Origin of the sequence: Acidithiobacillus sp. HP-2 (assembly GCF_015100155.1) — a bacterium.
GTDB lineage: Bacteria > Pseudomonadota > Gammaproteobacteria > Acidithiobacillales > Acidithiobacillaceae > Acidithiobacillus.
This window is the reverse complement of the sequence record NZ_JACKZA010000004.1, coordinates 57,382-115,052: the sequence shown is the minus strand read 5'-3', so window position 1 is coordinate 115,052 and position 57,671 is coordinate 57,382. Positions and strand designations below refer to the sequence as shown.

The window sequence follows — 57,671 nt, the reverse complement described above, 5'->3', positions numbered from 1 at the left end:
TCAAAAAACTCTAAAAAATAAAATGTTATGAACATCATGCTGATTCTGGCTGGGCTGGTTATTTTGGGCGCGGCCAGCCAATGGCTGGCATGGCGGGTCAAACTACCCGCCATTATATTTCTTCTGGGTATTGGCATTATTGCCGGCCCGGTCACCGGCTGGATTCAACCGGACCAGCTATTTGGCCCACTTCTGTTTCCCGGTATTTCTTTGGCTGTAGCTGTTATTTTGTTTGAAGGCGCATTGAATTTACGCCTGCGGGAACTAGGTGGTCTCGCCTCCGTTATCCGCAGAATGGTCAGCCTGGGGGCCATCAGCAGTTGGCTGATACTGGCAGTAGCTACTCACTGGATTGCGGATTTTAACTGGTCCATGGCGATCCTCTTTGGCGCAGTTGTGGTCGTTTCCGGACCAACCGTCATCGGCCCGGTGTTAAGAGCAGCCAGACCCAATGCGCGAATCAGCAATGTATTAATGTGGGAAAGCATCCTCATTGATCCCATTGGGGCCCTGCTGGCCGTTCTGGTTTTCGAAGCCATTATTGCGCATCATGGCTCCACAGGACTCCGCTCTGCCGTAGAAGTTTTTCTCAAAATGCTTGCAGCGGGTCTGGTATTGGGCGTTTTGGCCGGTCAAAGCTTGGGGTGGTTACTCAGAAAACGGGCTATCCCCGATTATCTGCATGGCGTAGTGGCCTTGGGTAGTGTTTTTATTATTTTTGCAGCAGCCAATCAGATCGCCCACGAATCCGGACTACTCGCTGTTACGCTGATGGGCGTCTGGCTCGCCAACATGCGTGACATTCCTTTGGAAAACATCCTGAATTTCAAGGAAAGTCTCTCCATTTTATTAATCTCCATTCTTTTCATTCTCCTCGCTGCGCGCCTGAATCTGCTGGCCTTGAAAGAAGTCATCATCTCCGGCGTACTGCTCACGCTGGTTATTCAACTGATCGCCCAGCCTGTCAAAGTGTTACTGGCTTACGATGGCAAGGAACTGAACTGGAAAGAAAGATTCATGACCGGATGGATCGCCCCACGCGGAATTGTCGCAGCAGCAGGCGCCCCCGTATATGCCGGGCAACTGGAAGCACTGAATTATCCCAAGGCCCACTTGTTTGTGCCTCTGACTTTCGCGCTCATCATTGTCACCGTACTCCTGGCCAGTTTTACAGCGCGTCCCATGGCAAGGCTTCTGGGTGTTTCTGAAAAAGACCCCCGTGGCATCCTCATTGTGGGGGCCAACGCTTTTGCCATCGCCGTTGCTGAAAAGCTCAAGGAATGGGGGTTCAGGCCACTTTTGGTGGATGATGAATATCGGCAAATCCAGGCGGCACGCATGGCAGGACTGGATACTTTTTTGGGTAGCCCGGTTTCAGAGGCCGCTGATCGTCAACTCAATCTGATTGGATTTGGTTATCTGCTGGCTTTATCCACCGATGCCGCCCGAAATCTGATCGCCTCACTGCGTTATGATCCCGAATTCGGTCATCGTTCTGTGTTTACCCTGGCCGATGGCAGCAGTCGCAAAACCAGTGCCCGTAACCGCACAGCAAAACAACATCGACGTCTTCATCTTTTCAGTGAAGACGCTACCGCTGGTTCTTTGCTGGATAAAATGGAAAAGGGCTGGGCCCTGAAAGCAACAGGGCTGACTGAGCAGTTTGACTGGTCACAATACCAGCAACAATTTACCACAGGCTTTCTGGCATTATTTATTCTGGATAAAAATGGAAAACTGCAAGTCATAAACAGTGACCAAAACCAGCCGGAGCCGCGTGCTGGTGATCAGATTCTGGCTCTGGTTGCCCCTGACGTAGCTCCCTCTGCAGATGCCCACTAATTCCTCTCTACCTGATTCCCCATGCCTGGGATTTTGCACTACCGCTCTCGGCGATGACGTGTGTAAATCCTGTGGCCGAACTTTTGAAGAAGTTTGCCATTGGATAACCATGACTCCTGAGCAGAAAGCGGCTAACTGGAACCGCATTCGCAAAAATGGCTGGTGGGATCAACAAAGAAAAGCCAAGGGTCTGTAATCAGAATGTTTGGTACATTAATATAAGACATTATTATCATTTACTTATGGTGACATTCTGCAGTCCTCATGATAGTCTTTACTGATAGACCATGTATTGGCAAAAGCTTCCTATCCAAGTGGAGTCGAAAGTCCATTGAAATATCCAGAGAAGCCAGATGAATTGGATGCCCCGACTATTCAGGAAATTTTAAACAGTTTCCCCGCATTGGAGTTATTACAGCAACATCCGGTACCCCATGCATTAACACACAACAGAAAATTACTATTTGTCAACAAATCTGCTGTTAAACTTTTTGAGGGAGATAATCCAGATTATTTTTTGGGTAAGGACCTCACCTCTTTTATTCATCCTCTAGATCATGGACGCATTCTTAATCGTCTTGAGGTACTGAACAATGAAAATCCTAAAAACAGTCCTACAGAAGCCCGTGTTTATACACTCAATGGCAAAATCAAACACATCATATCCGTCAGCTCATTAATAGAATTTGCCGGGAATACTCTGGTTCTGGCAGCAGCTACCGAGCTCAGTGAAGAAATGGGACATGAAATCAGCCAATCTGAGCAGAATTTTCAGCGTCTTTTTGAAAATATGCTCGACGTTTTCTATCGTACCGATAGTGAGCAAAACCTGACCTTGGTGGGCCCTGCAGCCTTAGGCGTATTAGGTTATTTACCCGAAGAAGTTATTGGTCTTCCTGCCTCCAGCTTCTATATTGATCCACAAGCACGGGAAAATATCGTAACCGCCGTTAAGAAACATGGGAAAGTTCAAAACTTCCCGGCACGCTTGAAACATAAAGATGGGCATATTGTGGATGTCGAAATTACCAGTAGTGCAATTTATAGCGAAGATAAGCAATTTCTGGGTATGGAAGGCCTGTTCAGAGATGTGAGCGAACAGGTCGGCATTAAGGAAAAGCTGCATCGACTTGCCACCATTGATGAATTGACCGGCATATTGAACCGTAGGGCCTTTCTGGAAAAAGCCAATCACCTTATCAAACAGTTGCGTAGACACCCAGAATATAGTCTGCTCGCCGTGATTGATCTGGATAAATTCAAACCCATCAATGACCGCTATGGACACTTGAGCGGGGATCGTGTTCTGAAAGTGTTTGTATCACTCTTTAAGGAGACCCTTCGGGAAACAGACGTTTTTGGTCGCCTGGGTGGAGATGAATTCGCGATTATTTTCAGAAAGTGCACGATGACAGAAGGCTTGGAAATCCTGGAACGAATCCAGGAAAAAATGCAGAAAATCAGCATTAGACTCTCCGATAATGAAGTTTACATCTCAGCCAGCATCGGCTTGACCGAGTTGCGTGAAGAAGACCTGCCATTTTCTCTGGCACTGGCTCGAGCAGATCGGGCTCTTTATCAGGTCAAACAGAATGGAGGAGCCCATGTCGCAATGCTTTTATCATGATCAGGATAATGAAAACGCAACGGACTGGCCGGGCTTGATAATCGGAAACGCCCAAGCATATTAGCATCAGCTAAAACTTGCACCCGCTAAAAAAACCATGTATAACCTATAGCCCTTGCAGCTATGTGGTTATTTTGATTTGAAAAAACTTTTTGTGGCCGCAGTGACGGCCGGAATCAGCTTCCTGTTTATCATCGCGCCGCAACCTTTGCAGCGCAGCATTCCCGGACTGCCTGCGAATATCGCCCTGTTGAAAACAAGGGTAACTTTAAGTAGTTCTAGAGGCTCACACAGTTCCCAATCACAATCTTCTGCTGCTCTTGCCAACCCCCTGACGGGACGTGCATGGCAGAAGCTCGCCGGCATCTACAGTAAAGATGTACTGTATGCTTCCAATCAAACGGGCGTTTCCCGCAAATTGTTGGCCGCCGTGATTCATGTCGAAAGTCGTGCAAGTAACGTCGTCAGCTATGCTGGGGCTGTTGGTCCTATGCAGCTCATGCCCAGCACTGCATGGCGCATACTTCATGTCAATCCGTGGAAGCCTCGCCAGAATATCGTGGGTGGTGCCCGCTATTTGCGTCGTCTGCTCTCAATTTTTCATGGACATCTTCGCCTGGCGCTGGAAGCTTATAATGCCGGACCCACCACAGTGGCCCAAGGCGTAATTCCCATACCGGCAAAAGTTTATGCGCGTCAGGTGATGGCACTGGCGGCTTGAGATCGGCATGAATGCCAGTCTATGTTAACATTAAAGTATACTGTTAACATTATCAGGAGAAGGCGTTGTCAGAAAACAGTTCGTCAAACAGCAATTTCACTATCTGCATGGGTCACGACGAATTATTGATTCGTAACCGTTACGAAACCATCAGCATCGCCAATGATTTCATGATCGGCATATTATTTCTGGTAGGCAGTTTCTTTTTCTTCTATCCCTCCATGGAAACGGCTGGAGTCTGGCTTTTTGTGATTGGCAGCGCCGAACTGTTAATAAGACCGGTGATCCGGCTCGCCCGCCATATTCATCTACAGAAACTACCCAGTGGCAGCTGGGATATGTAACTGTCCGGTCAGCGAGCGGGCCGCAAATAACGCGCAATGCTTTGCCGCGTAGTGGCTTGCGCGATCAATTCATTGTAATTCTCAATCCGATCACGCGCCCATGCGTTGGCATGCTGTTCCGTTTGTTGAATGGTATTTCGCGCGTACAAGCCTCTAAATTGCCAGATAGCCAGCCAGAAACATACGGTGGCCATTCCTGCGTCGCCCAGTCTGGGCACCATTGCCAGGGGAACCTGCATGAGCACTACATCCAGAATCACACAGACAAGAAAAGCCGTAACTCCCAGACGCCATCTTCTGCTGCGCTTGGGAGCTGTAGCACGCCCCAGTTCCCTGGCCAGGAGTGCCTGCCGCCACTCCTGAGGCTGTTGAGCAAGCGCCGGGGATAAAAATACCGATCCGGTAATGGGGTCGTGCAAAGCACTCACATTATCCGCCAGCGAGCTGTAAAAAACCGGGGTATGCACGTCTCCCAAACTATCGCGCAAGACGTACAACTGGGGATCACGGCGCAGCAAATCCTTTATAGACATTATCGACTCCTGATTCAGCAAATAAACCTGCCGTTTATCGTCGGCATGTTGATGCATATGCAAGAACGATTCCAGGTAGGACCAAGTGCATTGCCGGGGTTTTATCCTATTGCACAGGATTCGACTTTTGCACTATTTTAGTGCGCAAGCACCATATTGGTGCACAATGGCTGCACTCCATTAGCGCAATGATCGACCCTTACCAGCCCGCTTGCCGCGACAAATCTCCAGGCGATTTTTACGAATAGTGCGCGGCAAAGTCTGTCCCTCGGGATGAATATAAAGGCTTTGCAAATGGGCTTGGGGCGCCAGCGCCATCAGTTTCACCCCCTTCCCTTTCGGCAGGCTTTTGATTTCTGCCAGCGGAAATATCAATCCCGCATAATCTGAAGAGACGCACAATATTTCTGCAGACAGATCAGAAACAGGAAGCAGCGGCAAAGGATACTCATCTTTATCCAGAGACAGGAAAGCTTTCCCGGCACGATTGCGCCCGGCCATGTTTTCCAGTGCAGTGACAAAGCCATATGCACCACTGCTCGCTACCAGCCACAAACTGTCGGCCGGACCACAAGCCGCCGCCTGAAGGGAGGCTCCGGCCTGAAAATCTACCTGACTGGAGGCGGGGACCCCGTCCCCACGGCCACCGGGAACCTGACTGACCGGAACAGAATATGCGCGACCGGTTTGATCCAGCAACACCAGTTGATCCACAGAGCGTACTTCAAAAACCTGCAGGAGCTGGTCGCCTTCCTTGAAGTTCAGACTCTCCGTGGCAATACCGTGTCCGGCTCGACTGCGTAACCAGCCTTTGCGAGACACTATGACCGTCACTGGCTCGTCGGTCACAGCGGCCACAATAGTCTGAGCAGTCTTGCTGGTAATGGCCACATCCGCCTGTAACAAGCTGCGTCGATCATCTCCGAACTTCTGGGCATCGGCGTTGATTTCCTCAACCAGCAAGTCTCTCAGGCGTTCCTCGTGAGCCAGCAGGCCAGTCAGATAATCGGCCACATCCCGCTTGTCCTTGAGTTCTTTTTCCAGTTCAATGCCAGCCAGCCTGGCCAATTGACGCAAACGGATTTCAAGAATGTCTTCGGCCTGAACTTCTGTCAGATCAAAGTGCTGGATGAGATCTATTTTGGGATCATCGGACTCCCGAATGACCCGGATAACGGCATCAATATCCAGAAGAACCCGGAGTCGTCCTTCGAGAATATGGATACGCGCCAACGTCTTGTCCAGACGAAACTGGCTACGGCGGCGAACCGTGCGCAGACGGTAAGTTACCCACTGCCGCAAAATGGCCGTTAGCGGCAGACAGGGTGCGCGGCCTTCCAGATCCAGCACCGTCAAATTGACGGACTGATTGGATTCCAACGAAGTACGTGCCAATAAATAGGTCATCAGTTGCTGGGGGTCCTGATTCCGGGAACGGGGCTCAACCACAATGCGTACGGCGTGATCCTTGCCGGACTCATCGCGCACCGTATCTATCTGGGAAAGCATGGCCGTTTTGGTGGACTGCTGCTCAGGCGTCAGGGCTTTTTTCTTGCCCTCACCCCTCGGCTGCGGATTGGAAAGATTTTCTATTTCCGAGAGCACCTGTGCCGTGGAAACGCCTGGAGGCAGTTCATGGATACTGATGCGCCACTCACCCCGCGCCAGCTTTTCCACTTCCCAGCGGGCCCGCACCCGAATACTGCCCCGCCCCGACAGATAAGCTTCACGAATTTGTTCGGGCAGTGAAATAATCTGCCCTCCCCCGGGAAAATCCGGGCCGGGTATCTGCTCAAGAATAGCGTCATCCGACGTCTCCGGATTTGCTGCCAACTGCGCGCAAACGGCCGCCAGCTCGCGCAGATTATGGGGCGGGATTTCTGTCGCCATGCCGACGGCAATGCCGGAGGCACCATTCATCAACAAAAATGGCAGGCGCGCAGGAAGCGTCACCGGTTCTTCCAGGGTACCATCATAATTACTGCGGAAATCGACGGTGCCCTCATCAATTTCACCCAGCAACAACTCGGAGATGGGGGTCAGATTGGCTTCGGTGTAGCGCATGGCTGCAGCAGAATCACCATCCAGAGAACCAAAATTACCCTGTCCATCCACCACGGGATAACGCAAGGTAAAATGCTGCGCCATGCGCACCATGGCATCATATACAGAACTGTCCCCATGGGGATGCCACTTGCCGATCACCTCACCCACCACCCGGGCAGATTTGACGTGTTTGGGAGAACGCTGCAGGCCCATATCGCGCATGGCATATAAAATGCGTCTTTGCACCGGCTTTTGTCCGTCGGCAAGCGCGGGAATGGCGCGCCCGGTCACGACGCTCATCGCGTATGCCAGGTAGGCTTTGGCGGCATATTCCGCAAGAGGCGGTGAAGGGTCCTCGGGGTTCCCCCCTTCTGCAGTCGGCAGCGGGGGCTCGTTTGGCGGGCTGGATGCCGGCTCAGGATTCAAGCCATCAAACAAGTCCAGGGTATTACTCATGCGGGATTCCTTTCTGAACATCCACCACAGTTATCTCCTCAAATATCCAGATCGGCCGTCCAGCCATCTCTTTCCATCCATTCCCGACGCCCGCCCGCCGACTGTTTGCTCATGAGCAGACTGAAGCGTTCATGGAGAGCAGCCTGATCAGATAGCGACATGGTCAAGGGCACCAGAGACCGGGTGTCGGGACACATGGCCGTTTCCCAGAGTTGATCCGGATTCATCTCGCCCAGGCCCTTGAAACGCTGCACCGCAATAGCAGACTCATTGACGCCTTCTGCGCGAAGACGATCCATGGCCACATCCCGCTCTGCTTCAGCTTCACAATAGATTTTGCGGGCCTTGCCGCGCCAGGTAGCATCTACCCGATACAGGGGCGGCTTCACCACAAATACATGCCCACGTCTGAGCAGTGCCGGAAAATGGCGCAGAAACAGCGTTAAAATCAGCACCTGAATATGACTCCCATCCACATCCGCATCAGAGAGAATCATGATTTTGCCGTAGCGCAACCCCGCCAGCACCTGCTCAGGATCCGCCGCGACACCATGCGGCTCAATACCCAGTGCCACGGCCATATTGTGGACTTCCTGATTTTTGAAAATCAGGTCTGCATCCACCTCCCAGGTATTCAGCACCTTGCCCCGGAGCGGTAAAAGCGCCTGATATTCTTTATCACGAGCCGCTTTGGCAGACCCCCCCGCAGAATCTCCTTCTACCAGAAACAGTTCATTGCGTTGAATATCCTCACTTTCACAATCTGTCAGCTTGCCCGGCAAGGTCGCCAAACCCGAGCCTTTCTTGCGTTCTATCTTTTGCGCCACGCGACTGCGCAGCTGTGCGCTCTGAATAGCCTGCTCGACAATGGCCCTGCCCGCCTCGGGATGGCTGTTCAGCCACAAATCCAGAGGATCGCGAATGGTCTGCACCATAAGCTTATAGGCTTCGCGACTGGTGAGTTTGTCCTTGGTCTGCCCCTGAAACTGGGGATCAAGAATCCGTGCGGAAAGCACCAAAGCCATTTTGCCGGTGACATCATCCTGCACCAGCTTCACCTTGGCCGGCACCAGACTGTGGTGTTCCATAAAGCTGCGCACAGCTTCAAAAACACCAGCGCGGAACCCCGATTCATGGGTTCCACCATCGAGTGTTGGAATCAGATTGACGTAGGTTTCCGGACGTGGATTACCCTGGGCACCCCAACACAACGCCCAATTCGCCCCCTCTCCCTGAGCGAAACCATTACTATCATCGTGTTGATACATTTCACCTGCAAAAACCGGGGTAATGGGCTCTGCTTCCGCAAGCATTTCCTCCAGATACTCCGCCAGGCCAGAATCATACTGCCAGACCAGCGCCTCCTGCTCCGGTAAATTCAGAATCACCTGCAAACCGGGCAGCAAAATAGCCTTGGCACGCAGCAAGTGCGTCAACTCCCGAGTATTGACCCGAGCTGAATCAAAATACTGGGGATCCGGCCAAACCTGAACCCGAGTCCCATGACGGCGGGCCTGACTGTTTTCCACGCGGGTCAAGGCTTCCTGAAGCATACTGTCCACAAAGCTCAAACGATAATGACCATATCCACCCCCTTGCGGATCCCGGGTATGAATTTCCACCAGCAAGCGACTGGACAGTGCATTGGTGACTGCCACACCCACCCCATGCAGACCGCCCGAAAAGCGGTAAGCCGAAGACTTGTCAGTCTTGTCGAATTTTCCCCCTGCATGCAGGGTAGTAAAGGCCAATTCTGCTGCAGGACGCGTCTCACCGGGAGGAATCCCTACCGGAATCCCCCGACCATTGTCCTCGACAACGACCGACCCATCACTGAGCACGGTGACTTCAATTCGGGTCGCATGTCCGGCCAGCGCTTCATCCGCAGAGTTATCAATGAGTTCCTGAACCATATGCGTCGGACAGGTGGTACGCGTGTACATGCCCGGGCGCAAACGCACGGGCTCCAGGCCCTTAAGGACAGTGAATTGTTCAGCACTATAGTTCAAAACAGTAGGGTTCCTTAATCATCGTGTCCTAAATTCAGTTCGGGCTGGCTACCGGGCCCATCATAAACGGAATAATGTCTTTGAGCAGCATGTCATCAGGATTCATCAAATTGTCATATTTCTCCGTTATCATCAGGACGAGGTCAGGTGGAAAAGCTGCAGAGCAGCTTCGCCCTGCAAGTCATTCAGCAAACGGTAAGGCATGATAACAGGCAAACTCAGAATCGCTCTGATCACCGAGACTTATCCTCCAGAAATTAATGGCGTAGCGCTTACCTTAGGGAAGGCTGTCGAAGAACTCCAGACACGCGGTCACGAAGTTCAGGTCATTCGACCCCGCCAATCTGACGAGGCTGATCAGGAAGGCTTGGTGAAAGCATTCCCTCTGTTTTTTTATCCCCAGGTCAAATTAGGTTGGACCCATCCAGGCTATCTGACTGGCTGCTTGCAGACCTGGCGCAGTGAGGTGGTACACATTGCTACTGAAGGACCTTTGGGTTATGCGGCACTCATCGCTGCGCGCAAACTGGGTTTGCCCGTTGTGACCAGCTTCCACACCAATTTCGACCAATACTTTTCGTTTTATGGGATTCCTGCCCTACGCCACATAGCGCGTCTCTATTTACGTCATTTTCATAATGCGACCCGGCAAACGCTGGTACCCAGTCACGGTACCCTGCAAAGACTCCGACAACAGGGATTTCAGCGCCTGCAGCTGTGGGGACGCGGGGTAGATACGCAGCGCTTTAATCCGCAATGGCGTGATACCCAAATCCGTCAGGATCTGGGACTGGGTAATGAGGATTTGCTATTGCTTTATGTAGGACGCTTGGCGCGGGAAAAAAACCTGCCGCCCCTGATCGCAGCCTTTCGCAAACTGAGCAGGAACCATCCCCGGGCAATCCTCGTTCTGGTCGGCGATGGCCCGCTACGCAGTGAAATCGACCAGGACGCCAATGAACGGATTTATTGTGCGGGCATGCAAAGCGGCATGCATCTCGCCCGCTGGTACGCCAGCGCCGATTTGTTCTGCTTTCCATCCTGTAGTGAAACCTTCGGTAATGTGGTGCTTGAAGCACAAGCCAGCGCCTTGCCCATCATTGCCTATGACTGTCCGGGCGTCTGCGAACAAGTCATTCATGGCGAACATGGACTGCTGCTTCCGCGCAATAGCGACATGGAAACAGCTATGCAAACACTCTATGGCAATTCCGCTGAACGCCAGCGTTTGGGCAATGCCGGACGCCTGCGTGCGGAATCACAAAGCTGGACACGCAGCTTTGACATTCTCGAAGCCACCTATCAACAACAACTTTCAGCTCGCTGAATTTTCGGACAACCCATGCGTATTCTCATGATTTCTGATACTTATTTTCCACGCATCAGTGGTGTGGCCACTTCTATTCGCAGCTTTCGCCAAGGATTGGAATTGCTGGGACACGAGGTCGATTTACTGATTCCGGATTATGGCTACTGCACTTCTGAAGAGAGCGGAATTTACCGTATTCCGGCACGTAAAATCCCTTTTTTCCCCGAAGAACGATTCATGCAACCCCTCGCCTTATTGAAAATAAAATCCGGTCTCAAAGCTCGCCACTACGATATCCTGCATATCCAGACCCCTTTTGTCGCCCACTATCTGGGAAATCATCTGGCACGAAGTTTGAGATTGCTCGTCATCAGTTCCTACCATACCTATTTTGAAGCGTATCTCGGCCACTACTACGGAAAAATCCCCGGTCCGCTGCGTAAAGCTATGGCACGCATTCCATCGCGCCAGCAATGTGCAGCCATAAACGGTTTAATTGTTCCGTCCCAAGCTATGGCTGAAGTTCTCTGGAATTATGGTATCCGTACCCCCACAAGAGTGATTCCCACCGGCATCCGCATAAGCCATCAGACCCATAATACAGGTCATCGCCAGGATTTTAGAATGCGCTATAATATGGACCAAAACTGTCCTGTCCTGCTGTACGCAGGACGCATGGCCCCCGAAAAAAATATCGGACTGCTCCTGTCCATGTTAAAGCGGCTCAGGCAACAATTTCCCGATATTCTGCTGCTACTCGTTGGTGATGGGCCAGCCAGATCTCACCTGGAAAACGAGGTGCAATCAAGCCAGTTGGCACAAAACGTCCGCTTTTTGGGTTACCTTGATCATGTTGCTGAATTACCTCAGGCGTATGCGGCTGCAGACCTGCTGGTGTTCGCATCGGAAACGGAAACACAGGGTATGGTATTACTGGAAGCTCTGGCCGCAGGACTGCCCATTGTTGCCGTTCCGGCCATGGGTGCAGCAGATGTTCTCCGCAGCGGTTTAGGCACCCGATCAGCGCCTGCCGAAGCCAATACGTTCGCACGAACTTGCGCTGAACTTCTCGCCGATGAAAATTTACGTCAGCAATTATCCGATGAGGCCCGAAAGCTCGCCCAGGATTGGGCAGAAAGCGCCATGGTCGCAAAACTGGCAGAATTTTACCGAGAGACCATTAACGAAAACAGAACTAAGCAAAAATTATGATATCTGCACATTCAACATGCACATACATTGCTTCAGTATTTCAATTGAGCGCTACCTGATTGCACCTTGCGGCAACACCAATACATATACTCCATTTTATTCTTCATCATCCCGGTCAATAACATACGCACAGCCATCTGACTGCGCGTACCGGAAGAAAGCCTTTGACTGCGAGTCACCTGAACAAGCGTTTCACAAGTCCCACACTCACCCGATGTAAATTCCACTAACATGGTATCTCGCTTCTTAACTTTGATAGTTGGCATAATAAAACGTATCCCAGTAGGGCTAAAGTCGGCCATTTCACCATCAAAATTCTGACCATTTTTACAAGATATTTTAAGCGGTTCTGTTATATTAATTCGCGAATATTTTCGCACTGATCGCTTATAAACAGCCAATGGCGCGGCAACTATCGCGATGTTATCATAATTGTATAAAAATTTCGCGAAAAAAGCATAGAAGTTGTTACCATATCCAATAATTACCATAATTCGCTCATTATTAGTAACATGACTTAATCTCTGGGAAACACTAAATTTTAGAGAAATAGTACTTGAACTCACGCTATAAAGACTGCACAGCTGCCCGGAATCCGCTTCGGCGGATGAAAATACGATTACTTCACGAGTCAGCATGGCACTGAGAAGAGTAGCCTGATCTTCATGTACTATTTCCTGAAAAATTTTTTCAATTACTTGCAGATACTCTCTAAATGTTTGTCCGGCGCGGGGAGGCAATATGAGGCTCAGATCATTTGTAGTGCTCTCAGTGCTAGCCATATGCTTCATCCAGCACAAGTGACTTTGGCAACTGACCTACTCTTTTTCCCTGTCTGAACCATTCTTTTAACGAGATATGCTTTGAACTCTTTACCAAATTCAGGATGCCTGAGTGCAAACTCGATAATGGCCTGGAGGTAACCAAACTTATCGCCACAATCAAAGCGCTGTCCTTCAAATTCATAACCAAGCACCTGACGCTCAAGAGCTAAACGGGCAATGGCATCCGTCAATTGAATTTCACCTCCAGCGCCCGAGGGCAATTCTTCCAGAAGGTCAAAAATTCTTGCAGGAAGCACATAGCGGCCCACCACCCCTAAATTGGAAGGAGCTGACTTAGGCGATGGTTTTTCAACGATCCCGCCGATACGCACAATTTGTTCTTCCTGACCCAATGAAGCGATTATTCCATAACGACTGCATTCTTCCCTCAGAACCTGTTGAATTGCCAGTATAGCCGTCTGATAACGGCTATACTGCTCTTTCATCTGTAAAAGCACCGGCTTTTCTGAAAGAATCAGATCATCCGCCAAGAGCACCGCAAAGGGATTATCGCCAACCACATCACGAGCCATAAGCACCGCATGACCAAGCCCTAAAGCCCGAGGCTGGCGAATAAATGTCGTAGTCACACCGCGCGGCACAATATTCTGAATTTCCTTCAGTAGAGCTGTTTTACCGCGCTTTTCAAGTTCTGTTTCCAGCTCATAGGCGACATCAAAATGGTCGGCAATAGCACGTTTGCCCCGCCCCGTTATGAATACCAGACGATCACAACCTGCTGCCAAAGCCTCTTCTACGGCATATTGAATCAGCGGTTTGTCCACCACGGGCATCATTTCCTTAGGAGTTGCTTTTGTAGCAGGAAGAAAACGGGTACCCATGCCTGCCACCGGAAAGACTGCGGTCGAAACAGATTTTTTTGCCACATCCGGAACATGTTTCTGCATGACACACCTCATTTTTGCAGGGTCAAAATTTTAGTTACCAAGCATTAGCAATTCTTATACCATGCAAAGCAAATGGTGTTCTTCACCGTCCCTTCTTCTAAAAAATCATCCATAGACAGATGCCAGGCGTAAAAAATGTGATACATATTTATTCTCAGAAAAATATTTTTGATTAAAACCAAAACAGTAAATAAACCCAAAACTTTAACAAAATTGAAACACGCTATCCCTGTGAAACAGGTTTTGTCTGCTTTTCGTGCGCAAAACAGCAGGCTATACTGATCGCAGAGGGCGTGTCCTGTTGCCCCACAGGCAGCCAGTGGATCCAATCACTACCGGAGAATATGTATGATTACTGAACATCAAGACTTGAAAGCAGAATTTCCTGAACTGGCTGAACACATGGACCAACTCCTGGCAGAACAAGGGCATTTTGCCCGGCGCTATGAAGAGTTCAATGAACTGACCGCCCACATTGAGCACATTGAGCGCAATGATGCGGCTAGCGGTTCACAAAGTCTGGAAGAAATGAAGAAAAAACGCCTGCTCCTGAAAGATGAAATATACCGGATGCTCACATCGGATTAAGCCTGTACATTCCCGAAGAAAGAACACCCATCATCTTCGGGTGTTCTTGGTTGATAAATCCTGGAAGCAGCCGTTGGCCGTTAAGCTTTGCCGCGACTTTGGCCCGCGCCGTTGTTGTTCTTCGTGAAATCCTGCGCCCTTCAGAAGAGCTGTTTGAGCCCAAAGGGCGAGTTCTCTCCTGACAGCAGGATGAGCCGTAGAACAACAGGCAAGGGACGTTGGCGCAAAAAGCTTAACGGCCAACGGCCGTTTCCAGGTTAATGCTGCGTTTTTTCTTCCCACCATTGGGTCAGCAGATCCACATCCACCACAACGCGTGCACCCGCTTCGCGTCCCTGCAGAATCTGTGCAGGAGCCTGGGGCTCGCCGAGTTGATCAAGCACCCGCAGAGCCGCTGAAAAATTCTGGTGTTGCGTGTATTCCGTTTGCGTAATCACCGTAGCCAAACCGGCAGAGGCGGCAGAACGCAAGCCATTTTCCGAGTCCTCCAGAGCCAGACAGTCTGGGGCCGGAAAACCCAGTTGCTGCAACACATACAAGTAAATATCCGGGGCAGGTTTTTTATGCGGCACAATATCCCCAGCGCCAATAGTCTGGAAACGCCCGGGTCCATCTTTACCCAGGGTGCTTTTCAGCAGGGACTCCACATTGGCTGGGGTGGTCGTGGTCGCTATGGCTACGGGCAGACCGGCATCTCTGGCCGCATTCAGCAGACGTTCTACACCGGGGCGCAAGGGTAAAAGACCCGCTTCCATCATCTCCACATAAAAACCCGTTTTCTGCTTGTGGATTCTGGCAATATCCGCATCACCAAGCTGCGGATAATCAGGATGATCATTCAAAAAGCTGCGCAATCGCTCCTTGCCACCGGTCACCTTCAAATAATGCCCGTACGTAGGCACATCCCATTCAAAGGGAAGGTCTGCAGCGGCAAAGGCCTGGTTGAAAGCCACACGGTGAGCATCCCGCTCGGTATCCGCAAGAGTTCCGTCCACATCAAAAATCAGGGCGCGCAAGGGCATAAGCTTTATTCCTGGTACAGAGTTGAAGGAGCTGGCATTGTAAACGCAAGCTGCAAGATTGCCAAAATGGCTGATCTCTGTTAAACGTAAGCGGATTTATTACAAGGACAGGAAGATCACATGGCAGACCAAGCCTCTCAAACTGCTGGCATCAGCCCCAAAAATGTTCAGCAATACACCGCATTTGTTCCTTACGAACCAAAGCCTGACGAAGAATACATGAACGACGCGCAAATCGCTCACTTCCAGAAAATTCTGGAAGACTGGCGCGGCGAACTCATGGCTGAGGTCGATCGTACTGTGCAACACATGCAAATGGAAAACGTCAACTACTCGGATCCCAATGATCGCGCCAGTCTCGAAACCGACATGGGTCTGGAATTACGGGCAAGAGACCGGGAACGCAAACTGATTCGCAAAATCACCCAGGCTCTGGGTCGCATCAAAGAAAATGAATACGGTTATTGCGAATCCTGTGGTGTGGAAATTGGTCTGCGGCGCCTTGAAGCCAGACCAACGGCCACGCTTTGCATTGATTGCAAAACACTTGAAGAAAAACGTGAAAAACAAATGGCGCAGGACTGAAAACTTTTATTTTCGGAGCAGGCAGAGCGCAGCGCGCGCCCCCATCGGGGCGCGCACCCACGACGCCAGATAATAACCGGGAATGCACAACAAGTGCCCGGCTTCATCCCACAGCAGGGGAATATTCGCTCGCCACTCTGGCGGTATGCCAGCCTCCAGCATGATATTTTTCACCGTTCGATGCTGTCCGTTAGCCATCCGTGACCGCTCACCGTTTTGACGGCGCCGCCAATATAAATTGACCTGGGCACACTCCGCGAGCAAAGCATGACTGACTCCTTCCCCAGACCCTTGCGCCAGTAACCGGCATTCCCAGCCGCGAAAAGGAAGGGGCCGGGAAATATCCCAGCTACCCTCTTGCCAATTATCATCAAACTCCGGGGCACGAATTAGATAGAGTACTTTCCCCTGAATCCTGCAGGCGGCACCTCCCTCCCATTGAATGCTTTTGGCTGTAGCGGTCTGCAGTGCGTCCTGAAGGACCTCCAGACGCGCCCGGGAGGGTAATGGACACTGAAGACGTTGCAGCCAGCCCCGCAAAAACATCCTTTGCCGGGCTGGAGATAACTGCTGCAAAAAGCTTAAGGACAACGCGTCTTCCTTCAACCCGGGGTGTTCTGACTGGTGCCGATCCCAATACAAGGCAAACCAGTCATCGACGAGTTCGTGAACATCGCCCAGATTTTCTGCCGTTCGGGCCACGGTAGTCACGGCATGCGGCCAGCCGAGGTTTTCGAGCAGAGGTAACAGCTGCTCACGGACACGGGTCCGGTCATAACGGGGATCCTGATTTGCAGGATCGGAAATATAGGGGATTTTCTTTTCCTGGAGGTAATCCAGCAGTGCCTGTTTGGGAAACTGCAAAAAAGGACGAAGCAACACCCCTGCCCCCAGGGGTTTCTGCCGGGGCATGGCAGACAGTCCGGCAATACCCGTACCCCGCAATAACTGCAGGAAAAAAGTCTCGGCCTGATCTTGCTGATGTTGAGCGGTCAGCAGATAGTCCCCGGCCTGAAGCTGCGCCGCCAGCAACGCATAGCGACCGCGACGCGCCCGATCTTCCGGGCCTTCTCCTGAAGTTTCTGGAGGTAAATGCAGCACCGTACAGGAGACACCCAGGGCGCTGGCCTGCGCGACGCAAAAACGCGCCCAGTCCGGGCTCTCGGCGTGCCAGCCATGATCTACATGCAAGGCCCGCACAGGACAACCCAATGCCACCAGGGCGACCAGCAAAGCGGTTGAATCTGATCCGCCACTATAGGCCACAAAAAACGGGCGCTCCCGAGGCAGGAGTTCCCATTTTTGGAGAATGATCTGGAGCTTTAGCTCCAGATCAGGCCGCGCCGACCACTCCATAGTGCATCAGGCGTTCATAACGGGTGGTCAGTAATTTGCTGGTATCCATCGCTTTCAATTCGTCCAGATGCTGGGCGAACCGCTCCCGGACCAGAGTGAAAACGGCTTCCGGATCACGATGGGCACCGCCCATGGGCTCGACCAGGACTTCGTCTACCAGTCCGAGAGACTGTAAACGGCGAGCGGTAATGCCGAGGGTTTCTGCCGCTTCTGCTGCCATTCCGGCATCTTTCCAGAGAATGGACGCACAGCCTTCTGGTGAAATAACAGAATAAACACTGTATTCCAGCATCAGCATCCGATCACCCACGCCTATGGCGAGCGCGCCGCCTGACCCGCCTTCGCCAATAACGGTACAGATGATGGGAACGGCGAGATCGGACATGACCGCCAGATTCCGGGCAATGGCCTCACTTTGACCGCGTTCCTCCGCACCGATTCCAGGATAGGCACCAGGCGTATCAATAAAAGTAAATACCGGCAATTGAAAGCGTTCGGCCAGACGCAAGAGGCGCAGTGCCTTGCGATACCCCTCAGGGCGAGGCATACCAAAATTACGCTGGATTTTTTCCTTGGTATCGCGCCCTTTTTGATGCCCCATCCAGACAATCGGCTGATCATTGAAGCGGGCCAAGCCGCCGATGATGGCCTGATCATCGGCAAAAGCGCGGTCTCCGGCCAGAATTTGCACTTCACTGAACAGGGCCTGCACATAATCGAGGGTATAGGGGCGCTGGGGATGCCGCGCCACCTGTACAGTCTGCCAGGCACCCAACTTACTGTAGATGCGCTGCAGCTCCTTGCGGGCCTTCACTTCGAGGCGTTTGATTTCATCGGCAATACCGGGCTGATCCAGAGCACGCAGCTCTTCTACTTTGGCTTCCAGCTCCGCTACACCCTGTTCAAAATCCAGATAACTGATTTTCATAGGTACTCCTGAACAATCTGAAAACTTGCCTCAGGCGGGACGCCGGGTCTTGCGCTGTCCACGTTCCAGAGGAATCACATTATTTACCAGCGAAGTGGCAGCACGGTACGTCCACTGCCATTGATATCCCTCGGGCATATGCGCCTGCAGTGCCGCCAGGGCTTCTTCACTCGCCACAAAACTTAAGCTTTCCGGAACTTTTAACAGCACCTGCAGGTCATTGTCCACCGGTAAACGCAGGAGCAGACGCACAGAGCCCGGATATTGCTGAAGCCAGTCATGCAAAAGCTCGGGAGCCAGCGACTCACCCTGAGGAATTTCCACGACCAATTGTGTTGCCAACTCTTCACGAGCCCGCTGGCGATCCAGCACCCTCAGGGCGCTGAGCCGCAGACCACCGGAATAGTTGTCTTCGCCGACCTCACCCAGGACCAGCACGGGTTCTTCACCTTCTCCGATTTTTCCCGCATGGGCCCAGACTTCGGCAAATACCACCACCTCCAGACGCCCCACACCGTCATCCAGAGTGAGAAAATAAATACGATCGCCCCTTTTGGTACGGGTGCTGCGCCGCGCCACCACCAATCCGGCAACCAACATAACGGTTCCCACCGCAATATTGCTCAAAGGCTGCACGCCCAGCTCGGCAAGTTCCGCACGGAGATCATCCATGGGGTGGCCGCTGAAATAAAAGCCCAGGGTTTCCCGTTCCTGACGCAGTATTTCTGTGGAGGTCCACAGCTCAGCATGACAAATGGGGGGTGCGACAGGCAGTGCTTCCAGCCCGTCAAAAAGGGACTCCTGCAGACTGGCCTGGCTTTGCTGAAATTGGGCGGCTGCTTCAATGGCGCTTTCCAGAGAAGCCATCAGGTCCGCTCTGGACACCTGCCAGTCATCCATGGCGCCGGCCCGAATCAAGGCCTCCAGCGCGCGGCGATTGATTTTTTGGCTATCTACCCGACAAAGCAGGTCAAAGAGGCTCTGGAAAGGACCTTCTTTACGCGCTTCCAGAATACTCTGAATCGCCGCCCGTCCCAGGCCCTTGATCGCCCCCAAACCAAAACGGATATCCTGCCTGCCTTCGGGTTTAAACTCCAGACCACTGCATTGCACGCTGGGCGGGGCAATGCGTAGGCCCATGCGTTGACATTCGGCGATCATCGCCACGACCTTGTCGGTATGGTCCATATCTGCAGTCAGAACCGCCGCCATGAAAAACTGGGGATAATGGGCCTTGAGATAAGCCGTCTGATAGGAAACCAGAGCGTAGGCCGCAGAATGGGATTTGTTGAAACCATATTCCGCAAATTTTTCCATCAGATCGAAGATAGCTCCTGCCTGATCGGGATGCAGGCCATTTTTATGTGCGCCCTCCAGAAAAATACTGCGTTGTTTGGCCATTTCTTCGGGTTTTTTCTTGCCCATGGCGCGGCGCAGCAAATCGGCACCCCCCAGGGAATAGCCTGCCAGGACCTGCGCCGATTGCATGACCTGCTCCTGATAAACAATAACGCCGTAGGTTTCCTTGAGAATGGGTTCGAGATTGGCGTGCAAATAACTGACCTGGGCCTTGCCATGCTTGCGAGCAATAAAATCGTCCACCATGCCCGACTGCAAAGGACCGGGACGAAACAGGGCCACCAGGGCGACAATATCCTCAAAAGTATCGGGTTGCAGACGCCGCACCAGATCACGCATGCCCGATGATTCCAGCTGAAACACGGCCACGGTTTCCGTGGATTTCAGCAGTGCAAAAGTGTCTGGATCATCGAGCGGGAGTTGCTGAATATCCAGGGGCGCAAGGTCCTCCGTGACGGCAGCGGCATTAATGAGTTTTACCGCCATATCAATAATGGTCAGGGTGCGCAGACCCAAAAAGTCGAATTTGACCAGACCCATTTTTTCGACATCATCCTTGTCGAGCTGGGTCACATTACCACCACCACCAGAACTGTCCGTAAATAGCGGTAAACGATCCGCCAGCGGCTCTGGAGAGATGACAACCCCCCCCGCATGGGTGGAGGCATGGCGCGGCAACCCTTCCAGACGCAAGGCAATATCCAGAAGATCGCGTACGTCGTCTTCTTCGGTCTGGCGGCGCCGCAACTCTTCGGATTCTTCCAGGGCTTTGGCCAGGGTCATGCCCAAATCACCGGGCACCAGCTTGGCGAGCTGGTCCACAAACCCGTAGGGCAGTCCCAGCACCCGGCCGACGTCCCGGACCACCGCCCGCGCTTTCATTGTTCCAAAGGTAATGATCTGGCCGACCCGTTCGCGACCATATTTTTCGGCGACATACTGAATGACCCTATCGCGTTGATCCATACAGAAATCCACGTCGAAATCGGGCATGGATACCCGTTCTGGATTCAGAAAGCGTTCAAAAAGCAGGCCGTTACTGATCGGGTCCAGATCGGTGATTCCCAAAGCATAAGCCACCAGAGAACCGGCGCCCGAACCGCGTCCGGGTCCGACCGGAACCCCATTGTTCTTGGCCCATTGGATGAAGTCCGCCACAATCAGAAAATAGCCGGGAAAACCCATTTGTTGAATAACGCCTACTTCACGCAGCAGGCGTTCATGGTAGGGGAGGCTATCCTGGGCACGAATCTGCAGCGCATCCAGACGCGTCTGCAGCCCTTTCTGAGCCGCTTCATGCAGATATTCATCCACAGACTGGCCCTCAGGAATCGGATAATCAGGCAAGGCGTATTGGCCCAACACCAACTCCATATTACAGCGTTTGGCAATTTCTACCGTGTTGTCACAAGCTTCGGGTAAATCCGCAAAAAGTGTGCGCATTTCCTCTGGATCCGGCAAACAATGCGCGGCGGTGAAACGTCTTGGCCGGCGTGGATCATCCAGTGTCAGCCCTGCAGAAATGCATTGCCGGGCATCAAAGGCGGCAAAATCGGCGGCATCCAGAAAATGGGCATTATTGGTAGCCACCACCGGTAAATCCAGCTTTTCGGCCAGCCCGAGGGTTGCTTGCAGCAGACTTTCCTGATCTTTTTCGCCATTCCGTTGCAGTTCCAGATAAAAGCGTTCGGGAAACCAGTCTGCATAGCGTTTTGCCAACCGTTCAGCCTGCGCATGATCGCGGCGCAGCAAAGCCCGACCGATTTCACCCTGCCCCGCTGCGGAAAGGGCAATTAATCCATCACTGGCCTGCTGCAACCATTCGGCGGCAATTTGCGGGCGGCCCTGCTGATGTCCCTCCAGATAGGCGCGACTCAACAGACGGCTGAGATTGGCGTAACCGGTTTTGTTCATGCACAACAAGATCAGGCTGGCGGGGCGGTCTGCATCGCCCTCATCGTGGACCCAGATTTCACTCCCGATCAGTGGTTTCACGCCCTGACTGCGGGCGGCGTTATAAAACTTCACCAGAGCAAAAAGATTACCGTGATCCGTAATCGCCACTGCCGGCATATTTTTTTCGGCACAGCGCTTGGCCAGCGCCTTGACCGGAATAATGCCATCCTCCAGCGAATATTCGGAATGCACATGAAGATGGACAAAAGTCGGTTCACTCACTGCTTTGCCTCCCAGGCTCGATCCACCGGAGCAAAACCACGTCGATGCAGCGGACAAGGTCCATATCGCTGTAATGCCTGCATATGGACTGCGGTTCCATAACCCATGTGCCGGGCCAAGCCATAATGCGGATAATAAGCATCCAACACCTGCATGGTCTGATCTCTGGCCACCTTGGCGAGAATACTGGCCGCTGCAATAGCATCTACCCGACCATCACCGCCCACCAGAGTCTCAACCTGCCAGCCCGGCGGTGACTGGTTACCATCCACAACAACAAGCTCCGGACGCACTGGCAGGGCAGCAATAGCCCGGGACATGGCCCGTAAAGAGGCCTGTAAAATATTGTAGCGCTCAATTTCCCACACTGCCGCCCAGCTCAACGACCAGGCCCGCGCTTCCTGCCGAATTCTGGCAGCCCATTGCAGGCGGGCCTTGGCGGTCATTTTCTTGGAGTCATTCAGGCCGTACAGAGGTTCACGCAAAATCACCGCCGCCGCAATGACCGGCCCCGCCAGCGGACCACGACCGGCTTCATCCACACCCGCGCACGAGGGTCCCCAGTGCTCCAAAACCGGAGATATTCTGGCTGTACTCATCCTCAATTATTCATGCCACTGGCCATTTTTGGATTTACCCGTCATGAAAGCATTTTCCGTAATACCTGTTGCAGCGCCTCCGGGGAATCCCCCTGCAACAAGTCACGTATCTGCTTCAGGCGCTGGACCTGTTTGTGCCCAGCCTCGGTAAATAAGGGTAACAGAGCTGCAGCAACTTGTCCGGGTTTAAAGGCATCCTGCAAAAACTCCGGATAAACAGACTCTTTGAGTAAAATATTGGGCATAGCCACAAAAGGGGTTTTAACCAGGCGCCGCGCAAAAGCGTAGGTCAGGGCATTCAGGGCATAAACCACTACCGCCGGACGTTCCATCAGTGCGGTTTCCAGGGTCGCGGTTCCGGAAGCCACCAGTACCACATTGGCGGCTGACAGTACTGTGCGGGTTTGGGCAATAACCACCAGAGCATCACAGGGGCCTGCTCCCTGTTGCCACTGGTGGTTCCAAGCCGACGCCAGTTCATCACGAGCCAGTGCCACGACAATTTTCAACCGGGGCATTTGTTCTCGCAGAATACTTGCGGTTTGTGCATAACGGCGGGAAAGTTTTTCCAGCTCACCACGCCGGCTGCCGGGCAGCAAGGCGAGGACCTGATCCTCCGCTTCGAGCCCCAGAGCCGCCCGAGCAGTCAAACGATCGGGTGCAGCAGTAGTCTGTGCCAGCAAAGGATGGGCCAGAACCTGCACCGGAACACCGGCTTCGGCATAAATGGGCACTTCGAAGGGAAAAAGCACCAGCATTTGATCAACAATCTGCTTGATTTGATGAATGCGCTGCCCGCGCCAGGCCCAAATCTGCGGCCCCACCACATAAAGAACGCGAATGCCCAGTGCCTTGGCCGCCTTGGCAATGCGCATATTGAATGCTGGGTGATCAATCAGAATGACACAAGTGGGCCTTTCTTTTTTCAGATGCGATACAACCTGATGATACAGTCGGCGTAGCGCCCCATAATGGCGCAGAACCTCAACCAGACCGATGATGGCAAGTGGTTCCCCGTCGGCAATATTTTCAACGCCGGCGGCCTGCAAACGCGAACCCACTACTCCTGACCAATGTAAATTCAGGCCAGCAGCAGTCGCATTTTCCATGATTTCCAGTCCGAGATTTTCCCCGGAACGCTCTACAGCAAGGATAAACACCTTGCCCAATGCTTTAATCCTTCAGCGTGCGGCGAATCACCTCTGCCACCCGGGCAACCTGCGCCTCTTGCAGCTCGGGAAACATGGGCAAGGACAAAACCCGCTCGGCCAGCTTATCCGCTACCGGACAATGACCTTGAGGCTGATCACCAAACATTTTCTGGCGATGACCGGGTATGGGATAATAAATGGCACTGGCAATGTGCTCTGCCTGCAAGGCGGCTTTTACCGCATCCCGACCTTCCAGCTGAATCGTATATTGGTGGTATACATGCTGATAAGCTTCTGGTGCATGGGGCAACTGCAGATCCAGGCCCGCCAGATGCTCGGCATACCAGGCAGCCGCCTGCTGACGACCCGCATTAAAAGTAGAAAGATGCGGAAATTCCGTGCGCAAAATCAATGCCTGCATTTCATCCAGACGACTGTTATAACCCAACACATCATGATGATAAGTCTGCCATGAACCATGATTGCGCAAGCCCCGTAATTGTTTTTCCAGTTCCGGATCATTGGTCACCACCATGCCGCCATCACCAGCACCGCCAAGATTTTTGCTGGGGAAAAAGGAAAAACAGCCGATATCACCAAAGCTTCCCACCGCACGCCCATGAATACTGGCCCCGATAGCCTGGGCACAATCTTCAATGACCTTCAGATGATGCTGCTGCGCCAAAGACATGATGGCGGGCATATCGGCAGGCAGCCCATAAAGATGAACCGGAATAATGGCTTTGCTGCGGTCGGTGATGGCCGCTTCAATGAGTGACGCGGTCAGCACATAATTTTGCGGGTCCACGTCTACAAAGACCGGCTTGGCACCCACGTAAAGGACCGCTTCTGCCGTAGCAATAAAGGTGAAGGTAGGCACAATGACCTCATCCCCAGGCCCAATCCCCAAAGCACGCAGAGCCAGCAACAATGCATCTGTTCCCGACGCGCAGCCTACCCCATGGGCTACTCCACAGAGTTGAGCCACATCCTGTTCCAGAGCACGACCGTGTTCACCGAGGATAAAACCCGCCTGATCCAGAATTTTTCCCAGTCCGGCAAGAATTTCTTCACGCAGTGGCTGAAAATGTGCACGCAAATCGACCATGGGAATGGCTGTACTATGGCTCATGTATTGATATCCTGTTTAAAAATCCATTGACTGGGTCTGGTCCATCCCTCAGCGGGAAAGAAAACCATCCACCGCCTTGCGTACGTGCAGCGCTGCCGCCAATACCCGGCGACCCGCCATACCATCACAAAATACTGGAGTTTGATTAAGCACCGCACCCAGAAAATCTTCAATTTCTGCGGCCAGGGCATCGGTTTTAGCCAAATTGACGGCTTCATCCCGAACACCGGGAATACCTGGGACGGCGCCTTCTCCGCGATGGTAAATGTGCAGGGTATTCTGGATAAAATCCACAGAAGCGTAACGGTCCTGCCAGAAAATCCGCAAGCGTCGTGCCGGTTCGCGCACCACCCGGGAGGCCGCGAGGTTCACTACGGTACCGTTACTGAGAGTAATCCAGGCATTGGCCATGTCGGCCTTGTCGGTCACTGCGGCAACGCCTACCGCACGCACATCAACAGGTTCGGCCCCGGTCAACAGTAAGGTCAGATCCAGATCATGAATCATAAGATCCATGATGACATCAATATCCAGAGAACGGGGTTTGAACGGTGCCAGACGCTCTGCCTCCAGGTAACGCGGGGCGCCATAACCCGCCTGACGCAAATGGCGAATGGCTGGATGCACTCTTTTGATATGCCCCACAGCCAGAACCAGTTGACGTTCCTGAGCCAGGGCAATCAGGGCATCTGCTTCCGGAATATCCAGCGTGAACGGCTTTTCAACCAGGCAATGCACTCCTGCACGCAATGCTTCTTCAGCCACCGCATGATGCGTTGAAGTTGGAGTTGCTATGGATATGGCCTCTACTGATGCCAGCAGCTCAGGAATGCTGGCGAAAGCCCGACAACCCAGTTCCCTGGCCACTTCAGCAGCACGATCCGGATTGGCGTCATAAATGCCTTGCAGATCGGACAAATTGGCATATTTCTGGGCATGAAAGCGACCTAAATGACCCACACCGATCACGGCTGTTTTGAGATTTTTCATGGCCGGGTAATTCCTCGCTTGCTGTTCTGGATGAAGTCCAGTAGATGGGCGATTTCCGGGGCATCAAGACCACGCTTGCGCACCTCTTCCATAGCATCATCCAGACGCTGTCCAGAGCGGAACAAAATTCTGTAAGCGCGTTTGATTTGTAAAATGGTCTCACGGGAAATGCCTCTCCGGGCCAGACCACGGACATTAATACCATGAAGACTGGCATGATTCCCGGCAGCCATCATATAGGGTGGAATATCCAGGGGCGCCATGGTCCCCCCACCCAGAATAGCGTGCGAACCAATACGCGCAAATTGATGTACAGCAGTAAGACCACCCAGAATGGCATGGTCTTCAATACATACATGTCCGGCCAGCGTGGCTGCATTGGCCATCACTACCTGATCGCCGATGCGGCAGTCATGGGCCACATGACAATAGGCCATGAGCAGATTGTGGCTACCAATTCGCGTCACACCGCCACCCTTTATCGTGCCGCGATTCACCGTCACGAACTCCCGCAAGGTATTGTGCGAACCGATTTCCAGTGCCGTAGGCTCGCCCTTGTAGCCTAAATCCTGAGGGGCCGTACCCACCGAAGCAAACTGAAAAATATGGTTATGGCTGCCAATCCGGGTCGGACCTTCCAGTACCGCATGCGCACCAATCTGACAATGAGCGCCCAGCTCTACCTCAGCACCGATCACTGCGTAAGGACCAATTTTACAATCAGAACCAACAATGGCACTTGGATCAACGATGGCCGTAGGGTGAATATTCACGCTCATTGAGCAGTTTCCCGAAGTGTCGCTAGCAACAGGGCTGAAGCCACCTCATGACCATCTACCAGTGCCTGGGTTTCCATTTGCCACATTCCCGAACGACGCCGACTGACGTTAGCCAGCAGTTCCAGGCGATCGCCTGGAGTGACCGGTTTGCGGAAGCGGGCCTTATCAATACCGGCAAAATATACGGCGGCATTTTCACCATATTTATCTTCCGAAACAAAAGCCAGCAGAGCGGCTGCCTGGGCCAGGGCCTCAATAATCAAAACCCCCGGCATGACGGGCATGGCCGGAAAATGTCCCTGAAAAAAAGGCTCATTCATGGTAACATTTTTGACTGCCCGCAACGACTTTCCTATCTCCAAATGCAGCACACGATCTACCAGCAAAAAAGGATAGCGATGCGGTAATCGCTTCATAATATCCTGAATATTCAGTTCACTCTCCATGAAATGGCTCTCCGTCAGATGATGCTTGGTGCGCAGATTTTTTCTCCAGAGTTTTTACCCGCCGGAACAAGGTATCCAGCCCGTCAAAGCGGGCAACAATGCGCCGCCAACGCGTAATTTCATGGGCTGGGACCACTCCCGAATAAACCCCCGGGCTACGCAGGGAATGGGTAATCGCACTTTGTCCGGCAATCACGCAGTTATCCGCTATTTCAACATGTCCGGTAACGCCAACCTGCCCGCCAATCCGGCAATGGCTGCCAATACGGGTACTGCCCGCTATGCCAGCTTGACCAGCAATCACGGTATGCGCGCCTATTTGTACATTGTGACCGATTTGCACCAGATTATCGATCTTGACCCCGTCGGCAAGGATTGTATCGGTCAGAACACCACGATCAATACAGGTATTGGCACCTACCTCCACATCATTGCCGATCAATACCCCGCCTATCTGGGGAATTTTCAGATATTTCCCGTTTTCTTCCGCAAACCCAAAACCATCCGCACCAATAACCGCACCCGCGTGGAGAATACAACGTTCGCCTATGCGGCAACCAGAATAGATTTTTGCACCGGGATAAACATGGGTTCCCGCTCCTATCTGAACGTCAGCGCCCACAAATACCCCTGCCTCCAGCCAAACTCCGGCCGCAATCTGTGCCCCCGCCGCCACCTTGACGAAAGCATCCATGCGTACCTCAGGATGGATCTGTACATTTCGATCCAGTTGGGCGCTGTGATGAATACCCGGTTCATGCCGGGCCACAGGAAACAGGTACTGCATGATTTTAGCGAAAGCCGCATAGGGATTTTTGACAACAATGCAGTTTCCAGAAAATTCATCGGCAGATTCAGGACTGAGAATAACGGCACCAGCCTGACTGGACTGCAAACAGCTGCGCAGGCTGCTCGCCTGGAAAAAAGTAATATCCCCAGCCTCGGCGGTATCAAGAGGCGCCATTCCGGTAATCAGGTATTCCGCATCGCCGCGCACTTCTCCAGCGATGTGTTGTGCCAGATCCTGGAGACGATGCGCGCCGGTTGCTCTCATTATTTTTTACCTGCGGACTTTGCCGCACTCATCGTGCTGTTCATGGCTGCCACCACCTGCCCGGTCAAATCAATGGCACCACTGACATACAATACCGACTTGTCATTGAGGATGACCGTATAATGCCCGGCACGGCCAATTTGACTGACCACCTTGACCAGTTGGGTCTGAATATTCTTGAGGATCTGATTGCGCTGATAGTTGAGGCTATCCTGAGCCTGGCGCTGAAATTGCTGAAGACTGAGAATCATATTTTGCAATTGTGCTTCACGATCCTGCCGCTGGGCGTTACTCAAATGCGGGAAATCTTTTTCCAGCGATTTCTGAAAAGTATCTATCTGTTGGCGCTTGGATTCTATTTCCTTTTGCTTGGCCTCCACCTGCTTATTGAGGTTCGCCGCGCCGACCTGCGCTTCTGGAAGCTCGCGCAGGGCTTTATCAAGATCGACAAAGCCGATTTTCATGGGGTCCGCGAAGGCCATCACGGCAAACAGCAGCAAACCCAGACCCAGAAGTAACTGACGCATCATACCCATATCACCGGGGCATCAGAAATTGTTTCCCACAGTGAACTGCAGGGGTTGGGTAAGATCTCCGGGCTTCTTGTCCAAGGGAATCGCCAGGGACAGGCGCAGAGGACCGAGGGGGCTGATCCATAGAAAGCCTATTCCAGCTGTTGTGCGCATATCACTCAGGCTGGGGAAATAGTTATTAGTATAATTATAAATAGAGCCGTCCGTATTGGACTGTACACCATAAACCCAACCGCTGGCAGCAAAAATAGACATCCGGAAATTAGGATTATCGGCCAGGCCCGGCAATGGAAAGTAAAGGCTGGCATTAAACAACAACTCACGGGTACCACCTACAGGATAACCACCAACCTGCGGACCCAGTGCATAAGTCTGATAGCCCGGCAGTGTTGTAGGACCACCCAGATAATAGTTGTTAAAGAAAGGAACCGGCTTGCCACCATAACCATTGATGAAGCCATAGCGACCACTCAGTCCGCCAGTCAACCAGGAAGTGATGGGATGATAATATTCAGCTTTGACTTCAGCCTTATACCATTTTAGTTTTCCGGGAGGAACAGCTGCCTTCAGATCCAGACTGCCATAAAAACCCTTCGTCGGGAAAATGGGCGAATTGCGGCTATCGTACACCAGGCTATTACCTATGGTCACAGCAGTAGCCGTATTACCAAACGTAGTTACATACTGGTTATAAATCTGTGGACTACCAGAAGTCAGATTAATGGTCGTATTACTATAGCCCAAGGACATATAGTCATAGACATACCGCATGATGGGTATGCCCAGCGTGCCCGTAGCACCATAGTCAATTTCCTGATAGGGCGCGACAGCGAGGGTGGAAAGATTGGTATCATTCCGATAAAGATTAACACCCAGACTGATGCCATCCGGGGTAAAATAAGGATCAGTATAAGATAGGTTGAATGCTGTGCCCAATCCGCCCACATTGGCCGAAAAAGACAACGCATTTCCAGTACCCATAAAATTGTTCTGGCTGATGGAACCATTGAACAAAATACCCTGCGCGTTGGAATAGCCCACACCCAGACTGAAACTGCCGGTCGGCCGCTCGCTGACATGCACATCCAGATTCATCTGATCAGGATGACCGGGAACCGGAACCGTTTTAGTGTCGATTTTATCGTAAAAACCAGTCTGCTGGAGCCGCTCCTTGGAACGCCTGATCTGCGCGCCATTATAAAGAGATCCTTCCATCTGCCTGAACTGACGCCGGACTACATAGTCCCGGCTGCGATCATTGCCAGTAATTTCAATCCGGCGAATGTACACTTTGCGCCCTGGGTCCACTTCAAAATTCAGAGCCACCTCACGGGTTTTTTCATCCACCGTCGGCACCGGAGTGGTATTGGCAAAAGCATAACCCAGATCACCCAGCTTGTTGGCGATGGCACTGTTGGTGTCATTGATTTTTGCCCGGGAAAACACTTCACCTGGATGAATTTCGACCAGTTTTTCCAGCTCTGGCTTGGGAATCACCAGATTTCCCGTCAAATTCACCGACTTCACATGATAAACCTGTCCTTCATGCACATTGACCGTAATGTAGACAAAACGACGATCTGGTGTGACCTGTACCTGATTGGATTCAATATCAAAATTCAGATAGCCACGATCCAGATAGAAATTGTGCAGGGCTTCCAGGCCCTTCATCAATTTCTCCTGAGAATAACGATCATTTTTGGTAAAAAATGAAAAGGCGTCAGGGGCACCAATATCGAAAAGTCCACGCAGACGGCTTTCACTGAAAGCATGATTACCGACAATGGTCACCTGCTTGATGGTAGCCTGCTCTCCCTCGTTGGCATCCAGATAAATGGCTACACGATTACGTGGCAGTTTATCCACCTTGGCATGAATTTTCGCATTATAATAACCCATGCCTTCATACTGCTGCTGCAGTCCATGTACGACTTCGTCAAGCAGGGACTGATTGAAAATATGGCGGTCCACCAGACCAATGCCTTTCAGGGTTCCTTCCACTTCTTTTTTGGAAAAGGCCTTGATGCCGTGCATCCTGATGCTGGCAATGATCGGACGTTCCTGGACGACCACCAGCAAATTGTCATCCGAACGGGCGATAGTCACGTCCTTGAAAAAACCTGTAGAGTAAAGATCTTTAATCGCCTGCTGCGCTTTCTGGTCATCTACTTCTTCCCCGATATGAATGGGCAGATAGTTATAAACCGTCCCAGGGGCAATGTGCTGCAATCCTCTTATCTCTATGTTTTTCACAGTGAAGGGTGTAAATGCCCAGGCTGGCGCTGTCCAAACGGCAGCTACACAGGCAATACCCGAGGCAAGAACAAGAGGCGAAGGTGAAGTCAGGCTGAATTTTTTCACGGAGTCATCAATCTCGTAATATCGTTGTAAAAAGCGAAGGACATCAGCATCAGAAGCAGCACTATACCGATCTGTTGGGCTTTTTGCACCACCGCCGGCGAAAGCGGCTTACCCCGTAACATTTCCAGAGCATAAAACACCAGATGACCGCCATCCAGTATGGGAATAGGAAGCAGATTCAGAACACCCAGACTGATGCTGACCAAAGCCAGAAAAGACAGAAATGGCGCCACGCCAGCCTGAGCCGATTGCCCCGCATATTCGGCAATGCTAATAGGCCCGCTGATATTATCCGGTGAAACAAAACCCTGCACCATCCGAACCATCATCTCCACCGTCATCCAGGACATCTGCCAGGTACTGTGCGCACCATAGAGCAACCCCTCAAATGGTCCCCGCTGGCGTATAACGATGAGATCCTTGGGTAGGGGCGCCATGACAATGCCGATCCTGCCAATCGCCTTGCCGACCTTGTCGAGAAACATTTGTGGTTTGATCTGAATGGTTTTGCTGATCCCCGCAGCCGTCCGGTAAGTCATCTCCACCGTTTTGTCTGGATGCGATTCAATGTGACGCGCCAGACTCTCCCAGCTCGGGACAGGATGATGATCGATGCCGGTAATACGATCGCCAGCTACCAGTCCTGCCCGGGCGGCCGGACTTTTGGCTTCGACTGCTCCCACAGTTGCTGGCAGGTAAGGCTCCATTCCGATGATCTTGCCAAGAAAGTCCGGCCCCACCGAATCTGCCTTCAGATTTTGCAAAGGTAGGGTATGGGTTGCCAACCTGCCCTGCTCGGTAGTCTCAAGATGTGCCGGCACCCGGGCAATGGCCGCCGACAATAAACCCATACGCATGTCTTCCCAGGTATAAACCTGCTGCCCATTCAGGGAGGTAATGCGTTGGCCCGGCTGCAAATGGGCCTGAGCGGCCAGAGAATGATCATTCACCAGACCAACAATGGGAGCCAGCCCGGGAATACCAATCCAGGCAACTCCGGCATAAGCAATGATGGCAAAAAGGAGATTGGCTGCAGGGCCAGCCAGAGCAATAAGAAAGCGTTTACCGGGAGCCAGTTGCTCAAAAGTCCGGGTACGGTCTTCAGGTATTACTTGTTCATCGGCCTGTTCACCGAGCATTTTGACGTAACCACCCAAAGGTAACGCAGCGATGACATATTCTGTGCGATCCTTGCCCCAACGCCGACTGATCAAAGCAGGACCAAAGCCGATGCTGAATTTCAGCACCTTCACGCCCATGAATTTGGCGACCCAGAAATGTCCGGATTCATGAATCAGCACCAGAATGCCAATTGCGAGAATAAAAGCGCCTATGGTTTCGAGTATGTGCACAGTATCCCGAAATCAGGCCAAAGCAGATTCGGCGTAACGGCGCAGATGTTTGCCGGCTATCACTCTGGCCTGCTGATCAATCGCCAGAACGGCATCCAGTTCATCCGGTGCAGCAGGTTGCAAATCGGTCAGGGTATTTTCCACAACAGCAGCAATCCGTGCAAAAGGTAAAGCCTCGTCCAGAAAAGCCTGAACTGCTACTTCATTGGCAGCATTGAGGACGGTAGCTGCAGCCCCCCCCGCTTTAAGGGCTGAAAAAGCCAAAGCCAAACAAGGAAAACGTTGCAGGTCAGGGGTTTCAAATTGCAAATCTGCGGTCTTGGCCAGATCCAGCGAGGACACCCCACTTTCGATGCGCTCCGGGTAAGCCAGGGCATGGGCAATGGGCGTACGCATGTCCGGATTGCCCAGTTGGGCCAATACCGAACCGTCTACGTATTCCACCATGGAATGAATAATACTTTGGGGATGGATGAGCACATCAATTTGTTCTGCCGGAAGATTGAACAGCCAATGGGCTTCAATCACTTCCAGGCCCTTGTTCATCATCGTCGCCGAGTCTACAGAAATTTTCCGGCCCATCACCCAGTTAGGGTGCGCACAGGCCTGATCCGGAGTCACTCCCGCGAGACGCTCCAAAGGCCAGGTCCGGAAAGGACCGCCAGAAGCCGTCAAGAGGATGCGGCGCACCCCGCGGCCATCGGCAAAGCACTGGAAAACGGCATTATGCTCACTATCAATAGGGAGCAGGGTCACCTGACACGCCCGCACCCGGTCCATAAACAGCTTGCCAGCCATCACCAGACATTCCTTGTTGGCCAGGTAAACCTTTTTGCCGGCTTCCACCGCAGCCAGAGTAGGCAAAAGGCCAGCTGCTCCAACTATTGCGGCCATTACCTCGTCAACACCGTCCATACGGGCAACGGCTGCCAATGCCTCGGGACCACTTTCCACATTTATTTGTTTGAGACCGGCATCACGTAAGAGCACCCGCAATTGTTGCGCTGCTTCGGGTGCTGCCATGACGACCTGTTCGGGTTGATGGATTGTGCAGAGTGCCAGCATCTCCGCAACACGATGATTACCCGTTAAGGCCACCACCCGGAATACATCGGAATGGCGTGAAAGCACGTCCAGGGTGCTTTTCCCAATGGAGCCCGTGGCTCCGAGTATGCAGATGCCTCTTGTCATTTCCACCAACCCAGATAGTAAAGCCCGGCTACAAAAACCGGAATACCCGCGCTGATACTGTCCAGACGGTCAAGCAAACCACCGTGTCCCGGCAGTAATTGCCCGCTATCCTTACGATCTGCGCGGCGTTTGAGATAACTTTCTGCCAGGTCACCAATGACTGCAAATATTGCTGTCACCACTCCCAGCAAAGCCCCTGAGCATAATACGAGAGGGTGAGCCCCCAGCCAGATCCATGCGCCCAGTGTGCCCACAATGGCGCTGGCAAGCAAGCCACCCAGGAGGCCTTCCCAGGTTTTGCCCGGACTGACCTGTGGGATCAGCCGCCGCCGGCCCCACAGTTTCCCAAATGTCATGGCACCTACATCTCCTGCGCTGATTATCAAAATCACCCACAAAAGTTGATGGGGGGACTGACGCTGAAGTTGCAAGGCAAACCAGAAAGCGGGCAAAAAAGCTGGCAAAAGCAGGAAACCCGTAAGCGGACGCTGCCAAAGTGAAGCTCTATGTAGCATGCTGGGTGACGCAGCAAGCATCAGCACCGCCCATAATAACCATGCGGCTACCGAAACATCTGCCAACATGGGACCGATCAGGTTTTTTAACCAAAGCGGCAGCAGCAAAAGCAGCGCGAGCGACAGCCCCAGAAGCAGGGCAAGAGACCTGGAGAATAAGCTGAGGCGACCCCATTCCTGTCCGGCAAGCAGGGCGAGCAGCATTAAAAAAACCAGGAAAATCTGAGAGGAAGCCTGAAAAATCAGGACAAAAACCAGCAGCAACAAAAAGGCGGCGGTGATCAGTCGCTGACGAAGCAATCGCCCTCCAGAACCTGATCACCAGTACGTCCAAAACGCCTTTGACGATGTGCAAAAGAATGCAGTGCGTGTTCCAGAGAGGCGCGATCAAAATCCGGCCAGAGCGTGTCGGTAAAATAGAATTCTGTGTACGCCAGTTGCCAGACCAGAAAATTACTTATGCGTTCTTCCCCACCCGTACGAATCAACAAATCCGGCTCGGGTCCATCGGCAAGACTCAGATGTTGGGCAATATCCTGCTCACTGAGATCCTGCAGATTCAAGTCTGCAGACTGATAGGCAGCAATTGCAGCGCGTGTAGCCTGGGCGATATCCCAACGTCCACCGTAATTTACTGCGAGGTTGAGTTGCAGACGTGTATTATCCCGGGTAAGATTTTCAGCTTCTTCAATCAACTGACGGATATCCTGTTCCAGCGCACTGCGATCGCCGATAATCCGTAAGCGCACCCCATTTTCATGCAACTTGCGGGCTTCCCGCTTCAGGAGCAAGCGGAACAGATTCATGAGCAGACGCACCTCCAGAGGAGGCCGCCGCCAGTTTTCAGTGCTAAACGCAAAGAGAGTGAGATGGGGAATACCCAGGTCTACACAGGACTGAACCATCTCCCGGACGACTTCAGCTCCCCGTCGATGACCGGCCACACGGGGTAAATGCTGCCGATACGCCCAGCGGCCATTGCCATCCATAATGACCGCAACATGGCGAGGGAACTTAGGCGCTTCTGATCCAGGCAGTACAGCCATAATACTCAGACCTCCATGAGGTCAGCTTCCTTGGCCTCCACCACGGCATCTACTTCATCTACAAAGCGATCAGTCAGCTTCTGAAAAGCCTCTTCTGCCTGACGTTCTTCGTCTTCGGAAATGACTTTTTGCTTATGAAGGTCCTTGACCTGAGAAATACTGTCACGACGGATATTGCGAATGGCCACCCGGGCACCTTCGCCTTCCTGCCGGACTACTTTCACCATTTCCTTGCGCCGCTCTTCAGAAAGGGCCGGCAGAGGTACACGAATATTGTCCGAACCGGCCACCGGATTCAGTCCCAGTCCAGCATCGCGAATGGCTTTATCAATTTTTGGGATCAGGTTTTTTTCCCAGGGTGTCACCACCAAAGAACGGGCATCGGCTACGGAAACCGAAGCCACCTGGGCCAGTGGGGTGGGAGCATTGTAATAATCAATCATTACATGATCCAGCAAGCCAGCACTGGCGCGACCGGTACGCAGACGCGTCAACTCCCCCTTGAGGGATTCGATGCTTTTTTTCATCCGGGTTTCAGCGTCTTTTTTGATTTCCTGAATACTCATGGAACCTCTCTACGCACCGAGGTGCCTTCCTCTTCACCCAGCATTACCCGCATCAAAGCGCCGGATTTGTTGATGGAAAAAACGATGATGGGCATATCATTATCACGACATAGGGTAATAGCTGTCGCATCCATCACCTGAAGATTCTGCTCCAGAACCTGACTGTAAGACAATTCACGGTAACGCATGGCCTCGGGGTGGGTGACCGGATCATCCGTATACACGCCATCCACCTTGGTTCCTTTCAGAACCAGCTCGGCATTGATTTCCACAGCCCGCAGACTGGCGGCTGTATCCGTGGTAAAAAAAGGATTACCCGTGCCAGCACCAAAAATCACTACCCGACCTTTTTCCAGATGGCGAATGGCACGCCTACGGATATAGGGTTCAGCGACCTGCTCTATATGCAGGGCGGAAAGTACCCGCGTCGGCAGGCCTAAATGCTCCAGGGCATCCTGAACCGCAAGAGCATTCATTACTGTCGCCAGCATCCCCATATAATCAGCAGTGGCACGGTCCATACCTTCGGCGGCCTTGGCCATCCCCCGGAAAATATTGCCACCACCAATGACAATGGCGACCTGCACACCAGACGAGACCACCTCCTTGATTTCACGAGCCATACGGCGTACAACCTCGCGGTCTACGCCATACTGCCCATCCCCCATCAAGGCCTCCCCACTGAGTTTCAGGAGAACACGTGAGTACCGGGGAGCGGTCATTCAGGACCCCCGGACTTGCGCCATTACTTCGCTGGCGAAGTCTGCCGTGGGTGCTTTTTCGATACCTTCACCCACCTCAAAACGGATGAATTCGACGACTTCCACTCCCGAAAAACCCTTGACCAACTGCCCTACGCTCTTATCCGGATCTTTCACAAAAGGTTGCCCGGTCAGCGCAATTTCATTGACCAGCTTGTTGAGCCGACCGGATATCATTTTTTCAACAATATCAGCAGGCTTGCCACTATCAGCGGCCTGGGCGACCAGAATATCCTTTTCCCGGGCCAGACGTTCTGCAGAGACCTGATCAGGACGAACCACTTCCGGACGGGCTGCAGCCACGTGCATGGCCACATCCTTACCGAGTTCTTCCGTAGCCGCCTGACCTTCCAGTGCCACTATCACCCCGATGCGGCTGCCATGTATATAGGCTCCAACCACGCCTTCCTTGACCTGCAAGTGCTGCAAACGCCGCAAACTGATGTTTTCACCCAGCTTGCTGACCAGGGTCTTGCGCCGCTCTTCAATGGACGCATCCGCCACCAGTGCCTCTATTTGTTTCAGACCCTGTTGCAGAGCCTGCCCGGCACAATCCTTGGCCAAGGCCAGAAAATCATCATTCTTGGCCACAAAATCGGTCTCGCAGTTCACTTCCAGCACCACCCCCTGCTTCTGGTCTGCACTCAGCGCAGTAACAATGACGCCCTCCGCCGCTACCCGGCTGGCCTTCTTGTCGGCCTTGGCCAAACCACGGGTGCGCAGCAGATCAATGGCCGCTTCCATATCTCCGTCCGCTTCAGTCAGAACAGTTTTGCATTCCATCATGCCGGCGCCGGTGCGCTCACGCAGTTCTTTAACCTGTTGTGCACTAATAGCCATGTAAACTCCTCGGTTATGTGGTGAATGCGTTAATCGGCGTCAATTTCAATGGTTTCTTCGTCCACTTCGACGAATTCGTCCAGCAAATCCACTTCACCACCTTGCCGACCGGCCAAAATGGCATCGGCCACCAGCGAAGCATAAAGACGGATAGCACGGGTAGCATCATCGTTGCCTGGAATGGGGTAATCAATCAGCAACGGATCGCAGTTGCTATCGACCACACCAATTACCGGAATACCCAACTTGCGCGCTTCCAGCACCGCAATATTTTCATGACCCACATCAATCACAAAAATAGCATCGGGCAGACCATTCATTTCCTTGATACCACCAAGACTGCGTTCCAGTTTGTCACGCTCACGCGACAGGGTTAGGCCTTCTTTTTTGGTCAGCTTTTCAAGCGTGCCATCGGCTGACATCTGGTCCAACTCGTCCAGACGACGAATAGACTGGCGAATGGTTTTAAAGTTGGTCAGGGTACCACCAAGCCAGCGTTGATTGACAAAAAAGGCGCCACAACGACGAGCTTCCTGCTCTACCGCTTCACGCGCCTGGCGTTTGGTACCCACAAAAAGAACCCGACCATGTTTGCGCGACACCTGCTCAATAAAAGCCAGCGCGCAACGCAGCATGGGCAGAGTATGTTCAAGATTGATAATGTGAATGCGATTGCGCTCACCAAACAGGTAAGGGGCCATTTTGGGATGCCAGTAACGGGCTTGATGACCAAAGTGCACGCCGGCTTCCAGCAGGGCACGCATGCTTACATTGCTGCTCATAGAGATTTCTCCAGTTTTCATAGGGTTAAGATCCACCACGCGGCCGAGAATTCCATCCTTGCGGACACCCGGAAATCCTCTCAGGCTACGTGTGCGTATTAGGGCAAAGCCCAGCGCGTTTTATCACAAGTTACCCCACTAGAGCAAGACTGGACCGCGCACTAGGGCCAGGTCGGCTGCAAAACAGCCGTGCTAAGTACCGGTTTTGGATTTATTCCAGCGATGCCAAAACCAGTAAAGCAAAGCACCCATAAACAGCAGCAGCAACAAAATAATCTGCACCTGGCGCACCCCATTCAGCAGGCTTTGCAAGGAAGCCCCGAGAACATAACCGATACCGGCGATGACGCCGGCCCAGACAGCAGCAGCCAGTGGATTCATGACCAGGTAGCGTCGGGGTGGATAATGATGCACACCCAGGAGTATCGGGGTGATGGTTCGGGTCCCATAAATAAAGCGAAACAGCAGCGTCACCCAATCGCCGAAGCGCCTAATTAAACCCTCTGCCTGGGTTACATGGCGCTTGAGAAAGGCGGGAAGCCAGTCGAGAATCCGCTCGCCATAGCGGGAACCTACCTGATACAAAACCTGATCATTAATGGTGCTTCCCAGCCAGGAAACGGCAATGACCAGGGGCAAATCCAGCACCCCGGCATGGGCAAGAGCCCCAGCGATGATGACTACCGCCTCACCTTCCAGCAGGGTCCCGATGAACAGGATCCAATATCCATACTGGCGCAGAAACTCCTTGATAACGCTCAGGGTAACCGGTTGCAGATGCAGCCAGTGCAACAACGGATTCAGAAATTCGATGGGAACGTCCTCTTACCAATGGAGATGAAAATCAGGAGCCATATTTTCCTGTTCCTGCTCAAGATCCGCAAAAAGCAGAGGCATTTTATCCTTGTAATGATCAGGCAGTGACAGGCGCAGGACTTTGTCCACCACCTGCAAGGCGGGTGCTGTAGCCGAAATTTGCGCACCCCGATGGAAAACAATGGCAAGTCGCAGCAATACCGCCAGGCGCTGAATTGCCAGCAGGTCTTCCGCAGCAATGCCTAAAGCCGCATAGAACTGCAGATGCGGAAGCCGCTTGCGCTGGGTTCGCAACAGAGCGGCCACGACCCCCTGTTCCCGGCGGGAAAAGCCCGCCAAATCGGCATTCCGCCAGATGTATTCGCCGTGCTTGTGAAAACCGGAATGGGCAATATCCAGACCAATATCATGGGTTAACGCCGCCCACTGCAGCCATTGCCGATGGGCACCATGTAAAGACCAGTTCGCCATTGCTGCCGCAAAAAACTGATCCGCCCAGGCTGCCACACCCTGGTTGCGCCCGGTTTGACTGTGAAAGCGCTCCTGGAGACTGCGAATACTGAGTTCGCGGGTGTCTTCCTGGTGAATCCGGCCGAGCAGGTCATAAATGGCACCTTCCCGCAACGCACCCTCTGAAAACCGCATTTCCTGAATATTCAAGGCCTCGAACAAGGCGAAAAGAATCATGAATCCACCCGCAAAAACAGCGGCACGATCCGACTTCAAACCTTTCAGACGGGACAAGGCCCGCACTGAGCCCAACTGCAGAATTTGCTCTCGCAACCAGTACATACCATGACGGGTAATACGGCTACCCTGACCATTCTCGATTAGGATCCGATTAATTGCTTTGATGGTCCCGGAAGAACCTACTGCCTGATCCCAACCATGGCCAGTGAATTCATCCAGCATCGGCTCTACGGCCATACGCACTTTTTTTTCAAGGCGTTCGCAGGACGCCGTGGTGATCAGATCATCCGGGAAAAAGGCGCGGCTGGAACCTACGCATCCAAAATGAAGACTCTCACGATTGTTCGGCACAAATCCCTGACCCACAATGACTTCGGTACTGCCCCCGCCAATATCAATGACCAGGCGGCGTTCATCCGCATCTACCGCCAGACTGTGGGCGACACCCAGATAGACCAGTCGTGCTTCTTCCCGACCGGCAACAATTTCCAGAGGAAAACCCAGAGTGGCTTCAATAGCCTGCACAAAGCCCTCAGCAGCGCTCGCCTGACGCAACGTGTTGGTACCAATGATGCGTACCCGGTCGGGACGTATACCACGAAGGCGCTGACCAAAACGTGCCAGACAATCCAGTGCCCGTTTTTCGACGGCCGGATCCAGCGTGGCATCCTCCCGCAAACCTTCGGCAAGACGCACACCTTCCCGCAGGCGGTCGAGCAAGCGAATTTCTGAACCCAGCTCTTCCGCCACTACCATATGAAAAGAATTGGAACCCAGATCCACTGCTGCCAAATAATTTTCCAATACAGCAGTGGTCACGGGTTCCGACATGATTATTTCCCCTGGAGGCTTTGCTCAACCTGATCCAGGGGAAGATGCCGGACATTTTTGCCCTTGGCAAGATAAATCACATACTCACAAATGTTGCGGGCATGATCGCCAATACGCTCTATGGCCTTGGCAATAAACAGGGCATCAATTGCTGGTGTAATGGTGCGTGGATCTTCCATCATGTAGGTAATCAGGCGACGCAGGGCAGACCGGTACTCCTGATTGAGAACCTCGTCACCCTTGGCAATGGCAATGGCCTGTTCAGCGTCTGCCCGAGCCAGGGCATCCATGGCCCGACGCAGCATATTCAGCGCATAATCTGCCATGACGCCCACATCGCGCATGAAGGCCGGGTTGGAATTGCGCGTCCCATGCCCCATGGCCAACACCATATCCGCAATCTTGCTGGCCTTATCGCCCATGCGCTCAAGATCGGCAATACTTTTGATGAGCGTCATGACCAGACGTAAGTCCGAGGCCGCCGGCTGGCGCATTGCGAGGATATTGATACATTCCTCTTCAATCCGTACTTCATATCCATTGACTTCATGGTCCCGGGCTACCACTTCCCTGGCCAGGTCATTATCCCCGGTCTGTAATGCGCGAATGGCATTGCTGATTTGTTCTTCAACGACCCCACCCATCGCCAGAACCAGCTCATGAACTTCGTTCAAGTCATCATTGAAACGTTGGGAAATATGCTGATCTTTATCCATGTTCAGTTCTCCTTAACCATAACGACCCGTGATGTAATCTTCCGTCTGTTTCTTGGCCGGATTGGTAAATAATTGGTTGGTCTGGCCAAACTCTACCATTTCGCCAATATACATAAAGGCCGTGTAATCAGACACGCGCGCAGCCTGCTGCATATTGTGGGTCACAATGAGAATGGTGAACTGATTGCGCAACTCACTGACCAGTTCTTCAATTTTCAGGGTTGCTATCGGGTCGAGAGCGGAAGTGGGTTCATCCAGCAAAATCACTTCGGGTTTTACCGCAACGGCGCGGGCAATACACAGACGTTGCTGTTGCCCTCCGGAAAGACCCAAACCACTGGTCTTGAGTTTATCCTTGACCTCATCCCAGAGAGCGGCCTGACGCAGGGCTTCTTCCACCCGCTCATCCATTTCCACCTTGCGGAGTTTTTCATAGAGCTTGATGCCGAAGGCGATATTATCGTAAATCGACATCGGGAAAGGTGTCGGCTTTTGAAACACCATGCCGATTTTGGCCCGCAACATGTTGACGTCCATACTGGGGGAAAGAATATTTTCCCCATCCAGCAACACCTCACCGGTAGCGCGTTGCCCGGGATAAAGTGAATACATCCGGTTAAATACCCGTAGCAAGGTTGACTTGCCACAACCCGAAGGACCGATAAAAGCGGTGACCTGCTTCTCCGGCATTTCCAGATTGATATCCTTGAGGGATTTATTACTCCCGTAGTAAAAATCCAGGTGACGAACAGCAATTTTGGTATTCTGAAGTTCCGACATTAACGCGGGCTCCTGTCTTTAATAATTAAACGTGATCCAAGGCTCAAAACCAACACGGCGAGGGTAGCCATTAACGCACCCGCCCAGGCAAGATTTTGCCACTCATCGCAGGACTCATGGCAAACTGAAATATTTTCGGCAACACACTGACGCCGACGTGTCTTGCATTCATTTTTAATTTTCAAATTGATCCGCAACCTTCTGGGGTGAAGCCTACCAACATAAGCAGCCTACAATAGCAGAGTTTTATTACCGTTTTATGACAGATCTTCACCGCTGACTGCACTGCGCGCCAGAGACAAGGGGAACAGTGCGGTAAATACCGTTCCCTGGCCAATTTCGCTATGTACATCCAAATGGCCCTGATAGCGTTCTACCGCATGGCGAACAATGGCAAGTCCCAGACCCGTACCTCCCATCCGCCGGGATCTTCCCTTGTCCACCCGATAAAAACGTTCCGTAATTCTTTGCAGGTGCTCTGCAGCAATCCCATCTCCCGTATCCTGCACCATCAGCATGAGACCATCGGGAACACGGCCCCAACTGATGGTGATGCTGCGTCCTGCGGGCGTGTACTTGATAGCATTTTCAAGGAGATTACGGATGATACTGGTCAAGTCTACCTGCTCCGCAAAAATACCCAGAGTCTCGTCCAGCTGCGTGTGAATTTTCAGCCTTTTTTCGGATATATTGGGCTTGAGCGTGTCCAGCACGCCCTCAATCAGTGCACTGAAAATGACGGTATCACAGCGCTCTGGTTCGGCTTCAGCCGCCTCCATACGCGCCAGCGAAAGCAAATCCTCAACGAGGGATTGCATCCGCAGGGTTTGCTGCTCCATCAAATGCAACTGGCTGCCAACTTCTTCATCATCGGCAAGAGGGCCATCCAACAGGTTTTCAAGGAAGCCCCGCACCACGGTCAGCGGGCTGCGTAGTTCATGGGAAACATTGGCCACAAAATCCTGACGTACCTGCTCCAGTTGGCGAATGCGGGTCACATCCCGAAAAATCACCAAAGCTCCGGCATCAGCCAAAGGATAACGCACGCCCTCCAAAAACAACTGGGCATCTGATGGAGCAGCCAGTTGCAAACTTGAAGGGCCCTCACCGCTTAAAAATGCCCGCAGATTGGGAGTACGCAACCAGAAGGCCAGGGGTTTGCCAACATCATCCGGCCATTGCAGTTGCAAGAGGCGAATACCTGAAGGATTAACCCAGACCAACTGACCGCGCTCATCCATGAGCACTACCACGTCTGGCATTGCCTGGAGCGCATCGCGCAGCTGAAGAATCTGGGCACTTAACTGACGTTGTCGGGCCTCCTGGTCCCGCCGCCAGTGATAACCGTCGGCAAACGTTTCCTCCCAGAGCCCTCCAGCGAGGGGGGGAAGATGAGTATCGGGATTACGGAACCAGGCACTGAAACTTTGGGATTGTTGCCGATGCCAGGCAACCCAGATCGCCAGAATCAAGGCGATGATCACTGGAGGTAAATAAGACCAGGCACGCAAACTGTCTGCGGTCAGAAAAAGGGGAATCAGCGCCCATACGGCCAGCGGATAAAACCATGCGCGCAAGGTTTTCACAAAAACAAAAAGAGTTTGTTCAGAATTTTGGGTAGTGCCATATTCATACGTCACCGACCACTGCACTACATCTGTAACCTTCACCACGAACTGTCTCAATCAAGGGCGCGTGACCGTATTCGTCAAGAACCCGCCGTAAACGGCGGATATGGACATCGACAGTGCGTTCTTCGATAAAACTTTGTCTGCCCCAAATCTGATCCAACAACATGTCGCGAGAAAAAACCCGATCAGGATTGGTCACAAACAGGCGCAACAAACGAAATTCCGTGGGCCCCAGATGCAACTGGACATCTTTGACATAAACCCGATGCGCGCGCAGGTCGACATGCAACTCACCCAGCTTCACCACACCGGCAGAATTATTACCATAACTGCGGCGCAACAAGGCGTTGACGCGGGCCACCAGCTCACGTGGTGAAAAGGGCTTGGCCAGATAATCATCTGCCCCCGATTCCAGGCCATGCACCCTATCCCCTTCCTCACCCCGGGCAGTCAGAAGAATGATCGGCAGTTTTTGGGTTTCTTCACAACGACGCAAGGCCCGACACCAGGCAAGACCATTTTCACCCGGTAGCATCCAGTCCAGAATAACGAGCTGAGGTGCCCAACTCTGGAGCGCCGGCTCAGCGGATTCCACACTGCCTTCGCAACGCACCTCAAAACCCTGACGATTCAGGGCAACCCGCAACAATTCCTGAATACCCTCTTCATCCTCAACAACCAGAATGCGTGCAGAGGAAATCTTTTCTTCTTCCATATCTGCCTTATCTCGGATTGACGCCCCTTCCCCCGGCATTGTGACTGATCAGCGGGGGGTCTGCCAAGCCGAAAAACCAGACAGATACTGTCCAGCAACATTTATGAGCGGATTTTATCGATCCCGAAACCGATTCCCACCACCAGTCGGACGTGAAGGCGCCCGGCGCTGAACGCCGGGCGCGGTCGGACGACGCGTATGCGGCGCATGCGGCTGACTGGAAAAGCTTTGCTTGGGCTCGAAACCCACAATGGTTTCTTTAGTAAAGGAGCGCTTCAGAAGTTTCTCTACGTCCGCCAATTGTTTACGTTCATCGACGCTGACCAGAGAAACCGCCTGACCATTATTCCCGGCGCGGCCGGTACGCCCAATGCGGTGCACATAGTCCTCCGGCACATGCGGCAGTTCAAAGTTCACTACATGGGGCAACTCACTGATATCAATACCTCGTGCTGCAATGTCCGTAGCCACCAACACCCGCACCTTACCTTCCTTAAATTCAGCCAAGGCACGAGTACGGGCACCCTGGCTTTTATCACCGTGAATGGCCATGGCCTGCATGCCCCCCTGGGAGAGATGTTTCGCCAGTCGATCCGCACCATGCTTGGTTCGGGTAAACACCAGCACCTGATGCCATTGCTGTTCACCGATAAGATGTGTCAGGAGTTCTCTTTTACGATCCTGATCCACCGCCAAAAAGCGCTGGGAAACCGTATCGGCAGTGGCGTTACGACTGGCCACTTCGACACTGACCGGATTATTCAGGAGGCCGTCTGCCAGGGTTCTGATTTCCGGGGAAAAAGTTGCAGAAAACAACAGGTTCTGACGCTTTTTGGGCAACACTGCCAGAATCCGTCGAATATCCCGGATAAAACCCATATCCAGCATACGATCCGCTTCATCCAGAACCAGAATTTCAACATGCGACAAATCCACACTGCGTTGCTGAATATGATCCAGAAGGCGCCCTGGCGTCGCCACCAGCACATCCACACTGCGTCGCAACTTCTGCATTTGGGGATTGATTTTGACGCCACCGATCAGAATCAGGGAGCGCAAAGACAAATTCTTTCCGTAAAGCTGCACGCTTTCTTCTACCTGGGCAGCCAGTTCCCGGGTAGGGACCAACACCAGGGCGCGCACGCTGGAGGGACCATGAAACGCAGTTTCCGACGTGGCGGCCAGTTTGTGGAGAATGGGCATGGCAAAAGCAGCCGTTTTGCCCGTGCCGGTTTGCGCACCAGCCAGCAAATCCACGCCTGACATGACCACCGGTATGGCTTGTTCCTGAATAGGTGTGGGGGTGGTATAACCGCGTTCCGCTGCAGCACGCCAGATGGGCTCGGAAAGACCGAGAGATGCAAAATCAGACGACATGGGATTTACTCCAAAAAAACACCGGCCTCGCCGCTAGGGCGTCAGTCTGGGCAGACGCTTCTCAAGGTGGGGACCAATGCAAAGGGCCATCATATAGACTGTATCATGATGGCGAACGGACTTTATCAGAATATAAACATAAATACTAGAATAAAATGAGTTAATCGGCAAATTTCGCCGTCAAACCTTCAATCTGATCCAGCCACCACCAATCAGACGCTCGCCCTGATAACACACCGCCGCCTGACCGGGAGTAATAGCCCGTTGTGCTTCATGAAAGCGAATTTCGGCACGACCATCTTCCTTCAGGAGCAACAGCCCCGGCTCCGGGCGCGAGCGATAACGCAACTTGACGGTCACAGGGTGTTCATCCGAAGCAGGCAGGGGCGTCAGCCAGTTGCAGTCCTGCAAAAAGGCCTGAGGCTGATACAATTCATTTTCGCTACCGACTCGCACCTGATTACGAACCGGATCCAGAGCCAGCACGTAGCGCGGCTGGCCATTGCCGCCACCCAGACCTTTGCGCTGTCCTACGGTAAAATTCAGGGTTCCGGAATGATGCCCGATGATTTGACCGCTGCTATCGACCATCTCCCCTTCCTGCTCCATATCAAGGCCGGCATAATCCGCCAGGAAACGCCGGTAGTCCCCGTCCGGAACAAAACAGATATCCTGAGAGTCCTGCTTGGTTGCCACCGGCAAAGCGTGCCGCCGGGCGATGGCCCGAACCGCGTCCTTGTTCATTTCACCCACCGGGAAACGCAGCTGCGGCAACAGACCGGCATTCAGCGCAAACAGAAAATAGGACTGATCTTTTGCTGCGTCCTCACCCCGCAGCAAAGACATCCCGGAAGGGGTTTCCTGAAGACGGGCATAATGACCCGTACCCAGAATCGTGGCACCCAGCTTTTTACCTTCTTTCAACAGGGCTTCGAACTTGAGAAACTGATTGCAGCGGGCACAGGGATTGGGCGTTCGCCCCGCCTGATATTCTGCCACAAACACATCCACAACCTGCTGGCGAAAAGCCTCGCGGTAATCCAGAACCTGATAAGGGATATTGAGCCGGGCACAGACTTCGGCTGCGTCTTCAATATCTTTCTCGTCGCAACAACGACTTTTCGGCCAGAGACGCATGGTGACGCCGACCAGGTCATAGCCTTGTTCCTGCATGAGAATCGCCGCTACCGCTGAATCCACACCGCCGGAAAGTGCCACCAATGCCTTGGGTGCCGTCATGTTAATCTGTCCTTAGTCCCGCTCTGCCAGCCAGGCCATCTGGATGGCTTCGAGAACCCCTTCACTGGACTTTTCAGGATCATCATCAAAATCTGCAAGTTCGACAATCCAGCGATGCAAATCTGTAAATCGGAGCAACTGCACATCCGCATCGGGATGTGCTTCATCCAGCGCGAAAACAATATCCATGGTATCACCCCAATGCATCAGTGCCGCTCCTTTTCCAGGTTGATGGTGTACTTGGGTATTTCAATGACGAGAGGGGTTTCCGCCACTTTGGCCTGACAACTCAGGCGCGAAGTGGGCTCAAGACCCCAGGCCTTGTCAAGAAGATCCTCCTCTTTTTCTTCGGCGGCTTCGAGGCTGTCAAAACCTTCCCGCAAAATGACATGACAGGTCGTACAGGCACAGGACATTTCACAGGCATGTTCAATCGCTATATGGTTGCGCATGGCCGCAGCAATAATGGTTTCTCCCGGCTCCGCCTCAAACTCCGCTCCTTCGGGGCAAAGTTCAGCATTGGGCAGTACTTGTATTTTAGTCATTCACTCTCCCAGGTCATCTATGGAACGGCCGGCAATAGCCCGCCGCAAGGCACTATCCATGCGTCGTTGCACCAGAGGTTCGGCTGCAGCTTCCACTGCCTCGGCGGCTTTACTGATGGCATCTGCGTCACTGCCTGCCAAACACTGCTCTAAATGCTCACTGGCGGCATCCAATTGGGCTTTTTCGTCCGCTTGCAGCAAGGCAGCATCAGTCGATAAGGCACCTTGCAAGGCTTCACGCACCCTTTCCCCTTCCACCCGTGCTTCGGAAAGACGCCGATGCGCTATGTCTTCAGCTCCATGCGCAAAAGAATCCTGGAGCATGCGGGCAATTTCCTCGTCATTGAGGCCAAAACTGGGTTTAACCAGCACCTCGGAACGCACGCCCGTACTAGTTTCTTCTGCAGATACCGTCAACAAGCCATCGGCATCAACCTGAAAGGTCACGCGAATCCGGGCAGCTCCGGCTACCATAGGGGGAATCCCCCGCAAACTGAAACGCGCCAGAGAGCGACAATCCTGCACCAGGTCCCGCTCCCCCTGGAGCACATGAATGCTCATGGCCGTCTGGCCGTCCTTGAAAGTCGTGAACTCCTGGGCTTTGGCAGCGGGGATAGGGGTATTCCTGGGTATAATTTTTTCCACCAACCCGCCCATGGTCTCCAGGCCCAAAGAAAGGGGTAAAACATCCATCAACAGTAAATCTTCACGCTGATTGCCCACCAACGCATCGGCCTGAATGGCCGCACCCAAAGCCACCACCTGATCAGGATCAATATCAGTCAATACCGGCTGCTGAAAAAATTCGGATACCAGACGACGCAGGGCCGGAACCCGGGTTGCCCCTCCCACTAACACCACCCCATCCACATCCGCCACTTTCAGACCCGCATCACGCAGGGCGCGCCGGCAGGCCGGAAGGGTGCGCTGCAAAACAGGCTGAATGAGGGTTTCAAGCTGCTTTCGCGTCAATTGGATGACGCGGGGAGCACCCTGCCCGGAGTCCAGCGTCAGCTCAACCTGCTCCTGATCTGTCAGGGCTTCCTTGGCCTGCCGCGCCTGTTGCAGAACTTGACGACGCCAGAGTGGATCATCCAGATGGATACCACTCTCCGCCATCAACCATTCAGCGATGGCATGGTCCATGTCATCGCCACCCAGGGCCGTATCGCCGGCAGTTGCCAGCACTTCAAACACTCCCGCCTGCAGGCGTAAAATGGAGATATCAAAAGTGCCGCCGCCGAGGTCATAAATGGCAAAAAGACCTTCACTTTTTTTATCCAGTCCATACGCCACTGCCGCCGCCGTGGGCTCGGCCAGCAGGCGCAAAACATTCAAGCCAGCAAGTCGGGCAGCATCTTTGGTCGCCTGCCGCTGCGCCTCATCAAAATAGGCGGGCACGGTAATGACGGCACCCTCGGGCTCAGATCCCAGCGTTTCCACGGCCAGATCTTTCAGAACCTTAAGAATTTCTGCAGAAACCTCAACGGGGGACTTTTCACCCGCACGCGTGCGCAGACGAATCATGCCTTCAGCGGGTACCAGATCGTAGGGTAAGTGCCCGGCCAAAAGTTGGACGTCTTCATGACCACGACCCATAAAACGCTTGACCGAAGCAATAGTGTTGTGGGGATCCTGCCCCGCTGCCGCCTGTGCCGGATAACCCACAACCACCTTGTCGTCTTCGCAGTAGCGCACCACCGAGGGTAACAAATATTGCCCATCATGGTTGCGCATGACCGTCGGCAGCGCAGACAAAACGGAAGCTACCAGAGAATGGGTAGTTCCCAGATCAATCCCGACAGCCAGCCGCCGCTGATGCGGATCAGCAGTCATGCCCGGTTCTGCAATTTGCATTAAAGCCATGCTATAGCACCTTGTTTGTTCATGATAAAAAGCTCTGCGTATGGTCCCTGCAAAGCAACTACGCCAGGCTTTATCTTAAAAGTTCGTGTGACATATCCAAAAACTACAGATTTTGCAAAGACTCTTCGCCACGATCAATTTCACCCAGGAGTTTGTCCAGAAACTGTAACTCACGCAGTACAGATCCAGCCTCGTCAACCTGTTCACAGGGCAGCTTTTTCAAGAGGATGTGAAGCTTGTTTACCGCTTTGGATGAAGCGTCTTCCACTTCTCCACGCAATTGGTCCAACCCGTTCTGGTCCCTGGCTGCAAGCACATCTTCCAGACGCTCCCGATACATCATCTGGGTCATCAGCAGTGACGGATCAGCTACCTTGACCTGCTCACCCAGGGCATCAATTTCCTGACGTTGCAACAAATAGTCCGCACGCTTCAGGGGATCACGCAGTACCGCCAGCGCTTCATTCAGCCGGGTACTCCACTCCAGGGAAAAGCGCCGGGTCGTCGCATCTGCCCGGGCAAAGCGGTCGGGATGCAGGATTTTCTGCAACTGCAATACCTGACTCCGTAATTCCTGCAGATTCAGATCATAGCTTTCCGGCAACCCGACCACACCGAACAGTGACAACTCCGCACGAAAGGGCTGAATGGCCCCACAGGAATGACAAAGTGCGGGGGGAGCATTGAGCTCCGCCCCGCACTGAATGCATACTTCCGCCATCAGGTCGTGAAGCTCTCGCCGCAGCCGCAGGAGTCCTTCACATTGGGGTTGTTGAAGCGAAACCCTTCATTCAGGCCTTCACGGGTAAAATCCAGCTCCGTCCCGTCCAGATAAATAAGGCTTTTCGGATCCACGAACAGACTCACATCATCATGGGGAAAAACCATATCTTCCGGATTGGGGGCATCCACAAATTCCATCACATAGGATAAGCCGGAGCAGCCGCTGGTTTTGACACCAATACGGATTCCCAAGCCTTTACCACGTTTGGCTATGCTCTTGCGAACCTGCTGGACTGCGCTTTCCGATAAAGTCAAAGCCATGACCGTATCCTTAGTGTGCCACCTGGGCGGCAGCCACTTCAGCATGACTGTGCCCGGCACCCTGCTTGCTGCGATAGTCTTCCACAGCCGCCTTGATAGCATCTTCTGCCAGCACAGAACAGTGGATTTTGACGGGGGGCAGTTCCAGCTCTTCGGCAATATGACTGTTTTTGATCGTCATGGCCTCGTCAAGTGTTTTACCCTTGACCCACTCGGTAACCAGTGAGCTGGAGGCAATGGCCGAACCGCAACCATAAGTCTTGAACTTGGCATCTTCGATGATGCCCTGCTCGTTTACCTTGATCTGCAGACGCATGACGTCTCCACATGCGGGCGCGCCTACCATGCCGGTGCCAACCCCACTATCATCCTTGTCCATCGCCCCGACATTCCGGGGATTTTCATAATGATCAATCACTTTTTCGCTGTATGCCATGACTATTCTCCTTGCTTGAGGGCCTTAATGTGCGGCCCACTGAATACTGTTAAGATCTATGCCTTCCAGATGCATTTCCCAAAGCGGTGACAACTCCCGCAATTTGCCCACCTTGCCCGCAATCAACTCGATGGTGGCATCGATTTCCGCCTCGGTCGTAAAGCGCCCAATACCGAAACGAATGGAACTATGGGCCAACTCATCGGACTTACCCAGTGCCCGAAGCACGTAAGACGGCTCCAGACTGGCTGAAGTACAGGCTGAACCGCTGGAAACCGCGATTTCCTTCAGCGCCATAATCAGAGATTCGCCTTCAACAAAGGCAAAACTGATGTTCAGGTTATGCGGAACCCGATGTTCCATGCTGCCATTAATATAGGTTTCCTCAACACGATCCTGAATGCCTTTGAGCAGACGATCGCGCAATTTACCAATTCTTTGGGCATCAGCATCCATCAATTGAACGGCCAGTTCCGCAGCTGCTCCCATACCAACAATCTGGTGCGTGGGCAAAGTGCCTGAACGCATGCCCCGTTCGTGACCACCACCATGCACCTGAGCCTCCACGCGCACTCGGGGCTTACGCCGGACATACAGAGCACCGATGCCTTTGGGGCCATAAATCTTGTGTCCGGACACGCTCATCATGTCCGCCTGAATGGCTTCTACATCTACTGGTATCTTACCCAGGGCCTGCACCGCATCCACATGAAAAAGTACCTTGTGCGTCCGCAAAATCCGGCCAATTTCTTCCATGGGCTGGATGACACCGATCTCATTATTCACGAACAGCACCGAGGCGATGATGGTATCCGGGCGAATGGCGGCTTCGAAAGCCTTCAGATCGAGCAGACCATCTTCCTGAACCTCCAGATAAGTGACCTCAAAACCTTCCCGCTCCAACTGACGGCAGGTGTCCAGAGTCGCTTTGTGCTCGGTGCGCAGGGTGATAATGTGCTTGCCCTTGCCGGAATAAAAATGCGCCGCGCCTTTCAGGGCCAGATTGGTGGCTTCTGTTGCGCCTGAGGTCCAGACAATTTCCCGGGGATCCGCATGAAGCGCATCCGCCACCTGCTGACGGGCTTTTTCGACGGCCTTTTCTGCTGTCCAGCCATAAGCATGGGAACGGCTCGCTGCATTGCCAAAATCATGGGTCAAATAAGGCAGCATCTGTTCCAACACCTGTGGGTCTACCGGCGTGGTCGCCTGATAATCCAGATAAATGGGACGATCCGGGTCAATCAGCAAGGGTTTCTTGCTTTCCAGGTCGATAATTTGGGGTTGATTCATTTTCTGCACCTCACGGTATCAAGCGGTATCATGTGTTGCCGCACGCAACGCATGACGATTTTGCATACGAACCGGCACACCCTGCGCCGATTCTTTTTGTAAATGTCGGGCAACCAGATCACCCAAGGTGATATTCCCGAGAAAACTGGCGATACGCTCGCCCAATTCTTCCCACAAATCATGGGTCAGGCATTGCTGGCCTTCACCCTTGCAGCAGTTTTGTGGTTCTCCACCACATTGGGTTGTACTGATGGACTCATTAACCGCCTCGACAATCATGGTCAGGGGAATTTCCGAATCCGGCACAGCCAGCCGATAACCCCCACCAGGCCCACGTACACTTTCAATCAGCCCGAAGCGCCGCATACGTCCAAACAACTGCTCCAGATAAGCCACTGATATTTGCTGACGTTGGGAAACATCCGCTACCGTCACCACGCCGTCACTCTGGTGCAGAGCCAAATCCAGCATGGCTGTCACGGCATAGCGGCCTTTCGTCGTCAATTTCATATCAGATAACCTCTGCTGCACATCCTACTATCTGTACTAATTTAGTCAAGTATTCTGTTTTGAAGTTCCCTGTTCAGCAGAATCCGGCTCTGCTTCCAGAGAACAAGCGATTTCCTCGACCGGCATCAAGGCTTCACGCGGCTGTAATTGTTGCAATCCGGACCTGATCTGGGTGATTTCGGCATCCTGACGATGCATGTGTTCAAGCATGCATTCTATCGCTCGCGCTACCGGGTCAGGCATCTGCCCGGTCAGTCCATAGGCCTCAAAATTATCCGGGTGTTGTTCCCCTTTATTCACGATCCGGCCGGGAATCCCCACCACTGTCGCCCCTGCCGGAACCGATTTGACCACGACCGCATTGGAACCAACCCGGGCCTGATCGCCAACCATAATGGGTCCCAGCACTTTGGCCCCCGCGCCGACAATCACGCCATTACCCAATGTGGGATGACGCTTGCCCGGTTGCCAGGACGTTCCACCCAGGGTAACGCCATGATAAAGCGTACAATCGTCACCAATTTCTGCCGTCTCACCGATCACTACACCCATGCCATGATCAATAAAAAAGCGCTGCCCAATGCAGGCACCAGGATGAATTTCAATGCCCGTCCAAAAACGGGAAAAAGCCGCGAGACTGCGGGCCAGCAAGTGCCAGCGCCGTTTCCATAGCCCATGGGCAAGACGGTGCATAAACAGGGCATGCACACCGGGATAGGTCAGCAAAACCTCAAGACGATTGCGGGCGGCAGGATCACGGGCAAATACGGCATCCAGGTCAGCACGCCAATGACCAGCCATTCGTTATGTTCCTCCAGGTTTTACGCGCCCTTGTCAGCCCGCATTAAAGACTATCCCGACCCTTTTTGTCTACTATTCGTCGCCCAGCGCTGTATTTCGGTGAGAATGCCGCGCAGAATATTGACTTCATTAGCCGTAGGCCGGGCCCGATCATAAAGACGGCGCAATCGACGCATCATCCGGATGGCACGAATTTCCTGTAAAAAACCACTTTGCCGCAGAACCTGCTCCAGATGACCATAAAAACCTTCCATGTCCTCCATAGGCGCTGCCAGTTCTACGCTGGTTACAGCGGGATCAGGGTGCAGCTCCAGATTTGCCTGAAGAGTCGCCATGTGCAGTTCGTAAGCCAGAACCTGCACCGCCTGACCAAGATTCAGGGAATGATATAATTCCGCCGTGGGAATATTCACCAGAACCTGACAGTGATCCAGCTCCTCATTGCTGAGCCCCGTGCGCTCACGGCCAAAAACCAGCGCACAATTTCCGTCAGCAAGCTCCGTAACCATTTCCACAGCCGCCTCGCGGGCATCCAGCACGGGCCACTGAATGCGGCGATCCCGGGCACTGGTTCCATAGACCTTGCTGCAGCCCTGCAAGGCTGCAGCAAGGTCTTCTGAGACTTGCGCCCGTTCAAGAATATCCTCGGCACCTGATGCCAGTGCTGTCGCTTCAGGATGAGGAAAAAAACGAGGATTCACCAGGACCAGATGTTGCAGTCCCATCACTTTCATGGCGCGGGCAGTCGCGCCAATATTGCCCGGATGGCTGGTTTCCACCAGAACCACCCGCAGCCCCTCCAGAAATTTTGTACTCAAGCTATCTTACTCCTGATCACGCGCTGTTTAGTTTGATGCACAGCGCTATTCGTGCGGTCATTGCCGTTCTCCTTTATACTGGACCCAATTTGTTTTGCCATAGGGTTCCCATGCAGCATCCCATATTAGTTACCGCTATCCGTGCCGCCCGTAAAGCCGGCGACATCATCAATCGCAGTTTTGCCCGGGTCAATGAAATCACCATCACCAGCAAAGCGCACAATGACTTTGTGACCGACGTGGATCAACGCGCCGAGGCCGCCATTGTCGAAATCATCCGCCGCGCCTACCCGGATCATGGCATTCTGGCCGAAGAAGGCAACCGGATTCCTGACAAGGATTTTGAATGGATTATCGATCCTCTCGACGGCACCACCAATTTCATTCATGGCATGCCACAGCTCTGTGTTTCCATTGGCATTAAACATTTTGACCGACTGGAACATGCAGTTATTTACAATCCCATCCACGATGAGCTGTTTACCGCGACGCGCGGGGGCGGCGCCCATCTCAATGATCGCCGCCTGCGTATTGCCCAACGCAAAGATCTGGATGGCGCGCTTCTGGGTACCGGGTTTCCTTTTCGGGATTTTTCCTATCTGGATACCTATCTCGCCACCTTCAAGGCCTTCATGCTGAAAACTGCAGGCATTCGGCGCCCGGGTTCTGCCGCTCTGGATCTGGCTTATGTGGCTGCCGGCCGTTATGACGGATTCTGGGAATTCAACCTCAAACCCTGGGATCTGGCAGCGGGCGCACTGCTGGTTCAGGAGGCCGGAGGGGTCGCTACCGACTTTACGGGGGACCAGGGATTTCTGGAAAATGGCAACATCGTGGCGGGCAATCTGCGCGTACATGCGCAGATGCTCCACATCATCAGCCAGGAAATCAACAAGCCCAAGGTCTGAAAACCCGCAGCTCGGGCGCGGCGTTTTACTGTCCTGCCAGTGACTTTGATCCGGCCCAGTGCCGGGCAAACTGGCGGGCTACCCGCCCGCTGCGGGAGCCACGCTGCAGTGCCCAGCGCAGGGCTTCCTCCTGCCATTGCTCAGGATCCGCCGGCATATTCAGACGCCGCAAATGGATGGCACAAATATCCAGATACATGGTCTGATCAAAGGGATAAAAACCCAGCCACAATCCAAAACGCTCAGATAAACTGATTTTTTCCTCAGCTGTTTCGCCCGCAATAATCTCATCGCCATGACGGTGATATTCATCATTGTCGGAAAAATGCCGGGGCATGAGATGGCGCCTGTTACTGGTGGCATACAAAAGCACATTATCGGGCCGCGCCTCCACACCGCCATCGAGCAGTGATTTGAGGGCCTTATAGCCAGGATCGTCAGAACCAAAAGACAAATCATCACAAAACAGGGCAAAGTGATAATGTTGTTCGGGATCAGCAGCCTGCAGGGCAGCCAGTATTTCCGGCAAATCGAGAATGCCTTCCGCATCTATTTCAATCAGACGCAGGCCCTGATCCGCATAACGCCGCAGCAAGGCTTTGACCAGGGAAGACTTTCCCGTTCCCCTTCCGCCCCAGAGCAGGGCGTCATTGGCCGGGAATCCGGCCACAAACTGCCGGGTATTCAGTTCCAGGGCCGCCTTGGTTTCGTCAATACCCAACAACTCATCCATATCCGGCAAATCCACCCGACTGACGGCCTCCAGACGCCCACCCAGTGGCAAATGTCGCCAACGCGCAGCCTTGATGCTGGCGAAATCCGGCAAGGAATGATCACTGCTATCCCCCAGCAGCGCTGCTAAACTTTGAAGCAAATGCTGACGTTCCACTGTCCATAAACTCCTTTCTGTGATTAGATAGCTGCGTTCCACTCTATATTACTGCGTCCCGTCATGAAACTGCTTACCGACTTTCTGCCCATTATCCTCTTTTTTGTAGCGTATAAGATTCATGGTATTTATACGGCTACAGAAGTGCTGATTGTTGCCGCCATTGTGCTCATGGCCTGGCAGTGGTGGCGCCGTGGACGCATTGAGACAATGACCTGGGTCTCCACTCTGCTGATTCTGATTTTCGGTGGCCTGACTCTCTATTTTCATAATGATACCTTCATCAAGGTCAAACCCAGCATCCTCTATCTGCTTTTTGCCGGAGTCCTGTTGTTCACCCATTGGCGGGAACAGCCCCTGCTTGAACGCCTGATGGGTAGTCAACTGCCGGCTACTTTGCCGCAGTCTTTCTGGAAACGCCTCAATATCTACTGGATCACGTTTTTTATTTTTGGCGCGGTCCTGAATCTGGCGGTGGCCTACAGTTTTTCGACGGGTATCTGGGTAGACTTCAAGCTTTTCGGTATGCTCGGCATTACCATCATTTTTGTGCTGTTCCAGGCCGTGGTCATTTCCCGGGCACTTCCCCAGGAAATTAAAGACAGTGACTCGTGAACGCCGATGCTGGAAACACAGATACCGCTCATTCATTGACAGGACAAGCTTATGTATTACTGCATCATTGGCACCGATAATCCGAATTCCCTGAGCAAGCGCCAAAACGCCCGGGGAGATCATCTGGCGCGCCTGCATCAGTTGCAATCCGAAGGGCGACTGCTGACGGCTGGCCCTTTCCCGGCTGCCGATACGGAAGAACCCGGCGAAGCGGGATTTACCGGCAGCCTGATTATCGCCCGTTTTAATTCTCTGGAAGAAGCCCACGCCTGGGCGGCCGCCGAACCCTATCTCAGTGCTGGCGTCTACGCAGATGTCAGTGTTCGTCCCTACAAAGGAGTATTTTTACCATGAACAAGCAAGTGCTTGAACAACTCATTGAAGATGCCCTTCATCCCGAGCTTCTGGAAATCAGGGATCGTAGTGAGGCCCACAGTTCGCACGAACAGTCCGACGGTGGTGGTCACTACGAGCTACGCATTGTCTGCCATCAGTTCGAAGGTATGGCCCCGCTCGCCCGTCACCGGCTGGTCAACGCGGCAACAGAGTCAGTACGGGAAAAAATTCATGCCTTGGCCGTCAAAGCTTATACCCCCGAAGAATTTGCCGCGCTGAACAAACCCAAAACCCGGCGCCCGACCATCTCGCTGAATACCCAGTAACGTAGCGGACAGCCATCATTGCTGACTGACAATAACTGCTTTGCGTTCGATATTGCAGGAACAAAACATGCCTGCTGATAGTTTCGTCCGCAGTTTTCGCGAATCTTCCCCCTATATCCACCGCTTCAGGGGGCAGACTTTCGTCATCAATTTTGGAGGCGATGCCATTGCCGATGGCAGCATTCGCGGTCTGGTCCATGACATTGCCCTGCTCAACAGCCTGGGTATTAACGTGGTGCTGGTGCATGGTGCCGGGCCGCAAATCGATGTGGCTCTGCAGGTTCATGGCTTACAAACCCAGCGCGTCGATGGTAAGCGCATTACCAGCCCCGAAGCCATGCAGGTACTGCGGGAAGCGGTAGGCGGCGCACGTCTGGTGGTGGAAGCAGCATTATCCGAAGGACAAATGGGTTCGCCCATGGCGCATGCCGGCCTTCAGGTGGTCAGCGGTAATTTCATCATAGCGCAGCCGTTGGGTATTCTCGACGGGGTGGATTATCAAAGTACCGGGCAAGTACGGCGGGTGGCCAATGAGGCCATGGAACGG

At 52.9% G+C, this 57,671-nt stretch carries 60 protein-coding genes (2 of these 60 only partly in view); 15 read left to right on the top strand and 45 right to left on the bottom strand.

Going from position 1 to position 57,671, the window contains the following annotated elements:
• The 6 genes from H7F11_RS04390 to H7F11_RS04365 all read left to right on the top strand — a co-directional run.
• Positions 1-14 carry the 3' end of a GlsB/YeaQ/YmgE family stress response membrane protein gene (locus H7F11_RS04390; protein WP_010638842.1) on the top strand. It extends 238 nt beyond the left edge of the window, so the window shows 14 of its 252 coding nt (coding positions 239-252); its start codon lies off the left edge, out of view; it ends in the stop codon at positions 12-14.
• A gap of 13 nt (positions 15-27) precedes the next feature.
• A complete protein-coding gene (locus H7F11_RS04385; protein ID WP_193649973.1) occupies positions 28-1,842 on the top strand; it encodes a cation:proton antiporter in 1,815 nt (604 codons plus the stop codon).
• Positions 1,832-2,038, top strand: coding sequence for a DUF1289 domain-containing protein (locus tag H7F11_RS04380; RefSeq protein ID WP_193649972.1), 207 nt, complete (start codon positions 1,832-1,834; stop codon positions 2,036-2,038). Before H7F11_RS04385 ends, H7F11_RS04380 begins: the two co-directional genes overlap by 11 nt.
• Before the next feature lie 135 nt (positions 2,039-2,173).
• A complete protein-coding gene (locus H7F11_RS04375) occupies positions 2,174-3,469 on the top strand; it encodes a diguanylate cyclase (protein ID WP_227485240.1) in 1,296 nt (431 codons plus the stop codon).
• A 139-nt stretch (positions 3,470-3,608) separates the two neighbouring features.
• Positions 3,609-4,190: a lytic transglycosylase domain-containing protein gene (locus H7F11_RS04370; RefSeq protein WP_193649971.1), complete on the top strand. Its 582-nt coding sequence runs from the start codon at positions 3,609-3,611 to the stop codon at positions 4,188-4,190.
• Positions 4,191-4,255: 65 nt separating this feature from the next.
• Positions 4,256-4,534, top strand: a complete 279-nt coding sequence (locus H7F11_RS04365; protein WP_193649970.1) for a YrhK family protein — start codon at positions 4,256-4,258, stop codon at positions 4,532-4,534.
• Between the two features lie 8 nt (positions 4,535-4,542).
• Here H7F11_RS04365 and H7F11_RS04360 read toward each other — a convergent pair whose 3' ends face one another.
• The 3 genes from H7F11_RS04360 to H7F11_RS04350 form a co-directional block, all read right to left on the bottom strand.
• Positions 4,543-5,067: a hypothetical protein gene (locus tag H7F11_RS04360; protein ID WP_227485239.1), complete on the bottom strand. Its 525-nt coding sequence runs from the start codon at positions 5,065-5,067 to the stop codon at positions 4,543-4,545.
• Positions 5,068-5,247: 180 nt separating this feature from the next.
• Positions 5,248-7,569, bottom strand: coding sequence for a DNA topoisomerase IV subunit A (gene parC, locus H7F11_RS04355; protein ID WP_193649969.1), 2,322 nt, complete (start codon positions 7,567-7,569; stop codon positions 5,248-5,250).
• Positions 7,570-7,607: 38 nt separating this feature from the next.
• Entirely contained in the window at positions 7,608-9,578 is a 1,971-nt protein-coding gene (locus H7F11_RS04350; protein ID WP_193649968.1) for a DNA topoisomerase IV subunit B, read from the bottom strand.
• Between the two features lie 202 nt (positions 9,579-9,780).
• On the opposite strand from H7F11_RS04350, the gene H7F11_RS04345 reads away from it, so the two are divergent.
• Positions 9,781-10,905, top strand: a complete 1,125-nt coding sequence (locus tag H7F11_RS04345; protein WP_193649967.1) for a glycosyltransferase family 4 protein — start codon at positions 9,781-9,783, stop codon at positions 10,903-10,905.
• A 15-nt stretch (positions 10,906-10,920) separates the two neighbouring features.
• Complete coding sequence (locus H7F11_RS04340) at positions 10,921-12,099, top strand: glycosyltransferase (RefSeq protein WP_193649966.1); 1,179 nt, start codon at positions 10,921-10,923, stop codon at positions 12,097-12,099.
• A gap of 32 nt (positions 12,100-12,131) precedes the next feature.
• Here the strand turns inward: H7F11_RS04340 and H7F11_RS04335 are convergent, their stop codons facing one another.
• Together H7F11_RS04335 and galU are read right to left on the bottom strand one after the other, a co-directional pair.
• Positions 12,132-12,881 (bottom strand): PilZ domain-containing protein, encoded by a 750-nt coding sequence (locus tag H7F11_RS04335; protein ID WP_193649965.1) that lies wholly within the window; start codon positions 12,879-12,881, stop codon positions 12,132-12,134.
• A 5-nt stretch (positions 12,882-12,886) separates the two neighbouring features.
• Positions 12,887-13,831, bottom strand: a complete 945-nt coding sequence (galU, locus tag H7F11_RS04330) for a UTP--glucose-1-phosphate uridylyltransferase GalU (RefSeq protein ID WP_193649964.1) — start codon at positions 13,829-13,831, stop codon at positions 12,887-12,889.
• Positions 13,832-14,179: 348 nt separating this feature from the next.
• On the opposite strand from galU, the gene H7F11_RS04325 reads away from it, so the two are divergent.
• Positions 14,180-14,419, top strand: coding sequence for a YdcH family protein (locus tag H7F11_RS04325; protein ID WP_193649963.1), 240 nt, complete (start codon positions 14,180-14,182; stop codon positions 14,417-14,419).
• Between the two features lie 257 nt (positions 14,420-14,676).
• Here the strand turns inward: H7F11_RS04325 and H7F11_RS04320 are convergent, their stop codons facing one another.
• On the bottom strand, positions 14,677-15,441 hold the full coding sequence (locus tag H7F11_RS04320; protein ID WP_193649962.1) for an HAD family hydrolase: 765 nt from the start codon (positions 15,439-15,441) through the stop codon (positions 14,677-14,679).
• A 120-nt stretch (positions 15,442-15,561) separates the two neighbouring features.
• On the opposite strand from H7F11_RS04320, the gene dksA reads away from it, so the two are divergent.
• A complete protein-coding gene (gene dksA / locus H7F11_RS04315) occupies positions 15,562-16,026 on the top strand; it encodes an RNA polymerase-binding protein DksA (protein WP_193649961.1) in 465 nt (154 codons plus the stop codon).
• Between the two features lie 6 nt (positions 16,027-16,032).
• Here dksA and tilS read toward each other — a convergent pair whose 3' ends face one another.
• From tilS to H7F11_RS04125, 38 genes are all read right to left on the bottom strand, one after another.
• On the bottom strand, positions 16,033-17,382 hold the full coding sequence (gene tilS, locus H7F11_RS04310; protein ID WP_227485238.1) for a tRNA lysidine(34) synthetase TilS: 1,350 nt from the start codon (positions 17,380-17,382) through the stop codon (positions 16,033-16,035).
• Positions 17,360-18,310: an acetyl-CoA carboxylase carboxyltransferase subunit alpha gene (locus H7F11_RS04305; RefSeq protein WP_193649960.1), complete on the bottom strand. Its 951-nt coding sequence runs from the start codon at positions 18,308-18,310 to the stop codon at positions 17,360-17,362. The genes tilS and H7F11_RS04305 overlap by 23 nt, the downstream gene beginning before the upstream one ends.
• A gap of 30 nt (positions 18,311-18,340) precedes the next feature.
• Positions 18,341-21,847: a DNA polymerase III subunit alpha gene (dnaE, locus tag H7F11_RS04300; RefSeq protein ID WP_193649959.1), complete on the bottom strand. Its 3,507-nt coding sequence runs from the start codon at positions 21,845-21,847 to the stop codon at positions 18,341-18,343.
• Positions 21,844-22,446, bottom strand: coding sequence for a ribonuclease HII (locus H7F11_RS04295; protein ID WP_193649958.1), 603 nt, complete (start codon positions 22,444-22,446; stop codon positions 21,844-21,846). The genes dnaE and H7F11_RS04295 overlap by 4 nt, the downstream gene beginning before the upstream one ends.
• Positions 22,447-22,487: 41 nt before the next feature.
• On the bottom strand, positions 22,488-23,606 hold the full coding sequence (lpxB, locus tag H7F11_RS04290) for a lipid-A-disaccharide synthase (RefSeq protein WP_319803338.1): 1,119 nt from the start codon (positions 23,604-23,606) through the stop codon (positions 22,488-22,490).
• A gap of 13 nt (positions 23,607-23,619) precedes the next feature.
• Entirely contained in the window at positions 23,620-24,729 is a 1,110-nt protein-coding gene (locus tag H7F11_RS04285; protein ID WP_193649956.1) for a DegT/DnrJ/EryC1/StrS family aminotransferase, read from the bottom strand.
• 48 nt (positions 24,730-24,777) lie between these two features.
• The gene (locus H7F11_RS04280) at positions 24,778-25,719 is read right to left on the bottom strand and encodes a Gfo/Idh/MocA family protein (protein ID WP_193649955.1); all 942 of its coding nucleotides are present in this window, start codon (positions 25,717-25,719) and stop codon (positions 24,778-24,780) included.
• Entirely contained in the window at positions 25,716-26,498 is a 783-nt protein-coding gene (lpxA, locus tag H7F11_RS04275; protein WP_193649954.1) for an acyl-ACP--UDP-N-acetylglucosamine O-acyltransferase, read from the bottom strand. Before lpxA ends, H7F11_RS04280 begins: the two co-directional genes overlap by 4 nt.
• On the bottom strand, positions 26,495-26,944 hold the full coding sequence (fabZ, locus tag H7F11_RS04270) for a 3-hydroxyacyl-ACP dehydratase FabZ (protein WP_193649953.1): 450 nt from the start codon (positions 26,942-26,944) through the stop codon (positions 26,495-26,497). Before fabZ ends, lpxA begins: the two co-directional genes overlap by 4 nt.
• Positions 26,934-27,998, bottom strand: a complete 1,065-nt coding sequence (lpxD, locus tag H7F11_RS04265; protein WP_193649952.1) for a UDP-3-O-(3-hydroxymyristoyl)glucosamine N-acyltransferase — start codon at positions 27,996-27,998, stop codon at positions 26,934-26,936. The genes fabZ and lpxD overlap by 11 nt, the downstream gene beginning before the upstream one ends.
• Entirely contained in the window at positions 27,998-28,528 is a 531-nt protein-coding gene (locus H7F11_RS04260; RefSeq protein WP_193649951.1) for an OmpH family outer membrane protein, read from the bottom strand. Before H7F11_RS04260 ends, lpxD begins: the two co-directional genes overlap by 1 nt.
• A gap of 18 nt (positions 28,529-28,546) precedes the next feature.
• On the bottom strand, positions 28,547-30,892 hold the full coding sequence (bamA, locus tag H7F11_RS04255; protein WP_193649950.1) for an outer membrane protein assembly factor BamA: 2,346 nt from the start codon (positions 30,890-30,892) through the stop codon (positions 28,547-28,549).
• Complete coding sequence (gene rseP, locus H7F11_RS04250; protein WP_193649949.1) at positions 30,889-32,244, bottom strand: RIP metalloprotease RseP; 1,356 nt, start codon at positions 32,242-32,244, stop codon at positions 30,889-30,891. The genes bamA and rseP overlap by 4 nt, the downstream gene beginning before the upstream one ends.
• 12 nt (positions 32,245-32,256) lie before the next feature.
• Positions 32,257-33,435 carry a 1-deoxy-D-xylulose-5-phosphate reductoisomerase gene (ispC, locus tag H7F11_RS04245; RefSeq protein ID WP_193649948.1) on the bottom strand — a complete coding sequence of 393 codons (1,179 nt, stop codon included), beginning with the start codon at positions 33,433-33,435 and terminating at the stop codon, positions 32,257-32,259.
• On the bottom strand, positions 33,432-34,250 hold the full coding sequence (locus H7F11_RS04240) for a phosphatidate cytidylyltransferase (protein ID WP_193649947.1): 819 nt from the start codon (positions 34,248-34,250) through the stop codon (positions 33,432-33,434). The genes ispC and H7F11_RS04240 overlap by 4 nt, the downstream gene beginning before the upstream one ends.
• Complete coding sequence (gene uppS, locus H7F11_RS04235) at positions 34,232-34,996, bottom strand: polyprenyl diphosphate synthase (RefSeq protein WP_193649946.1); 765 nt, start codon at positions 34,994-34,996, stop codon at positions 34,232-34,234. Before uppS ends, H7F11_RS04240 begins: the two co-directional genes overlap by 19 nt.
• A 5-nt stretch (positions 34,997-35,001) precedes the next feature.
• Entirely contained in the window at positions 35,002-35,562 is a 561-nt protein-coding gene (frr, locus tag H7F11_RS04230; protein ID WP_010638790.1) for a ribosome recycling factor, read from the bottom strand.
• Positions 35,559-36,284 carry a UMP kinase gene (pyrH, locus tag H7F11_RS04225; RefSeq protein ID WP_193649945.1) on the bottom strand — a complete coding sequence of 242 codons (726 nt, stop codon included), beginning with the start codon at positions 36,282-36,284 and terminating at the stop codon, positions 35,559-35,561. Before pyrH ends, frr begins: the two co-directional genes overlap by 4 nt.
• Positions 36,285-37,163: a translation elongation factor Ts gene (tsf, locus tag H7F11_RS04220; protein ID WP_142086369.1), complete on the bottom strand. Its 879-nt coding sequence runs from the start codon at positions 37,161-37,163 to the stop codon at positions 36,285-36,287.
• Positions 37,164-37,192: 29 nt separating this feature from the next.
• On the bottom strand, positions 37,193-37,945 hold the full coding sequence (gene rpsB, locus H7F11_RS04215; RefSeq protein ID WP_193649944.1) for a 30S ribosomal protein S2: 753 nt from the start codon (positions 37,943-37,945) through the stop codon (positions 37,193-37,195).
• Between the two features lie 192 nt (positions 37,946-38,137).
• Entirely contained in the window at positions 38,138-38,737 is a 600-nt protein-coding gene (locus H7F11_RS04210) for a DedA family protein (RefSeq protein WP_227485236.1), read from the bottom strand.
• Positions 38,738-38,770: 33 nt separating this feature from the next.
• Complete coding sequence (locus tag H7F11_RS04205) at positions 38,771-40,282, bottom strand: Ppx/GppA phosphatase family protein (RefSeq protein WP_193649942.1); 1,512 nt, start codon at positions 40,280-40,282, stop codon at positions 38,771-38,773.
• Between the two features lie 2 nt (positions 40,283-40,284).
• Positions 40,285-40,998, bottom strand: a complete 714-nt coding sequence (phoU, locus tag H7F11_RS04200; protein ID WP_193649941.1) for a phosphate signaling complex protein PhoU — start codon at positions 40,996-40,998, stop codon at positions 40,285-40,287.
• 12 nt (positions 40,999-41,010) lie between these two features.
• A complete protein-coding gene (gene pstB / locus H7F11_RS04195) occupies positions 41,011-41,778 on the bottom strand; it encodes a phosphate ABC transporter ATP-binding protein PstB (RefSeq protein ID WP_193649940.1) in 768 nt (255 codons plus the stop codon).
• A gap of 257 nt (positions 41,779-42,035) precedes the next feature.
• Complete coding sequence (gene phoR / locus H7F11_RS04190; RefSeq protein ID WP_300252492.1) at positions 42,036-43,451, bottom strand: phosphate regulon sensor histidine kinase PhoR; 1,416 nt, start codon at positions 43,449-43,451, stop codon at positions 42,036-42,038.
• Complete coding sequence (gene phoB / locus H7F11_RS04185) at positions 43,408-44,124, bottom strand: phosphate regulon transcriptional regulator PhoB (RefSeq protein WP_193649939.1); 717 nt, start codon at positions 44,122-44,124, stop codon at positions 43,408-43,410. Before phoB ends, phoR begins: the two co-directional genes overlap by 44 nt.
• Positions 44,125-44,238: 114 nt before the next feature.
• Positions 44,239-45,501: a DEAD/DEAH box helicase gene (locus tag H7F11_RS04180; RefSeq protein WP_193649938.1), complete on the bottom strand. Its 1,263-nt coding sequence runs from the start codon at positions 45,499-45,501 to the stop codon at positions 44,239-44,241.
• Between the two features lie 180 nt (positions 45,502-45,681).
• On the bottom strand, positions 45,682-46,740 hold the full coding sequence (gene mnmA, locus H7F11_RS04175; protein ID WP_193649937.1) for a tRNA 2-thiouridine(34) synthase MnmA: 1,059 nt from the start codon (positions 46,738-46,740) through the stop codon (positions 45,682-45,684).
• Between the two features lie 12 nt (positions 46,741-46,752).
• Positions 46,753-46,947 (bottom strand): Fe-S cluster assembly protein IscX, encoded by a 195-nt coding sequence (iscX, locus tag H7F11_RS04170; protein WP_010638760.1) that lies wholly within the window; start codon positions 46,945-46,947, stop codon positions 46,753-46,755.
• A complete protein-coding gene (fdx, locus tag H7F11_RS04165; protein ID WP_075322849.1) occupies positions 46,947-47,285 on the bottom strand; it encodes an ISC system 2Fe-2S type ferredoxin in 339 nt (112 codons plus the stop codon). Before fdx ends, iscX begins: the two co-directional genes overlap by 1 nt.
• Complete coding sequence (hscA, locus tag H7F11_RS04160) at positions 47,286-49,151, bottom strand: Fe-S protein assembly chaperone HscA (RefSeq protein ID WP_193649936.1); 1,866 nt, start codon at positions 49,149-49,151, stop codon at positions 47,286-47,288.
• A 103-nt stretch (positions 49,152-49,254) separates the two neighbouring features.
• Entirely contained in the window at positions 49,255-49,872 is a 618-nt protein-coding gene (hscB, locus tag H7F11_RS04155) for a Fe-S protein assembly co-chaperone HscB (RefSeq protein ID WP_193649935.1), read from the bottom strand.
• Positions 49,872-50,195 (bottom strand): iron-sulfur cluster assembly protein IscA, encoded by a 324-nt coding sequence (gene iscA / locus H7F11_RS04150; protein WP_193649934.1) that lies wholly within the window; start codon positions 50,193-50,195, stop codon positions 49,872-49,874. The genes hscB and iscA overlap by 1 nt, the downstream gene beginning before the upstream one ends.
• A gap of 10 nt (positions 50,196-50,205) precedes the next feature.
• The gene (iscU, locus tag H7F11_RS04145; protein WP_193649933.1) at positions 50,206-50,631 is read right to left on the bottom strand and encodes a Fe-S cluster assembly scaffold IscU; all 426 of its coding nucleotides are present in this window, start codon (positions 50,629-50,631) and stop codon (positions 50,206-50,208) included.
• Positions 50,632-50,655: 24 nt separating this feature from the next.
• Entirely contained in the window at positions 50,656-51,921 is a 1,266-nt protein-coding gene (locus H7F11_RS04140) for an IscS subfamily cysteine desulfurase (RefSeq protein ID WP_227485235.1), read from the bottom strand.
• Between the two features lie 18 nt (positions 51,922-51,939).
• Positions 51,940-52,431, bottom strand: coding sequence for an Rrf2 family transcriptional regulator (locus H7F11_RS04135; protein WP_193649932.1), 492 nt, complete (start codon positions 52,429-52,431; stop codon positions 51,940-51,942).
• 45 nt (positions 52,432-52,476) lie between these two features.
• Positions 52,477-53,232 carry a serine O-acetyltransferase gene (gene cysE / locus H7F11_RS04130; RefSeq protein WP_193649931.1) on the bottom strand — a complete coding sequence of 252 codons (756 nt, stop codon included), beginning with the start codon at positions 53,230-53,232 and terminating at the stop codon, positions 52,477-52,479.
• A gap of 50 nt (positions 53,233-53,282) precedes the next feature.
• A complete protein-coding gene (locus H7F11_RS04125) occupies positions 53,283-54,050 on the bottom strand; it encodes an RNA methyltransferase (RefSeq protein WP_193649930.1) in 768 nt (255 codons plus the stop codon).
• Between the two features lie 110 nt (positions 54,051-54,160).
• On the opposite strand from H7F11_RS04125, the gene H7F11_RS04120 reads away from it, so the two are divergent.
• Positions 54,161-54,958 (top strand): inositol monophosphatase family protein, encoded by a 798-nt coding sequence (locus H7F11_RS04120; protein WP_065974519.1) that lies wholly within the window; start codon positions 54,161-54,163, stop codon positions 54,956-54,958.
• Between the two features lie 25 nt (positions 54,959-54,983).
• Here the strand turns inward: H7F11_RS04120 and H7F11_RS04115 are convergent, their stop codons facing one another.
• Positions 54,984-55,847 carry an ATP-binding protein gene (locus H7F11_RS04115; RefSeq protein WP_193649929.1) on the bottom strand — a complete coding sequence of 288 codons (864 nt, stop codon included), beginning with the start codon at positions 55,845-55,847 and terminating at the stop codon, positions 54,984-54,986.
• 63 nt (positions 55,848-55,910) lie between these two features.
• On the opposite strand from H7F11_RS04115, the gene H7F11_RS04110 reads away from it, so the two are divergent.
• From H7F11_RS04110 to argA, 4 genes are all read left to right on the top strand, one after another.
• The gene (locus H7F11_RS04110; RefSeq protein WP_193649928.1) at positions 55,911-56,462 is read left to right on the top strand and encodes a septation protein A; all 552 of its coding nucleotides are present in this window, start codon (positions 55,911-55,913) and stop codon (positions 56,460-56,462) included.
• Between the two features lie 51 nt (positions 56,463-56,513).
• Positions 56,514-56,816 (top strand): YciI family protein, encoded by a 303-nt coding sequence (locus H7F11_RS04105; RefSeq protein WP_024893514.1) that lies wholly within the window; start codon positions 56,514-56,516, stop codon positions 56,814-56,816.
• Entirely contained in the window at positions 56,813-57,124 is a 312-nt protein-coding gene (locus H7F11_RS04100) for a BolA family protein (RefSeq protein ID WP_193649927.1), read from the top strand. Before H7F11_RS04105 ends, H7F11_RS04100 begins: the two co-directional genes overlap by 4 nt.
• Before the next feature lie 67 nt (positions 57,125-57,191).
• Positions 57,192-57,671 carry the start of an amino-acid N-acetyltransferase gene (gene argA / locus H7F11_RS04095; protein ID WP_193649926.1) on the top strand. 828 nt of this gene lie beyond the right edge of the window, so only the first 480 of its 1,308 coding nucleotides appear in the window; the start codon lies at positions 57,192-57,194; its stop codon lies beyond the right edge, outside the window.

Coding starts and splice junctions, on each gene's coding strand:
- H7F11_RS04345 (WP_193649967.1), top strand. CDS start 9,781: ATGATAACAGGCAAACTCAGAATCGCTCTGATCACCGAGACTTATCCT.
- H7F11_RS04120 (WP_065974519.1), top strand. CDS start 54,161: ATGCAGCATCCCATATTAGTTACCGCTATCCGTGCCGCCCGTAAAGCC.
- cysE (WP_193649931.1), bottom strand. CDS start 53,232: ATGGCTGGTCATTGGCGTGCTGACCTGGATGCCGTATTTGCCCGTGAT.
- hscB (WP_193649935.1), bottom strand. CDS start 49,872: ATGGCGGAAGTATGCATTCAGTGCGGGGCGGAGCTCAATGCTCCCCCC.
- fdx (WP_075322849.1), bottom strand. CDS start 47,285: ATGACTAAAATACAAGTACTGCCCAATGCTGAACTTTGCCCCGAAGGA.
- H7F11_RS04340 (WP_193649966.1), top strand. CDS start 10,921: ATGCGTATTCTCATGATTTCTGATACTTATTTTCCACGCATCAGTGGT.
- tsf (WP_142086369.1), bottom strand. CDS start 37,163: ATGGCTATTAGTGCACAACAGGTTAAAGAACTGCGTGAGCGCACCGGC.
- lpxD (WP_193649952.1), bottom strand. CDS start 27,998: ATGAGAGCAACCGGCGCGCATCGTCTCCAGGATCTGGCACAACACATC.
- H7F11_RS04140 (WP_227485235.1), bottom strand. CDS start 51,921: ATGAATCAACCCCAAATTATCGACCTGGAAAGCAAGAAACCCTTGCTG.
- mnmA (WP_193649937.1), bottom strand. CDS start 46,740: ATGACGGCACCCAAGGCATTGGTGGCACTTTCCGGCGGTGTGGATTCA.
- iscU (WP_193649933.1), bottom strand. CDS start 50,631: ATGGCATACAGCGAAAAAGTGATTGATCATTATGAAAATCCCCGGAAT.
- H7F11_RS04325 (WP_193649963.1), top strand. CDS start 14,180: ATGATTACTGAACATCAAGACTTGAAAGCAGAATTTCCTGAACTGGCT.
- iscA (WP_193649934.1), bottom strand. CDS start 50,195: ATGGCTTTGACTTTATCGGAAAGCGCAGTCCAGCAGGTTCGCAAGAGC.
- H7F11_RS04320 (WP_193649962.1), bottom strand. CDS start 15,441: ATGCCCTTGCGCGCCCTGATTTTTGATGTGGACGGAACTCTTGCGGAT.
- rpsB (WP_193649944.1), bottom strand. CDS start 37,945: ATGAGCAGCAATGTAAGCATGCGTGCCCTGCTGGAAGCCGGCGTGCAC.
- H7F11_RS04205 (WP_193649942.1), bottom strand. CDS start 40,282: ATGTCGGAACCCGTGACCACTGCTGTATTGGAAAATTATTTGGCAGCA.
- iscX (WP_010638760.1), bottom strand. CDS start 46,947: ATGCATTGGGGTGATACCATGGATATTGTTTTCGCGCTGGATGAAGCA.
- H7F11_RS04110 (WP_193649928.1), top strand. CDS start 55,911: ATGAAACTGCTTACCGACTTTCTGCCCATTATCCTCTTTTTTGTAGCG.
- H7F11_RS04280 (WP_193649955.1), bottom strand. CDS start 25,719: ATGAAAAATCTCAAAACAGCCGTGATCGGTGTGGGTCATTTAGGTCGC.
- H7F11_RS04295 (WP_193649958.1), bottom strand. CDS start 22,446: ATGAGTACAGCCAGAATATCTCCGGTTTTGGAGCACTGGGGACCCTCG.
- H7F11_RS04285 (WP_193649956.1), bottom strand. CDS start 24,729: ATGAGCCATAGTACAGCCATTCCCATGGTCGATTTGCGTGCACATTTT.
- H7F11_RS04305 (WP_193649960.1), bottom strand. CDS start 18,310: ATGAAAATCAGTTATCTGGATTTTGAACAGGGTGTAGCGGAGCTGGAA.
- H7F11_RS04335 (WP_193649965.1), bottom strand. CDS start 12,881: ATGGCTAGCACTGAGAGCACTACAAATGATCTGAGCCTCATATTGCCT.
- lpxA (WP_193649954.1), bottom strand. CDS start 26,498: ATGAGCGTGAATATTCACCCTACGGCCATCGTTGATCCAAGTGCCATT.
- H7F11_RS04380 (WP_193649972.1), top strand. CDS start 1,832: ATGCCCACTAATTCCTCTCTACCTGATTCCCCATGCCTGGGATTTTGC.
- H7F11_RS04100 (WP_193649927.1), top strand. CDS start 56,813: ATGAACAAGCAAGTGCTTGAACAACTCATTGAAGATGCCCTTCATCCC.
- H7F11_RS04135 (WP_193649932.1), bottom strand. CDS start 52,431: ATGAAATTGACGACGAAAGGCCGCTATGCCGTGACAGCCATGCTGGAT.
- H7F11_RS04105 (WP_024893514.1), top strand. CDS start 56,514: ATGTATTACTGCATCATTGGCACCGATAATCCGAATTCCCTGAGCAAG.
- phoB (WP_193649939.1), bottom strand. CDS start 44,124: ATGGAAGAAGAAAAGATTTCCTCTGCACGCATTCTGGTTGTTGAGGAT.
- galU (WP_193649964.1), bottom strand. CDS start 13,831: ATGCAGAAACATGTTCCGGATGTGGCAAAAAAATCTGTTTCGACCGCA.
- tilS (WP_227485238.1), bottom strand. CDS start 17,382: ATGGAGTGGTCGGCGCGGCCTGATCTGGAGCTAAAGCTCCAGATCATT.
- H7F11_RS04360 (WP_227485239.1), bottom strand. CDS start 5,067: ATGTCTATAAAGGATTTGCTGCGCCGTGATCCCCAGTTGTACGTCTTG.
- parC (WP_193649969.1), bottom strand. CDS start 7,569: ATGAGTAATACCCTGGACTTGTTTGATGGCTTGAATCCTGAGCCGGCA.
- fabZ (WP_193649953.1), bottom strand. CDS start 26,944: ATGGAGAGTGAACTGAATATTCAGGATATTATGAAGCGATTACCGCAT.
- H7F11_RS04260 (WP_193649951.1), bottom strand. CDS start 28,528: ATGATGCGTCAGTTACTTCTGGGTCTGGGTTTGCTGCTGTTTGCCGTG.
- frr (WP_010638790.1), bottom strand. CDS start 35,562: ATGAGTATTCAGGAAATCAAAAAAGACGCTGAAACCCGGATGAAAAAA.
- dksA (WP_193649961.1), top strand. CDS start 15,562: ATGGCAGACCAAGCCTCTCAAACTGCTGGCATCAGCCCCAAAAATGTT.
- pstB (WP_193649940.1), bottom strand. CDS start 41,778: ATGTCGGAACTTCAGAATACCAAAATTGCTGTTCGTCACCTGGATTTT.
- ispC (WP_193649948.1), bottom strand. CDS start 33,435: ATGACAAGAGGCATCTGCATACTCGGAGCCACGGGCTCCATTGGGAAA.
- hscA (WP_193649936.1), bottom strand. CDS start 49,151: ATGGCTTTAATGCAAATTGCAGAACCGGGCATGACTGCTGATCCGCAT.
- uppS (WP_193649946.1), bottom strand. CDS start 34,996: ATGGCTGTACTGCCTGGATCAGAAGCGCCTAAGTTCCCTCGCCATGTT.
- H7F11_RS04385 (WP_193649973.1), top strand. CDS start 28: ATGAACATCATGCTGATTCTGGCTGGGCTGGTTATTTTGGGCGCGGCC.
- pyrH (WP_193649945.1), bottom strand. CDS start 36,284: ATGACCGCTCCCCGGTACTCACGTGTTCTCCTGAAACTCAGTGGGGAG.
- H7F11_RS04180 (WP_193649938.1), bottom strand. CDS start 45,501: ATGTCGTCTGATTTTGCATCTCTCGGTCTTTCCGAGCCCATCTGGCGT.
- phoU (WP_193649941.1), bottom strand. CDS start 40,998: ATGGATAAAGATCAGCATATTTCCCAACGTTTCAATGATGACTTGAAC.